Source organism: Mycobacterium sp. 1081908.1, from assembly GCF_001673535.1.
GTDB lineage: Bacteria > Actinomycetota > Actinomycetes > Mycobacteriales > Mycobacteriaceae > Mycobacterium.
Map to the genome: position 1 here is coordinate 57,672 of NZ_LZLY01000119.1, position 55,978 is coordinate 113,649.

At 69.5% G+C, this 55,978-nt stretch carries 55 protein-coding genes and 1 pseudogene (2 of these 56 only partly in view); 22 read left to right on the forward strand and 34 right to left on the reverse strand.

Annotation, left to right across the window (positions count from 1 at the left end):
• The 3 genes in view from A5655_RS18805 to A5655_RS18815 are tightly spaced (at most 13 nt apart) and all read left to right on the forward strand, a layout consistent with a single transcriptional unit that may run on beyond the window.
• Window positions 1-623: the 3' portion of a lipid-transfer protein gene (locus A5655_RS18805; protein ID WP_067012520.1), read on the forward strand. The gene continues 547 nt to the left of window position 1, outside the view; 623 of the gene's 1,170 nt are visible here — the last part of the coding sequence; the start codon falls outside the window, past its left edge; its stop codon occupies window positions 621-623.
• Window positions 624-636: 13 nt separating this feature from the next.
• Entirely contained in the window at window positions 637-855 is a 219-nt protein-coding gene (locus tag A5655_RS18810; protein WP_067012522.1) for a hypothetical protein, read from the forward strand.
• A complete protein-coding gene (locus A5655_RS18815) occupies window positions 852-1,460 on the forward strand; it encodes a TetR/AcrR family transcriptional regulator (protein WP_067012524.1) in 609 nt (202 codons plus the stop codon). Before A5655_RS18810 ends, A5655_RS18815 begins: the two co-directional genes overlap by 4 nt.
• A gap of 103 nt (window positions 1,461-1,563) precedes the next feature.
• Here A5655_RS18815 and A5655_RS18820 read toward each other — a convergent pair whose 3' ends face one another.
• The 3 genes from A5655_RS18820 to pruA form a co-directional block, all read right to left on the reverse strand.
• Complete coding sequence (locus A5655_RS18820) at window positions 1,564-2,307, reverse strand: MBL fold metallo-hydrolase (protein ID WP_067012526.1); 744 nt, start codon at window positions 2,305-2,307, stop codon at window positions 1,564-1,566.
• A 122-nt stretch (window positions 2,308-2,429) separates the two neighbouring features.
• Window positions 2,430-3,389, reverse strand: coding sequence for a proline dehydrogenase family protein (locus A5655_RS18825; protein WP_067012528.1), 960 nt, complete (start codon window positions 3,387-3,389; stop codon window positions 2,430-2,432).
• Complete coding sequence (gene pruA / locus A5655_RS18830) at window positions 3,389-5,020, reverse strand: L-glutamate gamma-semialdehyde dehydrogenase (RefSeq protein ID WP_067012530.1); 1,632 nt, start codon at window positions 5,018-5,020, stop codon at window positions 3,389-3,391. The genes A5655_RS18825 and pruA overlap by 1 nt, the downstream gene beginning before the upstream one ends.
• 84 nt (window positions 5,021-5,104) lie before the next feature.
• Here pruA and A5655_RS18835 point away from each other — a divergent pair, with 84 nt between their 5' ends.
• Entirely contained in the window at window positions 5,105-6,694 is a 1,590-nt protein-coding gene (locus A5655_RS18835) for a CdaR family transcriptional regulator (RefSeq protein ID WP_067012532.1), read from the forward strand.
• A gap of 80 nt (window positions 6,695-6,774) precedes the next feature.
• Window positions 6,775-8,292 carry an HNH endonuclease signature motif containing protein gene (locus A5655_RS18840; RefSeq protein WP_067012534.1) on the forward strand — a complete coding sequence of 506 codons (1,518 nt, stop codon included), beginning with the start codon at window positions 6,775-6,777 and terminating at the stop codon, window positions 8,290-8,292.
• A 21-nt stretch (window positions 8,293-8,313) separates the two neighbouring features.
• On the opposite strand, the gene A5655_RS18845 is transcribed toward A5655_RS18840, so the two are convergent.
• The 3 genes from A5655_RS18845 to A5655_RS29140 all read right to left on the reverse strand — a co-directional run bounded on the left by A5655_RS18845 (window position 8,314) and on the right by A5655_RS29140 (window position 9,367).
• Window positions 8,314-8,616, reverse strand: coding sequence for a hypothetical protein (locus A5655_RS18845; RefSeq protein ID WP_067012679.1), 303 nt, complete (start codon window positions 8,614-8,616; stop codon window positions 8,314-8,316).
• Between the two features lie 152 nt (window positions 8,617-8,768).
• Entirely contained in the window at window positions 8,769-8,948 is a 180-nt protein-coding gene (locus tag A5655_RS27970) for a hypothetical protein (protein ID WP_156764930.1), read from the reverse strand.
• Window positions 8,949-9,241: 293 nt separating this feature from the next.
• On the reverse strand, window positions 9,242-9,367 hold the full coding sequence (locus A5655_RS29140) for a hypothetical protein (protein WP_255362013.1): 126 nt from the start codon (window positions 9,365-9,367) through the stop codon (window positions 9,242-9,244).
• Window positions 9,368-9,418: 51 nt separating this feature from the next.
• Between A5655_RS29140 and A5655_RS18855 the strand changes: the two genes are divergently transcribed.
• The 3 genes from A5655_RS18855 to A5655_RS18865 all read left to right on the forward strand — a co-directional run bounded on the left by A5655_RS18855 (window position 9,419) and on the right by A5655_RS18865 (window position 12,177).
• Window positions 9,419-10,222: a Stf0 family sulfotransferase gene (locus A5655_RS18855; RefSeq protein WP_067012681.1), complete on the forward strand. Its 804-nt coding sequence runs from the start codon at window positions 9,419-9,421 to the stop codon at window positions 10,220-10,222.
• 155 nt (window positions 10,223-10,377) lie between these two features.
• Window positions 10,378-11,505, forward strand: a complete 1,128-nt coding sequence (locus A5655_RS18860) for a YeiH family protein (RefSeq protein WP_067012538.1) — start codon at window positions 10,378-10,380, stop codon at window positions 11,503-11,505.
• Window positions 11,506-11,532: 27 nt separating this feature from the next.
• Window positions 11,533-12,177, forward strand: a complete 645-nt coding sequence (locus tag A5655_RS18865; RefSeq protein ID WP_067012540.1) for a GAP family protein — start codon at window positions 11,533-11,535, stop codon at window positions 12,175-12,177.
• Here A5655_RS18865 and A5655_RS18870 read toward each other — a convergent pair.
• The 4 genes from A5655_RS18870 to fdxA are packed head-to-tail and all read right to left on the reverse strand — an operon-like array spanning window position 12,163 to window position 17,204.
• Window positions 12,163-13,404: an alpha/beta hydrolase gene (locus tag A5655_RS18870; RefSeq protein ID WP_067012542.1), complete on the reverse strand. Its 1,242-nt coding sequence runs from the start codon at window positions 13,402-13,404 to the stop codon at window positions 12,163-12,165. The two genes, A5655_RS18865 and A5655_RS18870, sit on opposite strands and share 15 nt — an antisense overlap.
• On the reverse strand, window positions 13,401-15,737 hold the full coding sequence (locus A5655_RS18875) for an APC family permease (protein ID WP_067012684.1): 2,337 nt from the start codon (window positions 15,735-15,737) through the stop codon (window positions 13,401-13,403). The genes A5655_RS18870 and A5655_RS18875 overlap by 4 nt, the downstream gene beginning before the upstream one ends.
• A 46-nt stretch (window positions 15,738-15,783) precedes the next feature.
• A complete protein-coding gene (gene dapC / locus A5655_RS18880; protein ID WP_156764931.1) occupies window positions 15,784-16,869 on the reverse strand; it encodes a succinyldiaminopimelate transaminase in 1,086 nt (361 codons plus the stop codon).
• Window positions 16,870-16,877: 8 nt separating this feature from the next.
• Window positions 16,878-17,204 (reverse strand): ferredoxin, encoded by a 327-nt coding sequence (fdxA, locus tag A5655_RS18885; protein WP_007168467.1) that lies wholly within the window; start codon window positions 17,202-17,204, stop codon window positions 16,878-16,880.
• A gap of 369 nt (window positions 17,205-17,573) precedes the next feature.
• Between fdxA and A5655_RS18890 the strand changes: the two genes are divergently transcribed.
• The gene (locus tag A5655_RS18890; protein WP_067012544.1) at window positions 17,574-17,909 is read left to right on the forward strand and encodes a hemophore-related protein; all 336 of its coding nucleotides are present in this window, start codon (window positions 17,574-17,576) and stop codon (window positions 17,907-17,909) included.
• A 4-nt stretch (window positions 17,910-17,913) separates the two neighbouring features.
• Here the strand turns inward: A5655_RS18890 and A5655_RS18895 are convergent, their stop codons facing one another.
• Together A5655_RS18895 and A5655_RS18900 are read right to left on the reverse strand one after the other, a co-directional pair.
• Entirely contained in the window at window positions 17,914-18,681 is a 768-nt protein-coding gene (locus A5655_RS18895; RefSeq protein ID WP_067012546.1) for a maleylpyruvate isomerase N-terminal domain-containing protein, read from the reverse strand.
• A gap of 30 nt (window positions 18,682-18,711) precedes the next feature.
• A complete protein-coding gene (locus A5655_RS18900; protein ID WP_156764938.1) occupies window positions 18,712-21,279 on the reverse strand; it encodes a bifunctional FO biosynthesis protein CofGH in 2,568 nt (855 codons plus the stop codon).
• A 225-nt stretch (window positions 21,280-21,504) separates the two neighbouring features.
• Here A5655_RS18900 and A5655_RS18905 point away from each other — a divergent pair, with 225 nt between their 5' ends.
• Window positions 21,505-22,590: a PE family protein gene (locus tag A5655_RS18905; RefSeq protein ID WP_067012550.1), complete on the forward strand. Its 1,086-nt coding sequence runs from the start codon at window positions 21,505-21,507 to the stop codon at window positions 22,588-22,590.
• Between the two features lie 9 nt (window positions 22,591-22,599).
• On the opposite strand, the gene A5655_RS18910 is transcribed toward A5655_RS18905, so the two are convergent.
• Window positions 22,600-23,061 carry a hypothetical protein gene (locus A5655_RS18910; protein ID WP_067012552.1) on the reverse strand — a complete coding sequence of 154 codons (462 nt, stop codon included), beginning with the start codon at window positions 23,059-23,061 and terminating at the stop codon, window positions 22,600-22,602.
• A 92-nt stretch (window positions 23,062-23,153) separates the two neighbouring features.
• Entirely contained in the window at window positions 23,154-24,056 is a 903-nt protein-coding gene (gene mshB, locus A5655_RS18915; protein WP_067012554.1) for an N-acetyl-1-D-myo-inositol-2-amino-2-deoxy-alpha-D-glucopyranoside deacetylase, read from the reverse strand.
• Window positions 24,057-24,122: 66 nt separating this feature from the next.
• Here mshB and A5655_RS18920 point away from each other — a divergent pair, with 66 nt between their 5' ends.
• Entirely contained in the window at window positions 24,123-24,734 is a 612-nt protein-coding gene (locus A5655_RS18920; RefSeq protein ID WP_067012557.1) for a TetR/AcrR family transcriptional regulator, read from the forward strand.
• Here the strand turns inward: A5655_RS18920 and A5655_RS29270 are convergent.
• The 8 genes from A5655_RS29270 to A5655_RS18960 form a co-directional block, all read right to left on the reverse strand.
• On the reverse strand, window positions 24,731-27,007 hold the full coding sequence (locus A5655_RS29270; protein ID WP_082978741.1) for a PE family protein: 2,277 nt from the start codon (window positions 27,005-27,007) through the stop codon (window positions 24,731-24,733). The genes A5655_RS18920 and A5655_RS29270 overlap by 4 nt on opposite strands.
• Before the next feature lie 235 nt (window positions 27,008-27,242).
• Window positions 27,243-29,129: an ABC transporter family substrate-binding protein gene (locus tag A5655_RS18930; protein ID WP_197508742.1), complete on the reverse strand. Its 1,887-nt coding sequence runs from the start codon at window positions 29,127-29,129 to the stop codon at window positions 27,243-27,245.
• 67 nt (window positions 29,130-29,196) lie between these two features.
• The gene (typA, locus tag A5655_RS18935; RefSeq protein ID WP_067012563.1) at window positions 29,197-31,086 is read right to left on the reverse strand and encodes a translational GTPase TypA; all 1,890 of its coding nucleotides are present in this window, start codon (window positions 31,084-31,086) and stop codon (window positions 29,197-29,199) included.
• 42 nt (window positions 31,087-31,128) lie between these two features.
• Entirely contained in the window at window positions 31,129-31,869 is a 741-nt protein-coding gene (gene narI, locus A5655_RS18940; protein WP_156764933.1) for a respiratory nitrate reductase subunit gamma, read from the reverse strand.
• Between the two features lie 2 nt (window positions 31,870-31,871).
• Window positions 31,872-32,537 (reverse strand): nitrate reductase molybdenum cofactor assembly chaperone, encoded by a 666-nt coding sequence (narJ, locus tag A5655_RS18945; RefSeq protein WP_067012565.1) that lies wholly within the window; start codon window positions 32,535-32,537, stop codon window positions 31,872-31,874.
• Window positions 32,534-34,174, reverse strand: coding sequence for a nitrate reductase subunit beta (narH, locus tag A5655_RS18950; protein WP_067012568.1), 1,641 nt, complete (start codon window positions 34,172-34,174; stop codon window positions 32,534-32,536). Before narH ends, narJ begins: the two co-directional genes overlap by 4 nt.
• Window positions 34,175-34,177: 3 nt before the next feature.
• Window positions 34,178-37,858 (reverse strand): nitrate reductase subunit alpha, encoded by a 3,681-nt coding sequence (locus A5655_RS18955; RefSeq protein ID WP_067012570.1) that lies wholly within the window; start codon window positions 37,856-37,858, stop codon window positions 34,178-34,180.
• A 273-nt stretch (window positions 37,859-38,131) separates the two neighbouring features.
• The gene (locus A5655_RS18960) at window positions 38,132-38,524 is read right to left on the reverse strand and encodes a (deoxy)nucleoside triphosphate pyrophosphohydrolase (RefSeq protein WP_067012688.1); all 393 of its coding nucleotides are present in this window, start codon (window positions 38,522-38,524) and stop codon (window positions 38,132-38,134) included.
• A gap of 25 nt (window positions 38,525-38,549) precedes the next feature.
• On the opposite strand from A5655_RS18960, the gene A5655_RS18965 reads away from it, so the two are divergent.
• Window positions 38,550-38,834, forward strand: coding sequence for a 4a-hydroxytetrahydrobiopterin dehydratase (locus A5655_RS18965; RefSeq protein ID WP_067012571.1), 285 nt, complete (start codon window positions 38,550-38,552; stop codon window positions 38,832-38,834).
• Here the strand turns inward: A5655_RS18965 and A5655_RS18970 are convergent.
• A pseudogene (locus A5655_RS18970) lies at window positions 38,779-40,078 on the reverse strand (mannosyltransferase). The gene A5655_RS18965 and the pseudogene A5655_RS18970 overlap by 56 nt on opposite strands.
• Window positions 40,079-40,210: 132 nt before the next feature.
• Between A5655_RS18970 and A5655_RS18975 the strand changes: the two are divergent.
• Window positions 40,211-40,894 carry a hypothetical protein gene (locus tag A5655_RS18975; protein WP_067012575.1) on the forward strand — a complete coding sequence of 228 codons (684 nt, stop codon included), beginning with the start codon at window positions 40,211-40,213 and terminating at the stop codon, window positions 40,892-40,894.
• Window positions 40,895-40,939: 45 nt separating this feature from the next.
• Window positions 40,940-41,965, forward strand: coding sequence for a hypothetical protein (locus tag A5655_RS18980; protein WP_067012577.1), 1,026 nt, complete (start codon window positions 40,940-40,942; stop codon window positions 41,963-41,965).
• On the opposite strand, the gene A5655_RS18985 is transcribed toward A5655_RS18980, so the two are convergent.
• Complete coding sequence (locus tag A5655_RS18985; RefSeq protein ID WP_067012579.1) at window positions 41,962-42,576, reverse strand: TIGR03086 family metal-binding protein; 615 nt, start codon at window positions 42,574-42,576, stop codon at window positions 41,962-41,964. The two genes, A5655_RS18980 and A5655_RS18985, sit on opposite strands and share 4 nt — an antisense overlap.
• A gap of 50 nt (window positions 42,577-42,626) precedes the next feature.
• On the opposite strand from A5655_RS18985, the gene A5655_RS18990 reads away from it, so the two are divergent.
• Window positions 42,627-43,052 (forward strand): MarR family winged helix-turn-helix transcriptional regulator, encoded by a 426-nt coding sequence (locus tag A5655_RS18990; RefSeq protein ID WP_067012581.1) that lies wholly within the window; start codon window positions 42,627-42,629, stop codon window positions 43,050-43,052.
• Here the strand turns inward: A5655_RS18990 and A5655_RS18995 are convergent, their stop codons facing one another.
• Together A5655_RS18995 and A5655_RS19000 are read right to left on the reverse strand one after the other, a co-directional pair.
• Window positions 43,053-43,199: a DUF1059 domain-containing protein gene (locus tag A5655_RS18995; RefSeq protein WP_067012583.1), complete on the reverse strand. Its 147-nt coding sequence runs from the start codon at window positions 43,197-43,199 to the stop codon at window positions 43,053-43,055.
• Window positions 43,196-43,777 carry an HhH-GPD-type base excision DNA repair protein gene (locus tag A5655_RS19000; protein WP_067012585.1) on the reverse strand — a complete coding sequence of 194 codons (582 nt, stop codon included), beginning with the start codon at window positions 43,775-43,777 and terminating at the stop codon, window positions 43,196-43,198. The genes A5655_RS18995 and A5655_RS19000 overlap by 4 nt, the downstream gene beginning before the upstream one ends.
• A gap of 31 nt (window positions 43,778-43,808) precedes the next feature.
• On the opposite strand from A5655_RS19000, the gene A5655_RS19005 reads away from it, so the two are divergent.
• Both A5655_RS19005 and A5655_RS19010 read left to right on the forward strand, forming a co-directional pair.
• Window positions 43,809-44,336: a nuclear transport factor 2 family protein gene (locus A5655_RS19005; protein WP_067012587.1), complete on the forward strand. Its 528-nt coding sequence runs from the start codon at window positions 43,809-43,811 to the stop codon at window positions 44,334-44,336.
• Between the two features lie 26 nt (window positions 44,337-44,362).
• On the forward strand, window positions 44,363-45,448 hold the full coding sequence (locus A5655_RS19010) for a hypothetical protein (RefSeq protein WP_067012589.1): 1,086 nt from the start codon (window positions 44,363-44,365) through the stop codon (window positions 45,446-45,448).
• Window positions 45,449-45,462: 14 nt separating this feature from the next.
• On the opposite strand, the gene A5655_RS28345 is transcribed toward A5655_RS19010, so the two are convergent.
• Window positions 45,463-45,639: a DUF5302 domain-containing protein gene (locus tag A5655_RS28345; protein ID WP_197508741.1), complete on the reverse strand. Its 177-nt coding sequence runs from the start codon at window positions 45,637-45,639 to the stop codon at window positions 45,463-45,465.
• A 41-nt stretch (window positions 45,640-45,680) separates the two neighbouring features.
• Window positions 45,681-46,124: a PPOX class F420-dependent oxidoreductase gene (locus tag A5655_RS19015; RefSeq protein WP_067012591.1), complete on the reverse strand. Its 444-nt coding sequence runs from the start codon at window positions 46,122-46,124 to the stop codon at window positions 45,681-45,683.
• A gap of 32 nt (window positions 46,125-46,156) precedes the next feature.
• Between A5655_RS19015 and A5655_RS19020 the strand changes: the two genes are divergently transcribed.
• The gene (locus A5655_RS19020; RefSeq protein WP_067012593.1) at window positions 46,157-46,672 is read left to right on the forward strand and encodes a DUF1697 domain-containing protein; all 516 of its coding nucleotides are present in this window, start codon (window positions 46,157-46,159) and stop codon (window positions 46,670-46,672) included.
• 18 nt (window positions 46,673-46,690) lie between these two features.
• Here A5655_RS19020 and A5655_RS19025 read toward each other — a convergent pair whose 3' ends face one another.
• Complete coding sequence (locus tag A5655_RS19025; protein WP_067012596.1) at window positions 46,691-47,056, reverse strand: GntR family transcriptional regulator; 366 nt, start codon at window positions 47,054-47,056, stop codon at window positions 46,691-46,693.
• A 37-nt stretch (window positions 47,057-47,093) separates the two neighbouring features.
• On the opposite strand from A5655_RS19025, the gene A5655_RS19030 reads away from it, so the two are divergent.
• Window positions 47,094-47,813 (forward strand): NAD-dependent deacylase, encoded by a 720-nt coding sequence (locus A5655_RS19030; protein ID WP_067012599.1) that lies wholly within the window; start codon window positions 47,094-47,096, stop codon window positions 47,811-47,813.
• Between the two features lie 71 nt (window positions 47,814-47,884).
• Here A5655_RS19030 and A5655_RS19035 read toward each other — a convergent pair whose 3' ends face one another.
• From A5655_RS19035 to A5655_RS19045, 3 genes are read right to left on the reverse strand one after another with little or no spacing between them, the layout of a single operon-like run.
• Complete coding sequence (locus tag A5655_RS19035; protein ID WP_067012601.1) at window positions 47,885-48,526, reverse strand: methyltransferase domain-containing protein; 642 nt, start codon at window positions 48,524-48,526, stop codon at window positions 47,885-47,887.
• Window positions 48,523-49,221, reverse strand: a complete 699-nt coding sequence (locus A5655_RS19040) for a TetR/AcrR family transcriptional regulator (protein WP_067012603.1) — start codon at window positions 49,219-49,221, stop codon at window positions 48,523-48,525. Before A5655_RS19040 ends, A5655_RS19035 begins: the two co-directional genes overlap by 4 nt.
• Window position 49,222: 1 nt before the next feature.
• On the reverse strand, window positions 49,223-51,547 hold the full coding sequence (locus A5655_RS19045) for an MMPL family transporter (RefSeq protein WP_067012690.1): 2,325 nt from the start codon (window positions 51,545-51,547) through the stop codon (window positions 49,223-49,225).
• Window positions 51,548-51,810: 263 nt separating this feature from the next.
• Here A5655_RS19045 and A5655_RS29145 point away from each other — a divergent pair, with 263 nt between their 5' ends.
• The gene (locus A5655_RS29145; RefSeq protein WP_142282293.1) at window positions 51,811-51,942 is read left to right on the forward strand and encodes a hypothetical protein; all 132 of its coding nucleotides are present in this window, start codon (window positions 51,811-51,813) and stop codon (window positions 51,940-51,942) included.
• A gap of 131 nt (window positions 51,943-52,073) precedes the next feature.
• Here A5655_RS29145 and A5655_RS19050 read toward each other — a convergent pair whose 3' ends face one another.
• Both A5655_RS19050 and A5655_RS19055 read right to left on the reverse strand, forming a co-directional pair.
• Window positions 52,074-52,826, reverse strand: coding sequence for a 3-hydroxyacyl-CoA dehydrogenase (locus A5655_RS19050; protein ID WP_067012606.1), 753 nt, complete (start codon window positions 52,824-52,826; stop codon window positions 52,074-52,076).
• A gap of 43 nt (window positions 52,827-52,869) precedes the next feature.
• Window positions 52,870-53,952, reverse strand: coding sequence for a CaiB/BaiF CoA-transferase family protein (locus tag A5655_RS19055; RefSeq protein WP_067012608.1), 1,083 nt, complete (start codon window positions 53,950-53,952; stop codon window positions 52,870-52,872).
• Window positions 53,953-54,046: 94 nt separating this feature from the next.
• Between A5655_RS19055 and A5655_RS19060 the strand changes: the two genes are divergently transcribed.
• Together A5655_RS19060 and A5655_RS19065 are read left to right on the forward strand one after the other, a co-directional pair.
• Window positions 54,047-54,859: an enoyl-CoA hydratase gene (locus A5655_RS19060; RefSeq protein ID WP_067012692.1), complete on the forward strand. Its 813-nt coding sequence runs from the start codon at window positions 54,047-54,049 to the stop codon at window positions 54,857-54,859.
• A gap of 76 nt (window positions 54,860-54,935) precedes the next feature.
• A protein-coding gene (locus A5655_RS19065; protein WP_067012610.1) for an NAD(P)H-binding protein crosses the window boundary here: on the forward strand, window positions 54,936-55,978 show its 5' portion. The gene runs 328 nt beyond the window's last position; only the first 1,043 of its 1,371 coding nucleotides appear in the window; it begins with the start codon at window positions 54,936-54,938; the stop codon falls past the right edge of the window.

Consider the following 55,978-nt stretch of genomic DNA (forward strand, 5'->3'; position numbering starts at 1 on the left):
ATGCCTGGTTCTACCAGCGCCCCATCACGCTCGAGGACCACCAGAATTCACGGTGGATCGTCGAACCCGTGCTGCGCCTGCTGGATTGCTGCCAGGAGAGCGACGGCGGGGTCGCCCTGGTGGTGACCAGCGCCGAACGCGCCCGCGACCTTCGCCAGCCGCCGGCCATCATCACCGCGGCCGCCCAGGGCGCCGCCGCCAACGGCGAGATGATGACGAGCTACTACCGCGACGACATCACCGGGCTTCCGGAGATGGGGGTCGTCGCCGACCGGCTGTGGCGTGACTCGGGCCTCAAGCCCCAGGACATCCAAACCGCCTTCATCTACGACCATTTCACGCCGTTCGTGTTCACGCAGCTCGAGGAGCTCGGCTTCTGCGGGCGCGGCGAGGCCAAGGACTTCGCGACCGTCGAACGCCTGTCGCTGGGTGGGGAATTCCCGATCAACACCAACGGCGGGCTGCTCGGCGAGGCCTACATCCACGGCATGAACGGCATCGCCGAGGGCGTGCGCCAGGTGCGCGGCACCTCGCACAACCAGGTCGAGGGCGTCCAGCACGTGCTCGTCACGTCGGGGACCGGCGTGCCCACCAGCGGGCTGATCCTCGGGCCGGCGGATTAAAGGGGGGAAGCTCATGCCCAAGCTCGCGGTGTTGACCGCACCGGGGGGCGCGGTCGAGCTGGCCGAATTCCCGCTCACGGCGCCCGCCCCGGGGACCGTGGCGCTCAAGCTGCGGCACACCAACTTTCCGTTCGGCCGGCTGATGCCCAAACCGTTCCGCCCGCACGACGTCAACGAAGCCTTCGCCGCGGCCGATGCCGGGCTGGTGCCGAGGGGGGCGTTGGTGCCGTGACGACGCAGGCGGCGCAGACCACCGACACGCGCGAACTCATCGTCGAGTCGGCGTTCATGTGTTTCGGCAGACAGGGATTGGACAAGGCGACCATCGTCGACATCGCCAAGCAGGCTGGCGTTTCACGCAGCACCGTTTACGAGTACTTCAGCGACAAGGGCGCGATCGTCGAGGCGTGCGCCGAACACGCGTCCGAACGCTTCTACCGCGAGATGTCCAGGGCGATGGACCAGGGCAGCTCGCTGGAGGACAAGCTGAGCCGCGCGGCGGTGTTCGTCACCCAGGCGCGGCGGGTGATCGCCACCGAGAAGTACTTCGACGAGGACGCGATCAGCCTGCTGCTGACCAAGGACGCCGCGGTGCTGCTGCGCGAGTGCGTCGACTTCTTCGCGCCGTATCTGTCCGCAGCCAGGCTCACCGGAGAGGTCCGCAAGGACCTCGACGTCGAGGCCGCCGGAGAATGGTTCGCGCGCATACTCTTTTCACTCTTCAGCACGCCCTCGTCGACGCTGAACATGGACGACCCCGAGGTGGCGGCGGAGTTCGTGCGCGCACACGTGGTGCGGGGATTCGCGGGCGATCGCCCGCGGCCCCGTCGCGGTTAGCATTCGCGGTCGAGTGTGCATCGTGGGCGTTCAGTGTGCGCCCAGGGCGAGATTTGGGCGATTTTCACGCCCTCGATGCACACCCAAGTAAGTCAGCGCACACTCACCGGCGCTGTTGCGGCCAAACGGTTTCGGCGGCATGAACCGGACGGCCGTGGCCGGGCAGCAGGTGCGCGACCGGTAGCTCCTCGAGGCGCGCGCGGGTGGCGGCGGCACTCGACGCGTCTACGATTTCCGGTGTGTGCCAAGCCTTGCCGCGGACGGTCAGCACGGCATCCCCCGACAGCAGCGTCCGGGTGGCCGGATTCCACAACGCGATGCTGTCGTCGGTGTGACCGTTGGCATTGATCACGGTCCACTCCGGAGCGCCGGGCAGCGGCTGGCCGTCGCAGAGTCCGCCGGCGGGTGACGGGCCCCTCCAGCGCATGCCGAGCGGGGTGCCATAGCCCGCCACCCGGGCGCCGCCGAGCAGCCCGGCCACGCCGGCCCGGTCAAGCGGCTGGTCGATCATGGTGGGCCAGATGGTCGCGGCCTTCGCCGGCGTCGGGGTGCGCGGTTTCACCCCGTCGAGATACGTGAGAGTCGCCTCGGGCAACCAGATCGGCGCGCGGTGGCGCGCGGCCAACTCCACCGCGCCGGCGACGTGGTCGCTGTGTCCATGCGTCGCCACGACCGCCCGCAGGGTTCCACCGCGAGCCAGCACGGCCGCGAGATCGCCGGCGACCCGCGGCAGCCCGGCGTCGACGACCACCACGCCCTCGTCGCCCCTCAGCACGTAACAGTTGAAGATCCAGCGCGACACCCGCGTGATGCCGAGGTCGGGCATCTCGTCGACAACCAGGCTCATAGCGCAGAGGCTACGCCCGGCGACGCGCTCGGGTGCGCATCGTCGGCTTTGCGTGTGAACCCGGGGCGGCGGTTGTGCGATCTTGGCGCCCAGGGTTCACACCCGGAGCCCAGAGCTCACACTCAATCCGCCAGCGCGCGCAGGAAGAACGCCAGGTTGGCCGGGCGCTCGGCGAGCCGCCGCATGAAGTACCCGTACCACTGGGTGCCGAACGGAACGTACACCCGCACTCGGTTGCCCGCCCCGGTCAACCGTCGCTGTTCGCCGTCGCGGATGCCGTACAGCATCTGGTATTCGAAATCCCCGGCGCCACGGCCCAATTCCCCGGCGATGGCGGGAACCGCGGCGATGATCGCCGGGTCGTGCGACGCCACCATCGGATAGCCCGACCCGACCATCAGAACCCGAAGACACGCCAGATAGGACTCGGCGACCTCGGCGCCGTCCCGGTAGGCCACCGACGCGGGCTCGTCATAGGCGCCCTTGCACAATCGGATCCGGGCCCCGGAAGCGGCGAATTCCTCGCAGTCGCCGAGCGTGCGTCGCAGGTAGGCCTGCAAAACCGTGCCCAGCCAAGGGAACTCCGCGCGCAGATCACGCACGATCGACAGCGTCGAGTCGGTGGTGGTGTGGTCCTCGGCGTCCACCGTCACCCAGATCCCGGCCCGCTGCGCGGCCGAGCAGATCGACCAGGCGTTCTCCCGCGCGATCTTCTCGCCGTCGCGCTCCAGCGACTGGCCCAGCGCCGACAGCTTCAGCGACACCTCCAGCGGCCGGATGCCGTCATCACCCACATCGCCGGAGCGGCCCAGCGCCTCGATCAGATCCAGGTAGGTTTGCGTCGCCGCATCGGCGTGGTCGACGTCGCTGACATCCTCGCCGAGGTAGTCGACGCTGACGAGGCGGCCCGAATCACGCAGCGCGCCAACGCTGTCCAGCGCGGACTCGATCGTCTCCCCGGGCACGAACCGGCGCACCACCCGCCGGGTGATCGGCAGCCGCTCGGCGGCCCGGCGCAACCCCTCGCGCCGCCGGGCCGCCATGATCGCCGGGCGAACGACGCGCGCGAACACGCCGGCCATCAGTCGCTCTCCATGTGCGGGTAGGTGTGGTGGGTGGCCGGGACGAACGTCTCCTTGATGGTGCGGGCCGACGTCCACCGCAACAGGTTCAGCACCGAACCGGCCTTGTCGTTGGTGCCAGACCCCCGCGAGCCCCCGAACGGCTGGCGACCGACCACCGCGCCGGTCGGCTTGTCGTTGACGTAGAAGTTGCCCGCGGCGAACCGCAGCCGATCCTGCGCCCTCAGCACGGCCGCACGGTCGTCGGCGATGACGGCGCCGGTCAGCGCGTAGCGGGACCCGGTGTCGATGACGTCCAGGATCCGGTCGTACTGGTCGTCGGGGTAGACGTGCACCGACAGCAGTGGGCCGAAGTACTCCGTCGCGAACGACTCGTCGGTCGGGTCGTCGGACAGCAGCACCGTGGGCCGCACGAAATAGCCGACACTGTCGTCGTATTCACCGCCGACCGCGATCGTCACGCCGGGCGCACCCTTCGCCCGCTCGATGGCGTCGACGTTCTTGATGAACGCCCGTCGGTCGATCAGCGCGCCGCCGTAGTTGGTCAGGTCGGTGACGTCGCCGTAGCGCAGCGCGGCGCTCTGACCCAGGAAGTCATCTCCCATGCGCTGCCACACCGAGTGCGCGACGAACGCGCGCGACGCGGCCGAGCACTTCTGCCCCTGGTAGTCGAAGGCCCCGCGAATCAGCGCCGTGGTCAACACGTCCGGGCGCGCCGAGGCGTGCGCCACGACGAAGTCCTTGCCGCCGGTCTCCCCGACCAGCCGCGGATAACTGTGGTACCGGCCGATGTTGGCGCCCACCCGCTGCCACAGGTGCTGGAATGTGGCCGTCGACCCGGTGAAGTGGATGCCGGCCAGCCGCGGATCATCCAGCGCCACATCGGAAACCGCGTACCCGTCCCCCGTGACCAGGTTGATCACGCCCGGCGGCAGGCCCGCCGCCTCGAGCAGCTGCATGGTGAGATAGGCCGAAAGCGTTTGGGTGATGGACGGCTTCCACACCACGGTGTTGCCCATCAGCGCGGGCGCGGTCGGCAGGTTGCCGGCGATCGAGGTGAAGTTGAACGGCGTGACGGCGTAGACGAAGCCGTCCAGCGGGCGGTAGTCGCTGCGGTTCCATTCGCCGGGCCCGCTGATCGGCTGCTGAGCCAGGATCTGGCGGGCGAAGGCCACGTTGAACCGCCAGAAGTCGACCTGCTCGCACGGCGAGTCGATCTCGGCCTGATAGACCGACTTGGATTGGCCGAGCATCGTTGCGGCAGCGATCTTTTCGCGCCACGGCCCGGCCAGCAGGTCGGCGGCCCGCAGGAACACCGCCGCGCGCTCATCGAAAGGCGTTGCCGCCCAGTCCTTTTTCGCGGCCATCGCGGCCTCGATGGCCGCCGTCGCGTCGGCGGGAACGGCGTTGGTGAGGGTGCCCAGCGTCGCGTTGTGCCGGTGCGGCTGCACCACATCGATGCGCTCGCCCCCGCCCATCCGGTGGTTGCCGCCGACGACGTGCGGCAGGTCGATCGGGTTCTCGGCCAGGGCTCTCAGCTCCGCGAGCAGGCGGCTTCGTTCCGGGGATTGCGGGGCATAGTCGTGGACCGGCTCGTTTGCCGGCACCGGTACCTGGCTGATCGCGTCCATGCCGCTAAGGGTCCCCCGCCCGAGGTGCGATCCTGTTAGCCGATTGGACAAGAAAAGCACCGATCGGTAGTAAGATCGGACAACATGCAAACGGCGCGGGTCGGCCTGGGCCAGCTGCTGCTCGCGCTGGACGCGACCCTGGTCAGCCTGGTCGACGCCCCCCGGGGCCTCGACCTGCCGGTGGGATCCGCGGCGCTCATCGATTCCGACGACGTGCGGCTGGGCCTGGCGGCGGCGGCCGGCTCGGCCGACGTCTTCTTCCTGCTCGGGGTCGCCGACGACGAGGCGCAGCGGTGGCTGCACGAACAAGCCCGCGCGCCGGTGGCCATCTTCGCCAAGGGGCCGTCGGCCGCCCTGGTGGCGACGGCGGTCGCGGCCGGGTCGGCGGTGGTGGCCGTCGAACCGCGGGCGCGCTGGGAACGGCTCTATCAATTGGTCAACCACGTCCTGGAACATCACGGGGACCGCGGCGACCCGGTCGACGATTCGGGCACCGACCTGTTCGGCTTGGCGCAGTCGCTGGCCGAACGCATCCACGGCATGGTCTCGATCGAAAACGCCCAGTCGCACGTCCTCGCCTACTCGGCATCCAACGACGAGGCCGACGAGCTGCGCCGCCTTTCCATCCTGGGCCGCGCCGGCCCGCCAGAGCACCTGAAGTGGATCGGCCAATGGGGCATCTTCGACGCGTTGCGCTCCAGCGGCGAGGTGGTGCGCGTCGCCGAGCGCCCGGAGTTGGGCCTGCGGCCGCGGCTCGCGATCGGGATCCATCAGCCCCCGGCCGGTCCGCACCTGCCGCGGCTGTTCGCCGGCACCATCTGGGTGCAGCAGGGCTCGCAGCCGCTGGCCGACGACGCCGACGAAATGTTGCGCGGCGCCGCGGTATTGGCGGCCCGAATCATCGCCCGGCTGGCCGCCCGGCCGTCCACCCATGCGCGCCGGGTGCAGCAGCTCCTCGCGCTGACCGACGGCGAGCCCGCCGACGTGCCGGCCATCGCCCGGGAGCTCGGCCTCACCGCCGACGGCGCCGCCGCGCTCATCGGCTGGGACACCACCGGCACCGGGGCCCGTCACCCCCGGCTGGCCGACGTCCTGGCGTTGAGCGCCAGCGCTTTTCGCCGCGACGCCCAGGTCGCCTCCCGCGGTTCGCGCATCTATGTGCTGCTGCCGCAGACCGCGCCGACCCGGTCGGTCACCTCGTGGGTGCGCGGCACGATCGGCGCGCTGCGCAGCGAGCTCGGCGTCGAGCTGCGGGCGGCGATCGCCGCACCGGTCGCCGGCCCGATGGACGTCGCCGCGGCGCGCACCGAGGTGGACCGCGTGCTCGACAGCGCCGAGCGACATCCGATCCTGGGACAGGTGACCACGCTGGCCGAAGCGCGGACCACCGTCCTGCTCGACGAGATCGTCACCCTGGTCGGCGCCGACAAGCGCCTGCTCGATCCCCGGATCCGCGATCTGCGGGAGCGGGATCCGATGCTGGTCGACACGCTGCGGGCCTACCTGGACAGCTTCGGCGACGTCGGCGCGGCCGCGCACGTGCTGCGGGTGCATCCCAATACCGTCCGCTACCGGGTGCGGCGGATCGAAAAGTTGCTTGGCACCTCGCTATCGGATCCCGAAGTGCGGCTGCTGTTTTCGCTGGGATTGCGGGTGACCGAACGCCCGGCGTAGTTATCCACAGTTGGCAGTTTGTCCACAATTGCGCGCTTCGGGTCCGCCCGAGTCAGTGGACATGGCCTAGATTCGAAAGTATGTTCGAATTAACCCGGGCCGACGATGCGGCGGTGGTGGCCGCGATCGCCGACGGCGCCCGGGCCGAGGCCGCGGCGGCGGCTCGGCGGCTGGCGGCGATCGCCGAATGGGTGACCCGACGTGCCGATGGCCCGACGGATCGCGCGCACTGGTCGTGTGACAACTGGGACGCGATGGCCGCCGAAGTCGCTGCCGCCCAAGGCATCAGCCATGCCATGGCCTCGGGGCAGATGTATCTGGCGGTGGCGCTGCGCAACCGGCTGCCCAAGGTCGCGGCCTTGTTCGCCGAGGGCGCGATCAGCGCGCGGCTGGCTTCGGCGCTGGTATGGCACACCGATCTGATCAAAGACCCCGACACACTGCGGCTGGTCGACGAGACGCTGGCCGCCGACGCCAAGCACTTCGGGCCGATGTCGGTGAGCCGGACCGCCCAGGCCATCGACGCGATCGTGGATCGCCACGACCCCGCGGCCCTGCGCCGCGCGCGCGCCGGCGCCCGCGGACGCCACGTCACGATCAGCCCCGCAGACGACCAGTCCGGCACCGCATCCCTGTGGGGTTCGCTGCTGGCCACCGACGCGGCCCTGTTGGAGCGCCAACTGACCCACATGGCCGAGCAGGTCTGCCCCGACGACCCGCGCACGCTCGACCAGCGCCGCGCCGACGCGCTGGGTGCCCTGGCCGCGGGGGGCCAATGCCTGCCCTGCGGCTGCGGGAGCGCCGAATGCCGCGCCGCCGTGGAGGTCGACCCACGCGCCGGCGCGGTCGTCGTCCACGTCGTCGCCCACGAGGGCACGTTGGAGGCCCAGCCCGATCCGCACACCTCCGGGGAGCGCGCGTCGCGGCCCATCACGCCGGGGATGACACTGGCCGAGGCCCTGGCTCCGGATCCCGAACCCGACCTGGCGCCCGGACCGCGGCCCCCGGCCGCGCATCTGCTCGGCGGCGGCACGCTGCCCGCGTCGATGGTCGCCGAGCTGATCCGCGGCGGGGCCAAGGTCAGGCCGGTGCACTTTCCCGCCGATGGCCCACCCGAACCGGGCTATCGGCCCTCGGCCCAGCTGCAGCGATTCATCCGCTGCCGCGACATGACCTGTCGCTTCCCGGGCTGCGATCGGCCCGCCGAATGCGCCGACATCGACCACACCATCCCCTACCCTCTGGGGCCCACCCATCCGTCAAATCTCAAATGCCTGTGCCGAAAACATCACCTGCTCAAGACGTTTTGGCCCGGCTGGCGCGACCGGCAGTGGCCGGATGGCACCGTCGTGTGGACCTCACCGGCCGGGCGCGAGTACGTCACCCGGCCTGGCAGCAGGCTGCTGTTTCCCAGCTTATGCCTGCCCACCGGCGAATTGCCCAGTGCCCCAACCGTATACCCACCCCTTGGGGAGCGTGGCATCATGATGCCCACCCGCCGCCGCACCCGCGAACAAGACCGCAACCGCCGCATCGACGCCGAACGTGCGCTCAACGACGAGCGCGTCGCCGAACGCAACAAGCCGCCGCCCTTCTAGGCGGCGGCGGATGAGATGCCCCTATTGCCAGTCGACCGGCAGGTCGCCCGCATGGTTGGGGCACACATCGATAGTGGCGGCCTTCAGGACGTGCGCCGCATCCAATGGCGGCATTTCGCGGGACAGCACCACGAAGGCGTATTGCCCCGCGTACGACGAGTATCCGTTGATCATCGCGCTGGCGTGGTCGTCCATCAGCGCGCACGCCTCGCGTTCGCGGTTGGTGTCGGCGCCCGCGATGCCGGAGCCGAACCAGGCGGCCAGGGCGACGGTCGCGACGGTGATGACGGCCCGGGCGGCGCGCCGATATTGGCGCGTGTGCAATTTATACTGGCGTGTGTGCAATTTCTCGAGGGGCATGGAAAGTTTTACCCAGGCGCCCCTGGCATTAAACCGATAAACGCGCGGAATATCTTTAATTAAATTGTCGCTTGCGCCAATTATGGCGCATTAATACAGGCGTGTAATAACCGCTTTCAGCCCAATTGGTACGACTCGCGGGACACCCGGAAAAAGTGCCCCGTCCCGGCGTCGGTGCACGTCACCCCGGCGGGCTCGCTGTTGCAGGTGATCGTGCCGAGCGACCTGGTCTGGCCAAAGCCGAGCGCCGGCCACGCCCCGACCCCCGAACCGAGCGCCGAGTACGTGCACGTCACATAGGCCGCCTGGCCTTGGTCGAGGCGAAAATCGCGACCCAGATCCGATCCGGGCGGACACGGGCCCCCATTTTTGTCCCGGCCCACTCCGGGCGGGACCGCGTAGCTGTGGTCGCCGATCTGGCACATGGCTATCGGCAGCGGGGCGTCTTCGCCGTTGAGAATGCATCGAATGTTTTCCGACGCGGACGCGAACTGCTGCTAATTGTCGTCGGCGTGCGCGCCCGCCGCGCCGGAAAGCAAGACCGCGGGGGCGACAACGCCGACCGCCGCACCCAATGCCGAGATGGTGTTCATTCGATGCTCCTTCTTTTTTCACCCGCGATGTTCATCGGCGTCGCGACGATTGGCGACCTTTGCACGCCGGTAATCATCGCATCCGGCAGGGGCCGGCGCGCCACAATACTTATCTTCAGCATGAAGACAATCCGAAGTCTTGCAGGGGATTTCCCTCCGGATAGGCTTCCTTGGTGACAGAAAAGCCGTCGTCATATTTGGTGCTGGCTTCCCAGCGCAGCGGCAGCACGCTGCTCGTGGAATCGCTGCGCGCGACCGGCGTCGCCGGCGAGCCGCAGGAGTTCTTCCAGTACCTGCCGAGCACGAGCCAGGCCCCGCAGCCGCGGCAGTGGTTCGCCGACGTGGAAGACGAGTCGATCCTGCGGCTGCTCGATCCGTTGGACGAGGGGACGCCCGACCTCGCCACGGCCGAGATCTGGCGCGACTACATCCGCACGGTCGGGCGCACACCCAACGGCGTGTGGGGCGGCAAGCTGATGTGGAACCAGACGCCGCTGCTGTTGAACCGCGCCAAGGACCTGCCGAATCGATCGGGCGACGGCCTGCGGGCCGCGATCCGCGACGTCATCGGCGAGGAGCCGCTGCTCATCCACGTGCACCGCCCCGACGTGATCTCGCAGGCGGTGTCGTTCTGGCGGGCGGTGCAGACACGGGTGTGGCGGGGCAGGCCCGACCCGGTCCGCGACGCGCGCGCCACCTACCACGCCGGGGCGATCGCCCACGTCGTCCGCATGCTGCGGGCCCAGGAGGAGGGCTGGCGGACCTGGTTCGTCGAGGAGGACATCGATCGGATCGAGGTTCCCTATCCGGTGTTGTGGCGCAACCTAACTCAGGTGGTCGCCGGCATCCTCGAGGCGTTGGGGCTCGACCCGCTGCTCGCGCCCCAGCCGGCCCTGGAACGCCAGGCCGACCAACGCTCCGACGAATGGGTGGAGCGCTACCGCGCGGACGCCGAGCGAGAGGGCCTGCCGACCTAGATTCAGCGCGAGCCGATCACTTGGCCGCCGGCCACGGCCGCGCCACCATTGCGTCGTGGACCGGTTATCCGAAGATTGGTGGGCGACACTGCTCGCCGGCGTGATCGTCGCGTTGGCGGTCGCCGGCGCGCTCCCGAAGATTCCGTGGTGACGCCGTGAGCACCGTGAGCATTCGACCCGACGAGGCCGAGGACGGATCGCCCGAGGCCGCCTTCACCAGCCGCCGCCCGCGCGACTATGTGCCCGGCATCCTCCTGCTGATCGCGGTGGGCCTGGCCGGCAAATACGCCCAGGTCTGGTGGAACACGCTGGCCAAACACCACCACTGGACGGTGCCCGACATCGAATATGTCCTGTGGGCCATCGTGATTGGGCTGCTCATCACCAATACCGTTGGTCTGCACCGGATATTCCGCGCCGGCGTGTTGACCTATCAGTTGTGGCTCAAGGTCGGGATCGTAGCCCTGGGTTCGCGATTCGTGCTCGGCGACATCGCCAAGCTCGGCGCCACCAGTCTGGTGCAGATCCTGGTCGACATGGCGGTCGCGGGATCCATCATTCTCGTCACCGCCCGCGCGTTCGGGCTCTCGGGCAAGCTGGGTTCGCTGCTGGCGATCGGCACCTCCATCTGCGGCGTGTCCGCGATCGTGGCCGCCAAGGGCGCCATCCGCGCGCGCAACGCCGACGTCAGCTACGCGATCGCGGCGATTCTGGCGCTGGGCGCGGTGGCGCTGTTCGCGTTGCCACCGCTGGGACACCTCATCGGGCTCACCGATTACGAGTTCGGCCTGTGGGCGGGGCTCGCCGTCGACAACACCGCCGAAACCACCGCCACCGGCTACCTGTTCTCCGAGCACGCCGGCAAGATCGCGGTGCTGGTCAAGTCCACCCGCAACGCGCTGATCGGCTTCGTCGTCCTGGGGTTCGCGCTGTATTGGGCCGCCCGTGGGCAGGCCGACGAGATCGCCCCCGGCGCCAAGGCCAAGGCCGCCTTCGTCTGGGAGAAGTTCCCGAAGTTCGTGCTCGGCTTCCTTGCAGTCTCGGCGATCGCGACCGCCGGCTGGCTGACCAAGGGTCAGACGGCGAACCTGGCCAACGTGTCAAAGTGGGCGTTTTTGCTCACCTTCGCCGGTGTCGGGCTGACCACCGACATCCGCCAGATCGCGCGCACCGGGTGGCGCCCGCTCGTCGTCGCGGTCATCGGGCTGACCGTCGTCGCGTCGGTCTCCCTGGGGCTCGTCCTGCTCACCTCACGCGTGTTGCATTGGGGCGTAACCACGTAGCGAGGCCAGACGGTAACCTGGCCCGCAATGTGGATCACCATCCTGGTGATGGCCGTCGCCGTCAGCCTCGAACCCTTCCGGGTCGGCATGACGGTGCTGATGTTGAACCGGCCCCGGCCGCCGCTGCAGCTGCTGGCATTCCTGTGCGGCGGCTTCGCGATGGGCATGAGCGTCGGGCTGATCGTCCTGTTCGTCCTGCGGCGCAGGCTGATGTGGTCGACGTACTTCACCCTGCCGCGGGTGCAGATCTGCATCGGCGTGCTGGCGCTGTTGGCCGCCGCCGCACTGGTCGTGACGCGCAACCGCGTGGCCGGGGCGGGACGGTTCGCGACGCGCGCGCAGCGACTGATGACGGGGCGTTCCCTATGGGTCGCGGGGGCGGCCGGCCTCGGAATCGCGCTGCCCTCGGTCGACTACCTGGCCGCGCTGGCCGTCATCCTGGCCTCCGGCGCCGCGGCCGCGACGCAGGTCGGCGCGCTGCTGATGTTCAACGCCGTGGCCTTCGCCCTGGTGGAGATTCCCCTGCTGGTCTATCTGCTGGCGCCCCGGGCGACGCGCGACACGATGGCGGCCGTGCACGACTGGATCCGGTCGCGCCGCCGCATCGAGGTCACCGCCCTGCTGGCCACGGTCGGATGCATCCTACTGGCGGTCGGCCTAGCCGGTAGCTGAGGACGACGCGTACGTCTCGGCGAGGAACTGTTCGACGGCCACCGCGGCGTGTGCCGCGCGCGCCGAGCCGAAGATGTCGAAAGCGTGCTGCGCGCATGGCAATTCGGCGTATACCACCGGCCTGCGGCTGACCTCGCGCAACCGCGCGGTGAAACAGCGGGCCTGCTCGACGGGGATCAGCGAATCGTTGGTGCCGTGCAACACGAAAAACGGTGGCGCGTCCTCGGACACGTGGGTGATCGGCGAGGCCATTCGGAACGCCTCGGCCACGTCCGCCCGGTTCAACTTGAACACGCGCTGGGCCACGATCGGCGCCATCAACGGATGCATCTGGTCGTTCGAGGTGAAGTCGTAGACGCCGTAAAACGGGACGGCCGCCTGCACGCGGGTGTCGGCCTCCTCGAAACCCGGCTGGAACTGCGGATGGTTCGGCGTCAGCGCGGCCAGCGAGGACAGATGCCCGCCGGCCGAGCCGCCGGTGATCGCGATCCAGTCCGGGTCACCGCCGTATTCGGCGATGTGCGCTTTCGTCCACGCGATCGCGCGCTTGACGTCGACGATGTGATCGGGCCAGGTGGACCGGGGACTGAGCCGGTAGTTGATCGCGACGCAGATCCAGCCGAGCTCGGCCAGGTGGCTCATCAGCGGATGCGCCTGTCCCCGTTTGTTTCCGACCATCCAGGCGCCGCCGGGAACCTGCAGCAACACCGGCGCCCGCCCGCCGCGGTCCAGGTCGGGCCGCCGCCAGATGTCGAGATGGTTCCTCGAGCCGCACTCCCCGTAGGCGATGTCGCCGTCGTGCGCGTAGTCGCGGTAGATCCGCAGCATGCGCGCCGGGCCGGGCCTCTTCGCCGTCGCGCCGCCCGGCGGGCGCCGTCGCCACAGGTCGCCGGATTCGGTGCGGCGGTCGGGGCCCAGGCCGGCGTCCAGCGCCGCGGTCAGCGGCTCGTGGGCGCCGCGCCCCACGCGGCGCAGGCCCAGCAGCCCCAGCCAGGACAACGCCGCCACCAGCCAGCTGAACCGGCGCAGCCGGGGCGGCAGCAGCCGCGACACACCCGCCTGGGCCGCCAGCTGGACGGCGAGGGTCTGCATCGGTAGCTCCGACGCGAACACGCCGTAGGCGAAGGCAAAGCCGGACCCGAAGCGGTCCCTCGTCAACGGCCGGTAGCCGTTGGCGGTGTACGCCAAACCCAATACCGAAACCAGCACGGCCGCCAGTCGTTTCATGCCTGTTCCGCCTTCGCGGGGTCCTCGATGATGTGATAAGCGGGGTCGATCACCGTCACCGGCTGAGTGCCGCTCTGCCGGGGCTTGCCGGTGATGCGCAGCAGCTGGCCGGGCTGGATGTCGGCGCCACCGCGCCCGTTCCGGAACGTCACGCAGATCTCGCCGCTGTTGTCGCCGACGACGACCCGCCGGACGGTGCGCCTGCGTTCGTTGATGTCCTGGACTTCGTTGACCCGGCCCTCGAAGGTGGCGCGCTGCCCGGGAATCAGGCCGCCGACCGTGATCACCGACGCCGACCGATCGGGGTGTTCGTAGGCCTCGACCTCTTGTTCGTCGCTCCTGGACACCCACGCCTCGACCTTGTCGAGCTCGCGGGAGATCCGTTGCTCGAACCCGTCGGGGTACGCCTCCTTGATGCGGGACTCCACGTCGTAGGGAACGATCGTCGCCGCCGCGTCCGGGATCAGGCTGACGGCCCGGGCCACCTTGTCCGCGGTGCGGTCGTGCAGCAGGCGGCCGAGCAGCGGGGCGTAGGTCCGGCGCGGCAGCAGCACGGTGACGTTGGTGTTCCGGTGTTCGTCGCGCGCCTTGGCCACCAGCACCTGCGCGGCGCGGGTGACCCGGCGGTCCGGGCAGTCGACGACCCGCAGCGGGGTGTCGAGATCGAAGTCGTCCCAACGCTTTCGCAACGCCTTCGCGTGGGCTTCGTCGACCATGAAATGCACCGCGACCAATTCGTCGGCCCGCAACCCCCGGCCGTAACGCAGCGCTTCGATGACGGCGAGGTCGAGCGAGTTCACGAACACGAACACCTTGTGCCGGGCGTACTTCACCAACTCGGGGCGGTCGGTGCGGAACATCTCGAGGATGGCCGCCTCGGCGCGGTACTCGCGGTTCAGGCGCATCAGGAAGAACACCAACACCGGAAAGACGACGACCACGAGCCACGCGCCCTCGGTGAACTTCGCCACCGCGAAGATGCCGACCACGATGGTCGACAGGATCGCCGAGGACAGGTTGATCGCCAGCCGGCGCCGCCATCCCGGTTCCCGACGGGTGAGATGGTGTTTGGTCATCCCGTAGCCGGCCATCGAGAACCCGGTGAACACGCCGATCGCGTAAAACGGGACCAGCGCGGTGACCGAGCCGCCCGTCGTCACCAGCAGCGCCACCGACAGCGCGGTGAGCGCGATGATGCCGTTCGAGAACACCAGGCGGTGGCCGCGCGTCATCAGCTGGCGCGGCAGGAAGCGGTCTTCGGCGACGAAACTCGCCAGCGCCGGGAAGCCGTTGAAGCTGGTGTTGGCGCCGGTGTACAGGATGGCCGCCGTCGAGGCCTGGACGAGGGTGTACAGGACGTTGCCGGTTGTCCCATGGCCGAACACAATTCGGGCGACCTGCGACAGCACCGACGGAAAGCCGGCCTCGAACGGCGTCGCGTGGGTGACGAAGGTGAGATAGGCGACGCCGGCCAGCAGGAACCCGAGTATGCAGGCCATGATCGTGAGCACCCGGCGGGCGTTGCGGCCCTGCGGCTTACGGAAGACGTTGACCGTGTTGGAGATCGCCTCGACCCCCGTCAGCGACGAACCGCCGTTGGCGAACGCGCGCAGCAGCACCAGCACCGTCGCGCCCATCACCAGGCCGTCCCCCCGATGAACCGGCACCGCTCCCGCGATGTGCTGGGCGTCGTAAGTCGGTAAACCCCAGAATATTTCGCGGATGACGCCGACCACGATCGTAAGGGTGATCATGCCGACGAAGAAGTAGGTCGGCAGCGCGAATTGCACGCCCGCTTCCCGCAGTCCGCGCAGGTTCGCGTAGCAAATGAGAAGCACCACCCCGACCGTGACCGCCAGGCTGTAGGGGCCCACGGCCGGGATCGCCGACGCCACCGCCACCGTCCCCGCCGCCGCCTGCACCGCAACGGTGACCACGTAGTCGATCAACAGCGCAGCGGCGGCGACCTGCGCCACCTTGGGTCCGAAATTCTCGCGGGCCACGATGTAGGACCCGCCCGCCCGCGTGTAGGCCATGACGACCTGCCGGTACGACGCGGCCACCAGCACCAGGATCACCAGAATCGCGGCGTTGATGGGCAGCAGCAACGCGACGGCCGCCAGGCCGGCGTGGGGCAGCAGCTCGATCAGGATCTGTTCGGTGCCGTAGGCGGTGGACGAGATCGCATCCGGCGAAAGCGCGCCGAGCGCAACCCCGTTGGACAACTTCTCCGTCGAGAGACTCTCAGTGATCAGCGGCTTGCCCAGAAAGACGCGCTTGGCGATGTCGCCGACCGACGTCGGGATGGGAACCTTGCCCGTCGAAGTTGTCACGACCTGCATTCTGCCGCCCGACCGGCCCGCGCGGCGGACGGACGGGCTAACTCAGCCGCCCGACCGCGGCGGCGATGCGCTCGTCGGTGGCGGTCAGCGCGACCCGCACGTGCCGGGCACCGCCCGGCCCGTAGAAGTCGCCGGGCGCCACCAAGACGCCGAGGGCGGCAAGCCACGCGACGCTGTCCTGGCACGGCTCGTCGCGGGTGGCCCAAAGATAGAGGCCGGCCTCGGAGTGCTCGACGGTGAAACCCGCCGAGCGCAGCGCGGGCAGCAGGACGGCCCGCCGCCGTTCGTACCGCTCGCGCTGGTCCCGCTCGTGGGCGTCGTCGTCGAGCGCGGCCACCATCGCGGCCTGCACCGGCGTCGGCACGATCATCCCGGCGTGCTTGCGCACGGCGAGCAGCTCGCCGACCAGCGCCGGGTCCCCGGCGACGAAGCCGGCCCGATAACCGGCCAGCGACGAGCTCTTCGACAGCGAGTGGATCGCGAGCAGCCCGGTGTGGTCGCCGTCGCACACCGAGGGATGCAGCACCGACAGCGGTGCGGCCTCCCAGCCCAGGCCCAGGTAGCACTCGTCGGAGGCGACGATCACCCCGCGCTCGCGCGCCCATCCGACGACCTTGCGCAGGTGGTCGACGCCCAGCACCCGCCCGGTCGGGTTGCTCGGCGAGTTCAGGTAGAACAGCGCCGGGGATCGCGGGCCCACCTGGGTCAGCGAATCGGCGCGCAACACCGGGGCGCCGGCCAGCCGCGCGCCCACGTCGTACGTCGGGTAGGCCAGCTCCGGCACGACGATCAGGTCAGCGGGGCCCAGGCCCAGCAGCCTCGGCAGCCACGCGATCAATTCCTTGCTGCCGATCACCGGCAGCACGGCCGCCTCGGTCAGCCCGGTGATCCCGAAACGGCGGCCCAGCGCGGCCACCGCCGATTCGCGCAATCGCGCGGTGCCGGCGGTGGCGGGGTATCCCGGCGCGGCGCTGGCGGCCGCCTGCGCCTCGCGGATCAGGGGCGCGACCGGGTCGACCGGGGTGCCGACGGACAGGTCGACGATCCCGTCCGGATGGGCCGCGGCCCGCGCCTTCGCGTCGGCCAGCGTGTCCCAGGGAAACTCCGGCAGGGACGCCGACACTCGCTCGCTCAGTCGCCCTCGCCCTGGGGCGGCAGGTCCTTGACGACTTGGGGGTCGTTCTCGGTCATGCCGACCTTCGCGGCGCCGCCCGGCGACCCCAGCTCGACAAAGAAGTCGGCGTTGATCTGGGTGTACTGGCTCCACTGTTCGGGCACGTCGTCTTCGTAATAGATCGCTTCGACGGGGCAGACCGGCTCACAGGCTCCACAGTCGACGCACTCATCGGGGTGGATGTACAGCATCCGGGCGCCCTCATAAATGCAGTCGACCGGGCACTCCTCGATGCATGCCTTGTCCTTGATGTCGACGCAGGGTTCGGCGATCGTGTACGTCACAGACATCTCCTCCATGTACTGCGTGTGGGCTGCGGTCCGGCTCGCCGCGGCGCTCCGGCCGCGTCAGCGCAAGCGTTCGGTTACTGATACTAGACGTTGCACATACACGTCAACCACTCGGCACCCCGCCGGGTCGGCGACGTGTCGCGGCCGGCGCGGGGGCGCGGGCGCGGGCCGCATTTCACCGAGGGCGAACACCGACACAAAACGCTCTGACCTGCGCATAGTTACGATTAGAAGATCCTGTGCGATAACGGTTGCGATGGAAGATTGCTCGCGGAGCCTGGTAGCCTCGACCGCAGACGGCAACCGTTGAGCAATGTCGTCGCCGTTTATCGACGGTGCATTGAATGGGGAAGGTGTCCACAGATGGTCAGGCTGTCGTTAACCAAACTTGCCGCCGCCGCAGGAGGCGTGGCGTTCGCGTTGACGGCCGGCTCGGGGATCGCATCCGCGGATCCCCTGGATCCGGTCGTCAACACCACCTGCAACTACGGTCAGGTGATGGCCGCGCTCAACGCGACGGACCCGGCGGCAGCAGCGCAGCTGACCGCGTCGCCGATCGCGACGAGCTACCTGCGCCAGTTCCTGGCCTCGCCGCCGCCGAAGCGTCTGCAGATGGCCCAGCAGATCCAGGCCATGCCGCAGGCCGCGCCGTACTTCAACGACGTGCTGTCGGTGGCAGGGAGCTGCAACAACTACTGAGCGTTCAGTAGCCGCTGAGCAGCCGGCGCACCTGGCCCAGCAGTTCGGGTCCGGCGTCGCTGCAAATCCGCGAGGGGTTTCCGGGTCGGCGACCCCAGAGCAGCAAAACCCTTGCGGCGGAATCGGTTTCGAGAGTGGCCGGGCCTTCGGGCCCGGCCATTCCGATTGAGGTCCGCTCGGCGTCCGCGGTGAGCACCACGTCGTCGCTGCCGAAGACGCGCAACTTCGCCTCGATTCGCTCGCCGGGTCCCAGCGACTTGGCGCCCTTGGCCAGCAGCGGGCGTCCCACCGCGACGACGCTGTGCGTCGTCATCCAGGGCTCGGCCAGCCGGGCGGCGAAGCCGGCATCGCCGTCCCCGGTGATGTCCCAGCCGTGCAGGACGAGTTCCTCGCGCATGTGCTCGGCGAACCAGGGCACCTTCATGGTGCGACCGGTCCAGGCGACGTCGGTGTCGGCGGGAACGCTTTCGGCCGCGGCCGCGACCTCGTTCAGGGTGGCCATCCGGTCGTGCAGCGCCTCCCACAGGTCCGCGTCGCCCAGGGCGCGCAGCGGCCCTTCGCGTTCCTCGAAACTTCGCGTGCCGACTGGTTCGCCCTCCAGATGCGCCCCCAGCACCCGGGCGAGCTCCTCCGCGTTTCCGGCCTGGTGGATGACGATGTCGCGCACGGTCCAGGCTTCACACCAGGTGCCGGCCTCGGGTGGGCGCTGCTGCACGGCGTCCACAAAAGGACGCCATTCGGGGAATCGGTCGTCGTCTATGTGTCGCTTCACGGCCTCGGGTATACCCGCGGCCTGTGACAATTACGCCGCCAGCGGGGCGTACGTTGTGGTGCGCTGGCGCGCCGGGCGGCCGATGCCCTCGGCGATCGCGGCCAGCTCCGCGGCGGTCTTCGACGACCCATGCTCCGACCCGGCCATCCGCGAGATGGTCTCCTCCATCAGCGTGCCGCCCAGGTCGTTGGCGCCGCCGTTGAGCATCACCCGCGTGCGCTCGACACCGAGCTTGACCCAGCTGGTCTGGATGTGGGAAATGCGGCCATGCAACATGATCCGCGCCAGCGCGTGCACCGCCCGGTTGTCCCGATGGCTGGGGCCGGGGCGCGCCGCGCCGGCTAAGTACAGCGGCGAGTTCTGGTGCACGAAGGGCAGCGGCACGAACTCGGTGAAGCCGCCGGTGCGGTCCTGGATGTCACGCAGCACGTTGAGGTGGCCCACCCAGTGCCGCGGGGTGTCGACGTGCCCGTACATCATCGTCGACGACGACCGCAGGCCCACCTCATGCGCGGTGCTGACGATCTCGATCCACATCGAGGTGGGCAGCTTGCCCTTGGTGAGCACCCAGCGCACCTCGTCGTCCAGAATCTCCGCGGCGGTGCCCGGGATGGTGTCCAGGCCGGACTCGCGCAGGCTGATCAGCCACTCGCGAATGCTCAACCCGCTCTTGGTGACACCGTTGGCGATCTCCATCGGGGAGAACGCATGCACGTGCATCGACGGCACCCGGGCCTTGACGGCGCGCACCAGCTCGGCGTAACCGGTCACCGGCAGCTCGGGGTCGATCCCGCCCTGCATGCACACCTCGGTGGCGCCCTCGACGTGCGCCTCCCACGCGCGGTCGGCCACCTCCTCGGTGGACAGCGAGTACGCGTCGGCGTCGCCCTTGCGCTGCGCGAACGCGCAGAAGCGGCACCCGGTGTAGCAGATGTTGGTGAAGTTGATATTGCGGTTGACCACGAAGGTCACGTCGTCGCCGACGGCGTCGCGTCGCAGCGAATCCGCCAGCGCGGCGACCGCTTCCAGCGCCGGGCCCTCGGCGGTCGCCAACGCCAGGTACTCGTCGTCGGTGCAGCCGGCGGGGTCGCGTTCGGCCGAGCGCAACGCGGCGAGCACATCGGTGCCGATCCGCTCCGGGGCGCGCGCCGCCAGCTCGTGCACGTGCGCGCGGATCGATTCCCAATCACCGAAGGCGCTGTCGAGGTCGCTGCGGGCCGCGGTGTTGCGGCCTTCGGTGTCGATCGCCGCGTTGAGGTCCACCCGGCCGGCGGACTCGACATCGTCGGGCTCCTGCCAGGGCATGCCCACCGGGTTGACGTCGCGGGCCAGGCCGGTCGCCGGATCGGCCAGCGCCAGCACGTGCCCCCGCACCCGAGGGTCGATCCACGCCGCGCCGGCCTGGACGTATTTGGGTTGCGCGGTCAGCCGCTGCACCAGGTCGTATCCGCCTTCGGCGGTGACGGCCGCCAGCTCGTCCAACGCGGGCCAGGGCCGTTCCGGGTTGACATGGTCGGGCGTCAACGGCGAGACGCCGCCCCAGTCGTCGACCCCGGCGCGGATCAGGGCCAGGCACTCGTCGCGCGACACCAGGTTGGGCGGCGCCTGGATGCGCATGCCGGGGCCGAGCACCAGGCGCGCGACCGCCACCGTCGCCAGGTAGTCCTCGATCCCGGCGTCGGGGAACGCCGCCATCGCGGTGTGTTCCTTGGCCCGGAAGTTCTGCACGATCACTTCCTGGACGTGCCCGAACTCCTTGTGCGACTTGCGAATCGCATGCAGAGTGTCCGCGCGCTCGGCAAGCGTCTCGCCGATGCCGACCAACAGCCCGGTGGTGAACGGAATGGACAGCCGGCCGGCGTCGGTGAGGGTGCGCAGCCGAACCGCCGGGTCCTTGTCGGGGCTGCCGTAGTGCGCAAGCCCTTTCGTTTCGAAGAGCCGCCGCGATGTCGTCTCGAGCATCATGCCCATCGACGGCGCCACCGGCTTCAGCCGCGACATCTCCGACCAGCTCATCACGCCGGGGTTCAGGTGCGGCAACAGCCCGGTTTCCTCCAGTACCCGGATCGCCATCGCCCGCACGTAGGACAGCGTCGAGTCGTAGCCCCGTTCGGCGAGCCACTCACGCGCCTCCGGCCACCGGTCCTCCGGCCGGTCGCCGAGGGTGAATAGCGCTTCCTTGCAACCGAGTTCGGCCCCGCGGCGGGCGAGGTCGAGTATCTCGTCGGGCTCCAGGTACATGCCGGCGCCCTGCGCGCGCAGCTTGCCCGGGACGGTGACGAACGTGCAGTAATGGCAGCTGTCGCGGCAGAGGTGGGTGACGGGGACGAACACCTTGCGCGAATAGCTGATCGGCAGCCGCCCGCCGGCGCCGCGCCGCCCCGCCGACTCGAGGCCCGCGTCGCGCACCCGCGCCGCGCTCGCGCACAGATCGGCGAGGTCGTCGCCGCGCGCGGTCATCGCGACCGCCGCCTCCTCGACGTTGAGCGCGACGCCGTCCCGGGCCCGCCGCAACACGCGCCGCAACGCCGACGCGCTGGCCTTAGGCGGGACGACGGGGCTAGGCAAAGCGCTGGGTGCCGGAGGCTCCGGTGTCAGTGGCACGTTGGTGTAACTTCCCCACGATCGAATTTCATCCGCCCGGCCCAACCTGTGCGGATCTTGGCCAGCGGTGCCATACGCGCAACAGTAGCGCCAGGCTCCTGGCGCCGTGCGGTCGACATCCCGCGGCCACGCGCGGGGCCGCTTGTTAAGTGTTTGGCAAACTTGCCCGCCGGCCAGCGGCGATCGAGATAGCATCCGTCGTATCCAGGGAGGTACCGAATGTCGTTCCTATTCGCCACCCCGGAGGCGCTGGCGGCAGCGGCTTCGGACTTGGCTGGCATTGGTTCGACGATCAACAGCGCCAGCGCGGCGGCGGCGGCCCCGACGTCCGCGGTGGCGGCCTCGGCGGCCGACGCCGTGTCGGCCCAGGTCGCGACCTTCCTTTCCGAGCACGGGCTGGGATATCAGCAGTTCAGCGCGCAGATCGCGCAGTTCCATGAGCAGTTCGTCCAGTCCCTGAGCTCCGGCGCGAACGCGTTCGCGGCGGCCGAGTCCAGCGCCGCGCAGAACCTCGCCGGTGCAGTGAACGCACCCGCCGCGGCGCTGCCCGGCGCCGCGGAGAGCCTCGCCAGCGCGGTGAACGCGCCCGCCGCGACGCTGCTCGGCGGCGGTGGCGGCGGCGTCGCGGGCGTGATCGGCGGGGCCATGTCCAATGCGGTGAACCGCGTCGAGAGCGTCGTGGCCGGCGCCAATTTCCTGGGCGGCGCGGGGCTGGGCGGCGGCGGTGGCGCGGGCATGGTCGGGGGCGGCCTGGCCGGCGCCGTGAGCGAGGTCGAGAGCGTCGTGGCCGGCCCCGGTTTCCTCGGCGGCGCCGGGCTGCTGGGGTCCGGTTTCCCGGGGGGCCTGTCGGCGCTCGCCAGCGAGGCCGGCACGCTGCTGCCGACCGGCGGGATCCGCGCCCTCACCGCGGCCAGCGCGCTCGTCACGCCGGCCGCCATGACCAACGCCGCCGTCGTGCCGGCGGCAACCGGGTCGATCGGCGACGCCATCAAGGCCGGGTACCTGCTCGTCGAGCCGTACGTCCAGTACGGCTTCGACCTCGCCGCGTACGTGGCCGGTTACCTGCCCTGGGTCGGCTGGCTGGCGCCCCAGATCTACTTCTTCTACGACCTTTTCGAGCCAATGGTGCAGGCCGCCCTGTTCAACACCATCGACTGGCTGCAGGGCAGCATCAGCTTCGCGCAAGGGCTGGCCAACTTCTGGGACGCCACCACGGCGTCGATCAACCAGTTCATCAATACCGAGGTCTACTGGGCGCTCAGCTTCCTCCCGCCGCTGCCGCCGCTGCCGCCCTTCTTCCCGTAACCGGGCCCGTCAGCCCCGTTGGCTGCGCCGCCACAACACCCACACCGGGGGGGCGACACCCAGCGCGATCAGGACCAGGGCCCCGTACGCCATCAGCCCCCGGCCGCCCAGGATCACGTCGTCGCCGGGACCGCCCATGCTCATCACGGCGACCGTCAGCAGCCAGGTCCACAACGGCAGCGCGGCAACCCGCGCGGAGCGGGTCCACAGGCCGGCCGACCACACCAGAGCGGCATTGACGAGTCCGCTGACCAGCGCGCTGACGGGGAAGGGAATCGACCCTATATAGGAAGGAAGCAGCAGCGCGCCGGCCAGCGCCGAAAGGATCCCGTCTACGGCCAGCAGCGCCAAAACGACGAAACGAATCGCGGGATCAGTCGCGCCGCCGTCCTGGATGGACGCGGCGCGTGGCTTGGTTTCGGTCAGGTCGGGACGCTGTCGACGTTGGCGAGTATCGAGCCGATGACCCACTGCAGGCTGTCGAGGCGGTCCTGCCAGTGCTGCATATTAGGGTCCAGGTCGGGGTCCATTCGAATTCCTTCCGTGGCTGCCTGTTTGGCAGCCTACCGCGTCACGGCGGCGGTCAAACCGAGCCCCGCGAGCAGATCCGTTTCCCACCCGCGCCCGTCGCGCTCCCCCGCCGAACCGGCCACCAGGATGTAATGCTCCTCGGCGAGGATGGGCAGCGCCAGGTTGTTCGACAGCGCGAGGGCCCGGCCCGTCGGGCCGACGACGAGCTGGGTTTCGTGCGCGGCGAGGGCGGCGATCTTCGCCGCCAGCGCGTCCGGCGCCGCCTGCACGACGGCGTCGATGTCGGAGTCCGCGTAGCCGAAGTCGAACTCGCCTTGCGGCGGGACGATCCAGCCGGGCAGCAGGTCGCCGCGATCCAGCTCCCGCCAGCCCGCCTGGAAAGCGCTCGTGGCCAGGACCGTCCAGTAGCACTTCGGCACCGTCCAGGGTTGGCCCGGGTAATCGTCGGAGGAGGCGGCGGCGACCGCGGCGGTCGTGACGGTGTGGGTGTGGATGTGGTCGGGGTGCCCGTAGCCGCCGTTGGGGTCATAGGTCACCACGACATGGGGGCGCTGCTCGCGGATCATGGCAACCAGCGCGCCGACGGCCTCGCGCTCGTCGGCGTCGATGAACCTCTGGCGGCCCCGCGGCGGGGTGCCCTCCATGCCCGAATCGCGCCAGCGGCCGGCACCCCCGAGGTAGCGGGGCGCGTCGACGCCCAGGGCCCGCAACGCGGCCGTGAGTTCACCGATCCGGTAGCCGCCGAGTTGGTCCGCGCGGTCGACGGCGAGCTCGGCCCAGCGGTCGCCGATGACCTCGCCCTCCTCGCCGAGCGTGCAGGTGACGACGCGCACCTCCGCCCCGCGGGCGGTGTAGTGGGCGATGGTGGCGCCGTTGGCGAGGCTCTCGTCGTCGGGATGCGCGTGCACGAACAGCAGCCGTGGAGTCTCGGGCATGGAGGCACCCTACCTCCGCGCCACCGACCCGCAGCGAATAGGAACGCGGGCGGCTACTATCGAGAAATGCCGCAGCTAATCCAGGACCGGAGCAGCACCCGGCGCCGCCGACGTGGCGAGGTGCTCGAACGCGCGCTCTACGAGGCCACTTTGGCGGAGTTGGCCGAAGTCGGCTACGGCGGGCTGACGATGGAGGGTATCGCGGCGCGCGCACATACCGGCAAGGCGGCGCTGTACCGGCGCTGGTGCAGCAAGCACGATCTGGTGCACGCCACCCTGGTGTACGCGCTGCCGCCGGTGCCCGAGCTGCGCTCGGGCCGCTCGCCCAGGGAGAACCTGCTCACTTTGTTCACTTCGCACCGCGACATGCTGGCCGGAAAGACCACTTTTCCCGGCCTCTACGTCGTCCAGCAGCTGCTGCACGAACCGGAGATGCGCACCATCTTCGCCGACGCCGTGGTGGCCCCTCGCCTCAAGATCGTCGAATCGATCCTGCAGGCCGCCGTCGACGACGGCGACCTCGACCCGGCCGCGATCACGCCGCTGACCGCGCGGGTCGGACCGGCGCTGATCAACCACCACTTCCTGCTCACCGGCGAACCGCCGAGCCGGCGCGAACTGGCGCTGGTGGTCGACACCGTGATCCCGCCGCGGGCACGCGCGGCAAGCAGTACCTAACCCACGAATATTCCGGCGAAGTCGGCGCCCGCGGCCAGGGTCTGGTCGAAGATGCCCTCGATGCCGCCGATGTTGCCGCCGTTGAAGACCTGCGCACCGGTACCGGTCAGGACCGTGCCGACCGCGGGGAACTGCACACCGCCCAGGAAGCTGTTGACCGTTTGCTCCCCGGTCAACAGGAACAGGTTGGGGATGTTGAAGAGCCGGTTCAGGCCGCCGTTGAAGGCGGTGTTGCTCCCGAATGTTGCCGTCTCCCAAGCCAGTTCGCTGTTCACCAGGTTGGTGTTGAAGCCGACCTCCGCGGGAATCAGGTTGGACAGGAAATTGAGCTGGCCCGACGCCAGGCCCTGCAACCCCGCCGTCGGCGCCGCCACCAGCGCGACCCCGAGGTTGGGAACCGTGGTCAACAGGGACCCGGTGAGGGCCGCGTTCAGCGACGCCTGCAGGCCGGCCGCGTTGATCCCCGCGGTCAACGCGGCCTGCAGGGAACCGTTGCCGGTCAACGCGGTTGCGATTCCGCTGACGACGTTGAGGTCCCACAGGAACTTGGTGTCCACGGCGCCCAGGAAGCCGCCGAGCGCCCCGCCGGCGATCAGGTTGGCCGGGGCGCCCATCGCAAGGCTGGCGAGGATGGCGCCGCCGGTCGGGAGTTGAGCACCCAGGATGCTGTCGAAGGTCACCTCGCCGGTGCCCAGCACGGTGTTCCAGAAGTTGAAGAAGCTGTCGATCATGCCGCCGACCGCGCCGGTCCCCCCGAAGAGCGCCGTCTCCAGCGCGGTCTCCTGGGCGACGAGGGCCGTGTTGAGGCCGAGCTCGTTGGTGATCAGCGCCGTGTTGAAGCCGACCTCCATCGCCTGCAGCTGGGTGAGGAACGCGGGCACGTTCGGCGCCGTCAACAGCACCTGCCAGGGCGCGACGAGGTTCGCGAACAGCGTGGGAAGCCCGGCGAGCCCGAGGCTGATGCCCCCGTTCAACGCGGCGTTCAGCTGGAGGCTGAGCCCGTTGAGCCCGGCCATGATGTTCACACCGAGGGTGGGGCTCAGGCCGAGCGCGCCGCCCAGCATGTTGAGCGCGGCGGTCAGGTTGGCCGGCAGGGTGAGGCCGCCCGACAGGGCCGGCAGGCCGGCGCTCAGGTTGGCGATCAGCGACCCGCCGGTTTGCAGGGCACCGGACAGGGCCGCGCCGAGGCCCGACAGGCTGCCACCGAAGCCGCCCGAGAGCGCGGCGTTGATCGCACCGTTCAGCCCGGCGAGCCCGCCGGTGAGGCTGGCCTGCAGCCCCGGGAACCCGGCGGTCAGGCTGGTCACCAGCGCATTACCGGTCTGGGCCAGTCCGGACAGCCCACTACTGATGTCCGCCGCCAGGGTGGCACCGAGCGGCCCCAGGCCCGAAAGGCCGCCGTTCAGGCCGCCCGACAACGCAGCGTTGATCGAGGCGCTCAGGCCCCCGAGCCCACCGCTCAGGCTGGCCGCCAGCCCCGGCAACGCCAGGCTCAGCCCGCCGGCCAGCCCGGCGCCGAGGTTCGCCGCGAGCGCGTTGGCGGCCTGGACGAACCCGGTCAGTTCGTTGCCGAAGTCGGTGGCAAACGTCGCCACGAGCGGCCCGAACCCTCCGAAGCCGGCGCCCAAGGTGCCCGACAACGCGGCGTTGAGCGAGGCGTTCAGCCCCGACAGCCCGCCGCTGAGGCTGGCCTGCAGCCCGGGCAGCGCGGCGTTGAAGCCGCCCGCCAGCCCGGAAAGCCCGGTGCCGATGTTCGTCGCGATCGCCCCGCCGGTCTGCGCCAGCGCCGTCAGCCCGCTGTTCACGTTGGTCGCGATCGCCGCACCGAGCGGCGCCAGGCCAAGGACATTGGCGCCTAGGCTCGCCGATACCGCGGCGTTGAGCGAAACCCCGATCGCGTTGAGGTCGGCGCTCAGGCTGGCCGCCAGACCCGAGATCCCGCCGCTCAAGTCGATGCCGAGTGCGGGGACCGCGCTCGCCAGCGTCTGCACGACGTTTACCTCGGCGGCCGCGTAGCTGCCCGCGCCCGCGGTCAAAGTTTGAACGAACTGCTGGTGAAATACTGCGGCCTGCGCGCTGAGTTGCTGGTAACCCGCGGCGTGCGAGGAAAACAATGCGGCAATTTCGGCCGAAACCTCATCGGCGGCGGCGGGCAGCAGGCCCGTGGTCGCGACGGCGGCCGCGCTGTTAGCCGAACCGATCATGCCAGCAAGATTCGCCAAATCCGTTGCCGCATCGGCAATCAGCTCTGGCGCTGCGATGAGAAACGACACCCTGACCTCCCCGGTTCACCCCACAATGACCGCTCTCCGACTGTTTCCCGCGCAGTCGACATCGCGATGGCCGCAGCGTATCGAAATGGCGCAACGAAAACGCGTGTTTGCACTAACGAAGTTTGTGGGTATGGGCGCCTATGGATTCGTAGCGAATTCGTTACTTTTGGTTCGCCCGGGGTAGCGCCGCGACCATTTTTAGAAAATGGTCGTTTTCGTCATCCGAAATGCGCGCTTACGGGCCGGTTTTGATCCATTGGCCGGCGTCTCCGACGATGCCGACGGGGACCGCACCGGACAGGCTGACGTTTTGCACGCTGGGCCCCGCCGCGACGATCGTCGTGTCCTGCAATATCGGCAAAACCGTGGACATGTTCCACAGCCGCGGTTCGACCGCGGTGATCACGTCGTTGATGCTCTTGGTGCCGTTGAGCGCCGCGTCGATGTTCGATTGAATGCTGCGGTCGCAGATTCCGGTGAGGTTCGACGGCGCCTGCACCAGGGCGCCCGGCTCGGGCGGGCGGCTGGGAGGCGTCGGAGTCGGAGTCGCGGAGGTGCTGGCGGGCCCGGTGGACGGCGTGGGCCCGGCCGCGGGGGTCGTCGTTGCCACGTTCGAGGTCGGGACCGTGGTCGTCTGCAGCGCGGGGCAGCCGTAGCGCGAGGCCAGCAGCGTCGCCAGATTGCCCCCGGCCCGATGCCAGCCGACGATCGCGTCCACCTGGTTGTTGGTCAGCGCGTCGCGATACAGCGTCACCGGGTCAAGCGCCAGCACGCTCGCGGCGATGCCGACGTTGCGCAACTGGTCGGCGGCGGTGTTGGCCACGGCGACGGAGGTCGGGTCGTTGGTCGCCACCCCGATGACCAGCGACAGCTGCTGGCCGTCCTTGCTGATGCGGCCGCGGGTGACCTCCGGTGGTCCGGTGCTCGCGGGGGTCGGCGACGGCGACGCCGTCGTGTTGGGTTCGACCTTGTATCCGGAGCCCTCCAACAACGCCAGCGCGGCGGGCGTGGTCATCGCGGGCGGCGCGGTCGGCTCGTAGCCGGGGTCGCTGGGCGAGCGGATCTGGGCCTGGTCCAGCGTGACCGTGTTGTCGCTGCCCGCGCCCACGGCCGCCAATAGGTCGACGTCGAGCAGGCCCAGGATCGCCTTGCGGACCTGGGAGTCGGACAGCTTGGACTCGTTGGCGCGCAGCGTGAGCTGCATGACCCGCGGCGTCACGATCCGCGCGGTGCGCACGTCCGGGATGGCCGACAGCTGCGCGAAGGCCGCGGAGCCGCCGTGTACCTGGGCCACTTGGGTGTCGCCGTTGCGCACGGAATCGGCCAGCGCGGCCGGCGCGCCGGCCCGGCGGAACAGGATCAGGGCGGGCTTGGCCGGCGCCCCCCAGTAGCGGTCGTTGCGGGCGATCAGGATCTCGTCGCGCTGCGGGTCGATGCTCTCCACCCGGAACTGGCCGCCGGTGACCGGCAGGGCCCGCGCCAGCCCGGCCGCGAAGCCGCCCGGCACGTCCTTGACGATGTGGGCCGGCAATATGTTGCTGAACAGCTCTTTCCACGCCGGATACGGTTGCGCGAACGTGACGACGGCCTGCTTGCCGCCCTCGAGCGACTGCACCCCCGTGATGAGGTCGTATCCGGCCGGATCGACGACCCCGGGCTGGCTGACCATCTGGCGCCACAGGTACCAGAAGTCATCGGCGGCGATCGGCGCGTTGTCGGTCCACTGCGCCTCGGGCCGGATCTTGTAGGTCACGGTGAACGGGTTCTGGTTGGTGACGTCGGCGGACACCAACAGGGTCGGGTCCATCTCCCAGCGCGAACCCGTCGGCGTGGCGGGGTCGGGCACCGGGCGGAACGCGCTGGGCAACACCAGCGCGCTGATCGCCGCGTTGACCGGCGACAGGTCCGACAGGAGGTGCGGGTTGAACCCGGCGCCGATCGAGTCGATGCCCATGATGATCTGGGTGGGCCGCTGCGGCGGCGGCGCCGAGTTGTGCGGGGTGTCGGTGCTCTGCGGCGCCGGCGGCGGGTTGACCGTGCACGCCGCCAGCGCCAGCCCGACCAACGAGACCGGCACGCCGACAGTCAGGATCAGGCGGCGGGCTCGTCTCGGCACGCCCATCAGGGTATCGAGCAGCTGCTCAGCAGCCCGCCCAACCACGCCCTCGACGCGGCCCGGCACCAAGCCGCTAGCCCCGGGCCTTGGCCCGCGCCCGGCTGCGGGCCCGGGAGGTGGCGTCGAGCTCGACCTTGCGCACCCGCACGATCTCGGGGGTCACCTCGACGCATTCGTCTTGCGCGCAGAACTCCATGGCCTGCTCCAGATCGAGCTCGAGCGGCTTGGCCAGCGTCTCGATGACGTCCGCGGTCGACGACCGCATGTTGGTCAGTTTCTTCTCGCGCGTGACGTTGACGTCGAGATCCTCTGCGCGCGGGTTGATTCCGACCACCATGCCCTCGTAGGTGTCCTGTCCGGGCTCGACGAAGAACTGGCCCCGGTCGGCGAGCTGGATGAGCGCGAACGGCGTGATGGTGCCCGACCGGTCGGAAACCAGGGAGCCGGTGTGGCGGGCCCGGATCTCCCCCGCCCACGGGCGGTAGCCGTCGAACACGGCGTTGGCGATGCCGGTGCCGCGCGTGATCGTGAGGAAGTCGGTGCGGAAGCCGATCAGGCCGCGGCTGGGCACGATGAAGTCCATCCGGACCCACCCGGCCGCGTGGTTGGCCATCTCCTCCATGCGGCCCTTGCGGCCGGCCATCAATTGGGTGATCGCGCCGACGAATTCCTCGGGGCAGTCGATCGTCATCGCCTCGAACGGCTCGTGCAGCTGACCGTCGATGGTCTTGGTGACCACCTGCGGCTTGCCGACGGTCAATTCGAAGCCCTCGCGGCGCATCTGCTCGACCAGCACGGCCAGGGCGAGCTCCCCGCGGCCCTGCACCTCCCACGCGTCGGGCCGGCCGATGTCGACCACCCGGATCGACACGTTGCCGACCAGCTCGGTGTCCAGGCGGCTGCGGACCATCCGGGCGGTCAGCTTGTGACCGGACACCTTGCCCGCCAGCGGCGACGTGTTGGTCCCGATCGTGACCGAGATGGCCGGCTCGTCGACCGTGATGCGGGGCAGCGCGTGGGCGTGGTCGGGATCGGCCAGCGTGTCGCCGATCATGATCTCGGGAAGCCCCGCCACGGCCACGATGTCGCCGGCGACGGCCTCGTCGGTGGCGCTGCGCTCGACGCCCTCGGTGGCGAGCAGCTCGGTGATCTTGGCGCTGGTGATCACCGGCACCCCGTCGACCTCGCGCATCCAGGCGACCTGCTGGCCCTTGCGCAGCTTGCCGTTGTAGATGCGGATCAGCGCGAGCCGCCCCAGGAAGGCCGACGCGTCGAGGTTGGTCACCAGGGCCTGCAACGGGGCCTCGGGGTCGCCCGACGGCGGCGGGATGTGCTCCATCAACACGTCGAACAGCGGGTCGAGGTTGTCGCCCGCCGGCGCCTCGCCGTCGGCCGGCTGTTCGGTGCTGGCGATGCCCGCCCGCCCGGACGCGTACAGCGTCGGCAGGCCCAGGGCATGCTCGGCGGCCTTGGCCGCCTCGTCGTCGAGGTCCGACGCGACGTCGAGCAGCAGGTCGTGGCTGGCGTCGACGACCTCGGCGATGCGCGCGTCGGGCCGGTCCGTCTTGTTGACGACGAGGATGACCGGGAGATGCGCCGTCAGCGCCTTGCGCAGCACGAACCGGGTCTGCGGCAACGGGCCCTCGGAGGCGTCGACGAGCAGCAGGACCCCGTCCACCATGGACAGTCCGCGCTCCACCTCCCCGCCGAAGTCGGCGTGCCCCGGGGTGTCGATGACGTTGATGACGGTGACCGTCCCGTCCGCGTTGTGGCGGTGCACGGCGGTGTTCTTGGCCAGGATGGTGATGCCCTTTTCCTTTTCCAGGTCACCGCTGTCCATGATGCGTTCCTGGGTGTCGTCGCCCCGGTGCGTCAGGGCCCCGGACTGCCGCAGCATCGCGTCGACCAGGGTCGTCTTGCCGTGGTCGACGTGGGCGACGATGGCGACATTGCGGAATGGCACGTCGGTGATTCTGGCAGCGGGGGCCTCAGATAGCGAACCGGGCTACCAGCCGCGACGGCGCGGCGCCGACCCGATCAATTCGTGGGTGTCGACCGCGTCGCGGCTGCGGTAGACGATGTAGGGCCGGAACAGGTAGGCGATCGGCGCGCTGAACGCGTGCACCAGCCGGGTGAACGGCCAGAGCGCGAACAACGCCAGCGCGATCGCGACGTGAACCTGGTAATAGAACGCCGCGTGGGCCATCAGGTCCCCCCGCGGATCGAGGATCCAGATCGACCGGAACCAGACCGACACCTTCTGGCGGTAGTCGTGCAGCTCGCCGAAGTGGGTGGCGCCCGCCAGCGTGCAGCACAGCCCCGCCACCAACGCGCAGCCCAGCACCGCGTACATCAGCTTGTCGTTGCGGGTGGTGGCCGCGAAGACCGGTCCGTGGGTGCGGCGCCGGTAGATCAGCAGGCCGATGCCGACGACGGTGGCGAAGCCGGCGGGCACGCCCAGCAGCAGCGCCTGCAGGTGATAGATGTGATCGCTCATCCCGACCGCCCGCGTCCAGGATTCCGGAACGAACAGGCCCATGACGTGGCCCATGATGACCGCCAGGCTGCCGAAGTGGAACAGCGGGCTGCCGATCGAGAGCAGTTTCGACTCGTAGATTTGCGACGACCGGGTGGTCCAGCCGAACTTGTCGTAGCGGTACCGCCACCACGTACCGACGGCGGCGGTGGCCAGCGCGACGTAGGGCACGTCGTCCCAGAAGATCTCGATCAGCTTCATGTGCACCATCGTCAGGCCCCCTTGCTGCGCTTCGGCGGGACGGTCAAGGTGAACGGTTGCAGGCCAACGGCTTCCGTGGGAGGGCCGGCTTGAGCCAGGCGTTCGGCTCGGCGCGCCTCCTGATCGGTCGCGGCCGGCAGCGTCTCGCAGACCGCCGCGATGGCGTGTTGGTAGGGCGACCCGATCTCCGCCAGGGCGCCGCGCAGCACGTCGATCGGAATCCGGTGCGCCGTCAGCAATCGCCGACCGGCCTCGGGGTCGACGGTGGCCGCGAATTCCAGCACGACGGGCAGGTGATCCGGCGCCTCGGAGCGGGGCGGTTCGACGCCCGCGTCCCGGTAGGCGGTGGCGAACGCCAGCATCTCCCGGCCACGGTTACGGGTGTCCCCCGCGGTCCAGTACGTCAGGTACATCGTGGTGCGCCGGCGCAGGTCGAAGGTCTCGACGTAGCGCGTCGCGGCGGCCATCGGTTCGAGGGCGCGCAGGGCGGCGACCGTCCGGCCGAGCAGCGCGGCCGCCGGCCCGCCGAGGTGGCTCAGCAGCTCGTCGACCGTGTCCAGCCTCTCGGCCAGGCGAGAATCCGGATACGCCAGCAGCAGCGACGCCGCCTGCCACACCAGCCGGTCGGCCATCGCCCGGTTGCTCGACCGCCCCCGGACCTGGGCCAGCAGCCTCATCGCTTCTGCTCCTCGGGAAACATCCCCGCGAGCGCCTGGCGGCCGTCCCAGTTGAGCAGGTTCACCCGCCCGTTCCCGTTGCCGCCCTCGCCGCGCTGCCGCTGCTTGAGGGCGTGAAAGGTCTCCACCGCGACCGGGACCGGGTGACCACCGCTGCCCCCGCCGAACGGGCCGGATTCGTACATCCCCGGGCCGCCGTCTCCCGACAACGAGCACCCCATCTCCTCGAGGTCACGCGCCTGGGCGCTGACGGCGGTCGGAATGACATATCGCTCTTCGTATTTCGCGATGGCGAGCAGCCGGTACATCTCGTAGATCTGCTCCTCGGTCATCCCGACGGCCTGCGGTATGTGGGGCTGCGTCTCGCGCCCGAGGTTGATGTCGCGCATGTACGAGCGCATCGCCGCCAGCCGCCGCAGCACGCCCTCGACGACCGCGGTGTCGCCGGCGGTGAACAGTTCGGCCAGGTATTGCATGGGGATGCGCAGCGCGTCCAGCGCGCCGAACAGGTTGCCCAGGTCCTCGCCGTCGTGACCGTCGCGGCTGACCGCGTCGACGACGGGAGACAGCGGCGGGATATACCAGACCATCGGCATCGTCCGGTATTCCGGGTGCAGCGGCAGCGCCACCCGGTAGGTGTTGATCAGCGCGTACACCGGTGATCGCTGCGCGGCGTCGATCCACTCGTCGGAGATCCCGTCGGCGCGCGCGGCGGCGATCACCTCGGGATCGTTGGGATCCAACAGGATCCGGCGCTGCGCCTCGTAGAGGTCGGTGTCGTTTTCCACCGACGCCGCCTCCAGCACGCGGTCGACGTCGTAGAGCACCAGCCCGAGGTAACGCAGCCGGCCCACGCACGTCTCCGAACAGATCGTCGGCAGGCCGACCTCCATCCGCGGGTAGCACAGCGTGCACTTTTCGGCCTTGCCCGTCTTGTGGTTGAAATAGACCTTCTTGTAAGGGCATCCGGACACACACATCCGCCAGCCGCGGCAGCGATCCTGGTCGACCAGCACGATGCCGTCCTCGCTGCGCTTGTACATCGCGCCCGACGGGCACGACGCCACGCAGGACGGGTTGAGGCAGTGCTCGCAGATCCGGGGCAGGTAGAACATGAAGGTCTCTTCGAGCCTCAGCCTGACCTCGTCGCTGACCTTCTTCAATATCGGGTCGCCCGAAAGGATCTCGGGCGAGCCGGCCAGGTTGTCGTCCCAGTTCGGTCCCCACGACACCTTCATCGGCTCGCCGCTGATCATGCTCCTCGGCGCGGCCGTGGGGAAGGTGTCGCCCGCCGGCGCCGTGGTCAGGTTTTCGTAGTCGTAGGTCCACGGCTCGTAGTACTCGTCGATGGTGGGCAGCTTGGGGTTGGCGAAGATCCGCAGCAGCTTGCCGATGCGGCCGCCGTCGCGCAGCCGCAGCCGGCCCTTCTTATCGCGGATCCAGCCGCCGCGCCAGCGCTCCTGGTCCTCGTACGTGCGCGGATAGCCTTGTCCCGGACGGGTTTCGACGTTGTTGAACCACACGTACTCGGTGCCGCTGCGGTTGGTCCAGGCCTGCTTGCAGGTGACCGAGCAGGTGTGGCAGCCGATGCACTTGTCGAGGTTCATCACCATCGCCAGCTGCGCCATTACTTTCATAGGTCAGTACGTCACTTCCTGGTTGCGGCGGCGCACCACCGTCACCTCGTCGCGCTGGTTGCCGGTCGGACCCAGGTAGTTGAACCCGAATGAATGCTGGCCGTAGCCGCCGGCCAGGTGGCTGGGCTTGATCCGCACCCGGGTCAGCGCGTTGTGGTTGCCGCCACGCTTGTTGTTGGTCTCGGTGCGCGGGGTGTCCACGGTGCGCTCCTGAACGTGATAGACGTACACCACGCCGTCGGGCATCCGGTGCGACACGATCGCCCGGCAGACGTAGATGCCGTTGGCGTTGACCGCCTCGACCCAATCGTTGTCGCGCACACCGATTTTCGCCGCGTCCCCGGGGCTCATCCACATCGTCGGACCACCGCGGGACAGCGACAGCATGTACAGGTTGTCCTGATAGGTGGAGTGGAACGACCACTTCGAGTGTGGGGTCAGGTACCGGACGGTGAGCCCGACGCCGTCCTCGGTCGGCCCGAGCTCCGGCTGGCCGAACAGCCGCGTCATGTCCAGCGGCGGGCGGAAGACCGGCAGGTGCTCGCCGAGCTCCTCGATCCAGTCGTGCGCCAGGTAGAAGTGCATCCGCCCGGTCAGCGTGTGGAAGGGTTTGAGGTTCTCGATGTTGATGGTGAACGGGGCGTAGCGGCGCCCGCCGGTTTCGCTGCCCGACCATTCCGGGCTGGTGATCACCGGGACCGGGCGCGCCTGGGTGTCGGCGTAGGTGATGCGGCGCTCCTCGCTGCCCTCGGCCAGGTGCGCAAGCCGCTGACCCGTGCGCTTCTCCAGCTCCCGGAAGCCCTCGACGGCGAGCCGGCCGTTCGTCGTCCCGGACAGCAGCAACAGCACGTCGGCCATCCGCTCCGCGCTGGTGACGGCCGGACGGCCCGCCGCCACACCGGAATTCATCACACCGAACTTGGCGGCCAGTTCCTCGACCTCGCGGAACGGCTGCACCGTCACGCCCTTGGTGGTCACACCGAACGTGTCGACCAGCGGACCCAGGGTCAGCCACTTGTCGTAGACGGCGGCGTAGTCGCGTTCCACCACCGTGAGTTTGGCCATGGTCCGGCCCGGCACCGGGACACCGCCGTCGTGCAGCCAATCGCGTTGGGTGCCATCGGGATACGCCATCGCGTCGGAGGTGTCGTGCTGCAGCGCCGTGAGCACCACATCGCTGCGAGTGCCCAGGTGGTCCTTGGCCATCGCGCTGAAGGCGCGGGCGATGGCGCCGAACGCGTCGTAGTCCGAACGGGTTTCCCAGGGGGGGTCGGTGGCGGCGCTGAAGGCGTGCACATACGGGTGCATGTCGGTGCTGGACAGGTCGGCCTTCTCGTACCAGGTGGCCGCCGGCAGCACCACGTCGGAAACCAATGTGGTCGAGGTCATCCGGAAGTCGATCGACATCATCAGGTCGAGCTTGCCCTCCGGGATGTCGGAGTCGCAGGCCACGTCGACGGGCCGGATCCCGTCCCGCGCCGGCTCGGCCTGCACGTTGGAATCGGTGCCCAGCAGGTGGCGCAGGAAATACTCGCCGCCCTTGCCCGACGAGCCGATCAGGTTGGCGCGCCACACGCTAAGCACCCGCGGCCAGTTCGCGGGGTTGTCGGGATCGGCCACGGCCAGCTTGAGCTTGCGCTCCCCCAGCTGCTCGGCGACGTACTCGGTGACGTCGCGCTCGGCGGCGCGCGCCTCGTCGGCGACGTCCAGGCTCGACCGGTCGAACTGGGGATAGAACGGGCTCCAGCCCATCGCCACCGACGAGGCCAGCAAGTCCATCGTGTGCTTTCCCGCGAACCTCCCCCGGCCCACCGGGCTGGCCAGCTTGTCGGCGCCGTGGCCGTCGTAGCGCCACTGGTCGGTGTGCGCGTACCAGTAGGAGGCGCCGGGCACCTGCCGCGGCGGGCGCGACCAGTCCGTGGCCATGGCCATCGTCTGAAATCCGGTGAGCGGACGCACCTTTTCCTGACCGACGTAGTGCGCCCAGCCCCCGCCGTTGCGGCCCATCGACCCGGTCAGCATCAGCAGCGCCAGCACCGCGCGGTAGATGGCGTCGCTGTGGAACCAGTGGCAGATGCCGCCGCCCATGATGATCATCGACCGGCCGCCGGATTCCTCTGCGCTGCGGGCGAATTCCTTGGCCACCCGGATCGCCTGAGCCGCGGACACTCCGGTGATGGGCTCCTGCCATGCCGGCGTGTTCGGCTGGCCCGGGTCGTCGTAGCCGGTGGGCCAGTCGCCCGGCAGCCCGGGGCGCGCCACGCCGTACTGGGCGAGCATCAGGTCGAAGACCGTGCACACCAGGTGGTCACCGACCTGGCGCACCGGCACCCCGCGCGCCACCGTGTCGCCTTCGCCGTTCACCGTGTCGAAGCTAGGCAGGTGCACCAGCGCGCTGTCGTTCGACCCCAGGACGCTGAGCGCCGGTTTCAGCTCGCCGAGGTCCAGGTTCCACTTCCCCACGCCGTCCTCGCCGTACCGGAATCCCAGCGAGCCCTGGGGAACCGCAACGGAATTCGTCGCCTCGTCGAACACCGCCGGCTTGAGCGCGGCGTTCTCCACGGCCTCGCCCAAATCGGCCGCGGTGAGGTTCTTGCCCGGCACCAGCATCTCGCCGCGCCGCTCCAGCTTGATCAGGAACGGCAGGTCGGTGTAGCGGCGCGCGAAGTCGACGAAGAACGGGACCTGGTTGCGCACATAGCATTCCGACAGGATCACGTGGCCCATCGCCATGGCCAGCGCGCCGTCGGTGCCGGCGGCGCACGGCATCCACTCGTCGGCGAACTTCGTGTTGTCGGCGTAGTCGGGGCTGACGGTCACGACCTTGGCGCCGCGGTAGCGGGCCTCCGCCATCCAGTGCGCGTCGGGGGTCCGGGTGATCGGGACGTTGGAGCCCCACATCATCAGGTAGGCCGCGTCCCACCAGTCCCCCGACTCCGGCACGTCGGTCTGGTCGCCGAACACCTGCGGGGAGGCCACCGGCAGGTCGGCGTACCAGTCGTAGAACGACGTCATCGCGCCGCCGATCAGCTCGACGAACCGCGAACCGGCCGCGTACGACACCATCGACATCGCCGGGATCGGCGAGAACCCGGCGATCCGATCCGGGCCATAGGCCTTGATGGTGTGCACGTGGGCGGCCGCGATCAGTTCGGTGGCTTCGGCCCAGCTGATCCGCACCAGACCGCCCTTGCCACGCGCCCGCTGGTAGCGGCGCCGGCGCTCCGGGTCGGCCTGGATGTCGGCCCACGCCAGCACGGGGTCGCCCAGCCGCGCCTTGGCCTCGCGGAACATCTCGACCAGCACGCCGCGGGCGTACGGGTAGCGCACCCGGGTGGGCGAGTAGCTGTACCAGGAGAACGACGCGCCGCGGGGACACCCGCGCGGCTCGTATTCGGGCCGGTCCGGGCCCACCGAGGGGTAGTCGGTCTGCTGGGTTTCCCAGGTGATGATCCCGTCCTTGACGTAGATCTTCCAGGAGCAAGACCCCGTGCAGTTCACCCCGTGAGTGGAGCGCACCACCTTGTCGTGGCTCCAGCGGTCGCGGTAAAAGACGTCGCCTTCGCGGCCGCCCCGCCGGGTGACGGTGCGCAGGTCGGCGGAGAACTCGCCCGGGGTGAAAAATCGCCCACTGCGTTCCAGTAGCTCCTCGAGCGGTCCACCAACGTGAGGTGTGACGGTCAAGAGTTAAGCCTCCTAGTAGATCCACGTTGAACCTCGCCATCGGGTTCGAATGCCATCCGGGCGGTGGGCGGCACCCTAGCGAAATCCCTTGTGGCACATTGGCTTGCGGGCCGTACAGGCGGCCGGATGTGGCGTGGCACCATCGGGATCGCTACTGGCATGCAAATCGAGGTTACGGTGTTTCGGGGCTGTTACCTTCCGATTTCACGCGTGTCAGCTGCGATAGCGCTGTAGGTTCCCTGCATGCAGGCTGTGGACTTGTTATGAGCCTGCTCACAGCGCCTGGGTCAGGTCCGGTAGCCAGGCGCGATCGGCCGGCACCCAGTCGACGTCGTGCAGCTCGGCGGCGGTGACCCAGCGCAGCGCCCGATGGTCGCGCGGGTGGGGCTCGCCGTCAAGCAGGCGCACGCGATACGCCCGCAGCGTCATGGTTTCGTTCAGCGCAATGTCGGTGCCGAGCCGGTCGCCGACCGCGATGTCGCCCGCCGCCAGGCCGAGCTCCTCGGCCAGCTCGCGGGCCAGCGCGTCGCGCTCGGTTTCGCCGGGCGCGACCTTGCCGCCCGGCAGCTCCCACCGGCCGGCCAGTTCCGGCGGCCGGACCCGCTGCGCGACCAAGACCCGGGAGCCGGAGATGACCGCTGCGGCGACGACGATCTGGGTCGGCATGGCCAGCACGGTATACCGTCGGGATATGGCTGTGTTAACGGATGAGCAAGTGGACGCCGCACTGCCCGAACTCAACGGATGGGAGCGTGTCGACGGCGCCCTGCGCCGCTCGATCAAGTTCCCCGCGTTCCTCGACGGCATCGACGCCGTGCGCCGGGTGGCCGAGCACGCCGAGAGCAAGGATCATCACCCCGACATCGATATCCGTTGGCGGACGGTGACTTTCGCGTTGGTCACGCATTCCGAGGGTGGCATCACCCAGAACGACGTCGACATGGCGCGCGACATCGACGGGATCGTCGGGGGCTAGGCCGTCGAGGCCTCGGCCTCTCGTCGCCCGGCGGCCGCCATCCAGATCAGCGTCGCCGTCGCCGCGACGATGTAGATCAGCCCGGCCCAGGCCAGGTACCACGGCCGGCCGATCTGCCAGATCGTCGGTTGCGCGAAGCTCAGCAACCACGGCACGCCGACGATGGTGAGCGCCAACCAGCCCCAGCCGACGGCGCGGGCGCCGGGCCAGCCGCGCGGCGGCCCGTGAATCGCCCAGATCATCAGCGGAACCAGCCACACCCAGTGGTGGGTCCACGAGATCGGTGAGAGCAGCAGCCCGAACAACTCGACCACCAGCAACCTGCCCAGCCGGTCGGCCGGGTCCAGCGCCCGCCAGGCCAGGACGGCCAGCGCCGCCGTCACGGCCAGGGCGGCCACCACCAGCGGACCGAACCCGGCGTCGTGGCCGAGGATCCGTGAGATGCCACCGCGCCAGGATTGATTGAACGACGTGGCGATCGGCCCCACCCGGTGCGCGTCGCCCAGCAGATCGGTGAAGTAGTAGCGGGCCTGATCGCCGACGACCAGGACCGACACGCCGACGGTGGCCAGGAAGACCACCGCCGAGAACACCGCGGCACCCCAGCGCCGAACGCCCAACAGGTACACCCCGGCGATCGCCGGCGTCAGCTTGATCCCGGCCGCCACGCCGACCAGCAGCCCCGATAGCCACCAGCGGGTCGTCCAGGCCGCCCACAGCACCGCCAGCATGAGCAGCACGTTCACCTGGCCGTAGTCGAAGGTGCTGCGCAGCGGCTCGATCCAGATGGTGATCGCCGTCCACAGCATCGCGACGCGGTGACCTGCCCCGGCGGGCACGCCGATCAGGCGCTGGCTGATCCGGATCGCGCCGTACAACGCGGCCATCGTCGCGACCTGCCACAGGAACGCCACCAGAGGAAACGGCAGCAGATGCAGCGGGTAGAACACGACCGCCGCGAACGGCGGATACGTGAACGGCAGCGGGAAGTCCGGCGTCTGGTCGGCGTAGGCGTAGCTGTACAGCGTGCCCGGATGGTCGATGGCGGCGGCGCCGCCGAGGTAGACGTGCAGGTCGACGAAGTTCGCGCCGTTGGGCGCCAGGTATGTCCAGGCCAGGCGCGCGGCGACGCTCGCGATCAGCAGCGCGGGGGCGGCCGCCTGAAGCGGGCTCGCCAGCCGCCGGGTGAGGGGTGCCGCCGGGGCGGCGGCCGGGATGGTGTCTATCCGCCCGACTTTAGCCATCGCGGCGGCCGCCCGGTCACCGCCGTCACTCGTATCGGTAACGATCGAATAAATGCCACACGTGTCACTTGAGTCACACCAGTATCAAAGTAGCTTCGGCGCTGGACCCGTCATCGACAACCAGGGAGAGTCATGCCAACCATCTGGACCTATTTGCGAGCGGCCGCCGTCGTGGTCGGTTCGTCCGCCGCCCTACTGACGGGCGGCATCGCCCACGCCGACCCCGTGCCCGCCCCGCCGGTGCCGAACATTCCGCAGCAGCTGATCAGCTCGGCGGCCAACGCACCTCAAATCCTGCAAAACCTCGCTACCGCCCTCGGCGCCACCCCGCCCGCGGCGCCGGCCTCGCCCGGCATCACGTTCCCGGGAATGCCGTCGGCGACCTCGCCGGTGTCGCCTTCGGCGGGTATCCCGTCCATTCCGGGGCTCACCCCGCCCGCCGCGGCCACGGCCCCGGCGGCGACGCCGACGATTCCGGGCCTCGGCCAGATCCCCGGCCTGGCCCAGGCGCCGGCGGCACCCGCGGTCCCGGCCGCCCCGTCGATTCCGGGTCTGCCCGCCATCCCGGGGCTGTCGTCGCCGGCGGCTCCGGCCGCGCCGGCCACCCCGCAGATCCCCCAGGCGAAGGTGGACATGCCGGCGCTGCCGTCCGGTCTGCCGGTCAATGTGCCCGCGCAGCTGACGATTCCGCAGGATCTGCAGGCGCTGGCCGGGGGCCAGGCGCCGGCGGCTCCCGCCACGCCGGCCGCACCGGCCGCGCCGGCGCTGCCGTCGCTGACCAACCCGATGGCGCCGCTGCTCGCGGCCATTCCCTGAGCAGCCCGCTAGACAGCAAACCCACAACCTAGACCGGAGGGCATCGTGGTAAGCACTCGCAATCTGTCCAAGGGTTTGGCCGCTGTCGTCACGGCGTCGGCCGCCGCGTTCGGGTTCTGCCCGAGCGCGGTGGCCGACCCGGCGGCGCCGCAGCCGACACCGCAGGCGAACTCGACCCAGCAGCTGCCGGGCCTGCCCGCTTTGTCGGAGCTGAGCCCCATAATCCAGCAGGCGGCAAGCAATCCCGGGCAGGCCACACAGCTGCTGATGGCGGCCGCTCAGGCGTTCACCCACAATCCGACCGCGCCCGCCGAATCCAAAAACGTTGCGGCGTCGGTGAATAAGTTCGTGGCCGAGCCGGGTGCGCCGGAGACCGCGCCGGCGCAGCACGTGCCTCCGCTGGGCATCGAGCCCGGGCTGCAGTCGCACCTGCCGCCGGGCATCGATCCGGCTCGCGCGGCGGGCCCGGGGCCCGTTACGGCACCCCAGGCCGCCCCGTCTGCCGCCACGCCGCCGGCCGCCACTCCGGGCACCGAGCCCGTCGCGGCCGCCGTCCCGCCGCCGGCAGCCGCCGCAGCACCGGCACCCGCCGCGGCACCGGCCCCCGCCCCGGACGCCGCACCCGCGCCCGCACCGGCTCCCGCGCCGGGGTTGGGGCCTGACGCCCCGCCCACGCAGGACTTCATGTATCCCTCGATCGGCACGAATTGCCTTGCGGACGGCAGCAGTTCGATCGCGACCGCACTGTCGGTGGCGGGGCCGGCCAAGATCCCGACGCCGGGACCCGGGCCGGGCCAGACCGCCTACGTGTTCACCGCCGTCGGCACGCCCGGACCCGCCGAGGTGCAGAAGCTGCCGCTGAACGTCACCTGGGTGAACCTGACCACCGGCAAGTCGGGGACGGTCGCGCTCAAGCCACGCACCGACATCAACGGCGACGGCCCCACGACGCTGACGGCGATCGTCGACACCGGTTCCGGCAGCATCATGTCGACGATCTTCGGGCAGGTCACCACCAAGGAAAAGCAGTGCCAGTTCATGCCCACGATCGGCTCGACTGTGGTGCCCTAGGCTTTCCAGCCGGGCGAGCGGCCGAGGTGGCTGAGAATGCGGTCGAGGTCGCTCGCGCCGTCGGACGCGGTGAGGGCCGGGCCGAACGGGGCGCCGTCGGTCGTGCGGTAGTCACCGTCGGGAACGAAGAACACCAGCGGTAGCACGGCGGCCACCACGTCGTCCGACAGCGCCAGGTCGGCGCCGATGCTCCGCGCGACGTCCCAGCCGTGCACCACGTAGTCAACGAAGTGGAAGCCGATCGCGATCGCGCCCGGGAAGGCCGCCCTGGGGCCGAATTCGGGCAACGCAAAACTCGCGTCGAGCACCCCGTCGGCGGCGAACGCATCGAGCACGTCGGCGGCGGCCCTGGCGTAGCTGCCGCCGGGATCGGCCGCGACGGCGGCACGGACGCGGCCGGGCGCCCAAACGGCCTCGTTCGCGCCGTGGCCCCGCGCCGCGGCCGCGAACCCATGGTGCTGCGCGGTCATGTGGGCGAGCAGGTCCAGCAGGTTCCAGCCCGCGCAGGGCGTCGGGCGGTGCAGATCGTCGCGGGTGACGGCCGCGACAACGTCGACGGACGCCTGCACGGCGAGGCGGTGGAACGGTCGAACGTCGGAAATAGTATGCATTTGTAGATCGTATGCAACCGCATATTATATGTCAACGCTACGCTTCCTGCATGGCGACGAGGCGTCCCGATCTCGCGGCGATGATGGCGCCGCTGGTTCGCGAGATGATGGCGGCCGAGGCGCCCGCGCTCGAGGCGCATGGATTGTCGATGTGGGGCTACATCGTGCTGAGCGCGCTCGATCGCGCGCCGGTGCGCAGCCAAGCCGCTCTCGCGGAGGCGATCGGCGCCGACAAGACGCGCATCATCCCCACCCTCGACGACTTGCAGGATCGGGGCTACATCGAACGCCGGCCCGACCCGGACGACCGGCGCGTGCGGCTGCTCGCGCTCACCGAGGCGGGCCGGGCCGTGAAAGATGCTGCGCAGCAAGACATCCAGCGCGGCGAAGAGCGCTGGCTCGGGCGGCTGTCGGCCGACGATCGCCGCGTGTTCCTAAGCGTCCTGCGTCAGCTGTCGGCCACCGACGGCGGCTAGCTAGTACGCCATGAAGAGGATGGCGTCCCGGTCGTACTCGAGGCCCGGGTGGGCGCTGGCGAGGTGAGCCTGGGTGAGCTCGACCAGCTCGTCCTCATCCTTGCCGGCGATGGCTTCGCCGCAGGGACACGTTATGTGTGTCTTCACGTTGCCGCCTTTCCCTTCGCTGCTGCCTTCATCTGCTTTTTATACGAACGCACCTTCCCGAGGGACTGTGCGTCGACGATGTCGGCGACGGACAGGTGCGTTCCACGCTTGCCGAAGTCCCCGGCCGCGTCGCGCCAGCCCGTCGGCGTCACGCCGTACTGCTTGCCGAGCAGCGCCAGGAAGATCTTCGCCTTCTGCTCGCCGAAACCGGGCAGCCCCTTGAGCCGGCGCAGCAGCTCGTGTCCGTCGGGCTTGCCGGCCGTCCACAGCCCCGCGGCGTCGCCGTCGTAGCGGTCCACGATGATCTGCGCCAGGGCCTGGATGCGCTTTGCCATCGATCCCGGGAAGCGGTGCACCGCAGGCCTTTCCGAGCACAGCGCGGCGAACTTCTCCGGGTCGTAGTCGGCGATCGTCGCCGCGTCCAGGCCGCCCATCCGGTCCGCGATCTTCTTCGGGCCGGCGAAGGCCGTCTCGAACGGCACCTGTTGGTCCAGCAGCATGCCGACCAGCAATGCGAACGGGTCGTCTTCGAGCAGCGCGTCGGCCTCGGGCTCCTGCGCCAGGCAGAGCTTCGACATACGCCGACTTTAGCGCCCGGGCTATCGTGGCGTGGTGGTGGATGAGGCCAAATTGGAACTGATGCTGGCCCGGGACGAACTTCATCAGCTCGTGACCGCCTACTGCCGGGCCGTCGACCGCGCCGACTACGAAGCGCTCCGCGGCCTGTACCACCCCGACGCGACCGACTCGCACGGCTCGTTCTCGACGGGCGGCGTCGAACAGTTCATCGAGCAACTACGGGCCGCCGAACCGTATGTGCGCGTCTCCCAACACAACGTCACCACAACGAATTTCGTGGTCGAGGGCGACACGGCCCGCGGCGAGATCTACTGCCTGGTATTCCACACCTTCGCCGGCCCCGATCACGACATCGACGTGATCATCGGCGGCCGGTATCTGGACCGGTACCTCAAACACGACGGCGCCTGGAAGTTCAGCCACCGCACGATCGTGGCGGATTGGGCGTACCAGAAGGACCCGTCCGAAGTGAACTTCGGACACCCGAGCACCCGCGGCAGCCTGCGCGGCCAGCCCGGCCAGGCCGACCCGTCGATCGGGCTGTTCACACCGGGCTGAACCGCCTCGGCTGGCATCCTGTCGGGATGAGCGTGCGGGACGAGTCGGCCGCCGTGCGGCAGTTCGCGGCGAAGCCCCCATTCCCGCTGTCCAAAGCGATGTCCCGAATGATCACCAGCGAGGCGCGCCCCAACTGGATCTACTTCGTCGTCATGGGGGTGGCGTTGGCGGCGGTCTACGGCGGCTTCTACTTCGCGGAGCACGCCCCGGCGGGATGGGAACACCGGCCCACGGTCGCCGTGGTCGGCATCGTCCTCGTGGTGAGCGCACTCGTCTACGTCGGGTGGCACGCCGCCGGCGAGATCCGCATCTGGGTCGCGGGCGACGAGGTCACGGTCAAGAAGCGCCACGGTGGTGTGTTCTCGTTCGGCGATGCGACGCTCGGCCTCTGGGCGTACGGCAGGACGACCAAGACGATGGGCAGCGCGCTGCACCTGCGATCCGGTACCCGGCACTTTGTTCTCGGCGGACGGGATCATCGCGTGGCCGCCGGAGCGCGGCTCGACGAGCCGCCCCAGGGCTACGTCGACGCGTGGCTGTGGGCCTCGGATTTCGACGAGCTGCTCGCCATCGTCGGCCACCGGAGCACCGTGCGCGCGCACCGGCCGGGACCGGACGAAGCGACTCGCTGCCTGCTGTATCCCAACATGGAGTTGGCCCACCAGGTGTCGGCGTGGGGGTTCGGGGCCAAACAACGACTGTGGCAGTCGGCCTCGCAACCGCTGGTGGCCCTCGACGTGGGCGGCGACTCGATCCGCGTGATCGACGCGAGCAACGATGCCGTCATCGCCACGGCCCCGCGCGCGCAGGTGACCGCGACCCCGGAAACCTACAAATGCCGGCAGCGGCGATACGGCCCGTCCTACAAGCAACCCCCGCCGTCGCCCGTTCTGGTCCTGCGCGTTCCCGGCGTGGAGCCCATGCCCATCGGATGTCAGGAGCACCGCGGCGCGCTGGACTTCTCATCGCGGTTCGCGTGGCGCGGCACCGTCCCGGATCGGGTGAACCGGCCGGCCGACTATTCGGTGACGGCCGGCGATTGGCTGCTGCTGGTGGACGAATTTGGCTTGACCGCGCGGCTGGTGGACCGGACGCACCGGGCCGGCGGCTGACGGGTTGCGCCGAATTACCCGCTCTTGCGGCGGAATTCGCGGCGGCTCTCCACGGGACCGTGCGCGCGCGAGTGTTTGTCGCCGCTGTCTTTGTGCTCCGAGGCGCCCGCCGACTTGGCCTTCTTGCGATCCAGGGCCTCACGGAACTTGCGCTTCGTGTCGTCCTCGTCTTGCGGGTTCGATTCGGCCATACCGGCAGCCTAGCCTGGACGGCCGCGCCTGGCTCGTGGTTTTACCGCTTACCCGGCGGCATGCCGTAGACGTGCGAGATCCGCAGCGTCATCAGCACCCGGCGGTCGGTGACCATCGCCTCCCGGTACTCGTCCCAGTCCGGATGCTCGCCGGCGATGTTGCGATACAAGGCAATCAGCGCCTCGACGGTGTCGTCGCCGGGCGCGGCGGCCGGGGGCGTCAGCTCCGCCGTCCCCTCGGCGACGGCGTATGACCATCCGTCGTCGGCGTCGACGAGGATCGACGCCCGCGGGTCGCGGCGCAGGTTGCGGGTCTTGGCGCGCGGCTCGGTGATCGACACGCGGACCACCAACTCGCGCGGGTCGAAGTGATAGCTCACGTTCGACAGCTGGGGGCGCCCGTCGCGCTTGATGGTGGCCAGCACCCCGAGGGAGTTCCCGCTGATCACGGCCAACAGCTTGTCGTCGAAGACTTGGCGTCCCATGCACCGAGCCTACGTCGTGGTGGAATCGGGACATGACCACATATGCGGCGTTCCTGCGCGGTGTCAACGTCGGCGGCGTCAACCTCAAAATGGCCGAGGTCGCCGGCGCGTTGACCGGGGCCGGATTCGCCAATGTCCGCACGATCTTGGCCAGCGGCAACGTGCTGCTGGAGTCTTCCGCCCGGGCGGCCGCCGTGCGCAAGAACGCCGAGGCCACGCTGCGCGACAGGTTCGGCTACGACGCATGGGTCCTGGTGTACGACGTCGATACCGTGCGCGCCGTCGTCGACGCCTACCCGTTCGAGCGCGAGGTCGAGGGGTACCAGTCCTACGTCACGTTCGTCGCCGACGAGGCGGTGCTCGACGAGCTCGCCAAGTTGGGCAAGGGCGCGGACGAGAAGATCGCCCCCGGCGAGGGCGTGCTTTATTGGCAAGTTCCCAAGGGCAGCACGCTGGACAGCACGATCGGCAAGACGATGGGCAAGCCCCGCTACAAGTCCTCGACGACGACCCGCAACCTGCGCACGCTGGATAAGGTGTTGCGCTGATTGCGTTGCGCGCCAACGTCAATCGTCGGGGACGTTGGTCAGGTAGCGCATCGCGTCGGACTTGGTCAGGCCCAGCGCTTTGGCCACCTCGACATACTCCTTGGCGGCCGCGGCCATCGCGGCGTCGGTCGGATCGAAGCGGGAGATGAAAGTGCCGAAGCGCCCGCGCGTTTCGACGATCGCCGCCGACTCGAGCTCGCGGTAGGCCCGCGCCACCGTGTTTGCCGCGACCCCGAGCTGGCCCGCCAAATCACGCACCGTGGGGAGCCGGGATCCGGGCGGCAAGGCACCCGCCCGGACCCCGTCGATGACCTGGGTTCTGAGCTGGTCGAACAGCGGTTTGCCCGCCTTGACGTCGACCTTCAGCCAATCCCGCAGCTCCACATCTTCAGTATGTCCCAAGCACGACTATCTTTGTGGGATGCGAGTAACTGTGCTCAGCGGCGCGGGGATCTCCGCGGAGAGCGGCGTGCCGACATTCCGGGACGACAAGAACGGATTGTGGGCCCGCTTCGATCCCTACGAGCTGTCCAGCACGCAAGGGTGGCGCAACAACCCCGAACGAGTCTGGGGCTGGTATCTGTGGCGCCACTACCTGGTGGCCGACGTCGAACCCAACGCCGGACACCGCGCGATCGCCGCCTGGCAGGACCACGCCGAGGTCACCGTCGTCACCCAGAACGTCGACGACCTGCACGAGCGCGCCGGCAGTAGCCCGGTGCACCACTTGCACGGCAGCCTCTTCGAATTCCGTTGCGACCGTTGCGATATGGACTACACCGGGCCGTTACCCCGAATGGCCGAACCGGCGGTGGAGGTCGAACCACCGGTGTGCCACTGCGGCGGCCTGATCCGGCCGGACATCGTGTGGTTCGGCGAGCCGCTGCCCGACGAGCCGTGGCAGCGCGCGGTCGAGGCGACTCAGGCTGCCGACGTGATGGTCGTGGTGGGAACCTCGGCGATCGTCTACCCGGCGGCCGGGCTGCCGGACCTGGCGCTGTCCCGCGGCACCGTCGTCGTGGAGGTCAACCCCGAGCCGACACCGCTCACCCCGAACGCCACGATCAGCATCCGCGAGAGCGCGAGCCAGGCATTGCCGGAGCTGCTGCAGCGGCTGCCCGCGCTGCTTGGCTCTTCTTAGCCGCCGACTCTGCGCACAGATCGCGATTTACCCCTCGAACCACGCGCTGAGCGCCGTCTCGGCGCAAAAGATCAGGGCCGCCGCGCCCGACCCAGCGCCAGCTCCGAAACCGGCAGCGGCGCCCACACCGGCAACGTCCACTCCCGCCGCGAGGTGTCCACCTCGAAGCCGGCGTCGACGATCGCGCGCTCGGTGTCGCGATGGGTGTGGCAGTTGCCGAACAGCCTGGGCCACAACGTCGCGTCGGCGAACCGCTGCAGCCGGCCCCGCCCGCCGGCGCTGGCCACGTGCTCGAGATACCGCAACTGCCCACCCGGCCGCAGGAGCGAATACAGGTGCCGCAGCACGCCGGGGACGTCGCGCACCGAGCACAACACCAGCGAGCACACCACGGCATCGAAGAGCTCGCCGTCGCTGAACGCCTCGGCGGTCTCCCCGATCACGACGACCGGCACGGGCGCGGCCTCGGCGGCGGCGCGGGCGTGGGCCCTGAGCCGCGGCTCGGGCTCGACCGCGATCACCTGCTCGACCCCCGGCGGATAGTTGGCGAAGTTCGTCCCGACGCCCGCGCCGATTTCCAGCACCCGGCCCGACAGCCCGGCCACGTTCTCCCGGCGAAGCGTCCGAACCGCCTCGGTCTCGTGTGCGGCGACGACGGGCCAAACGCGCGCGAAGAACGGGTTGTCGATCGTGCGCTCCACTGCCTGCGTCATCTCCGCGACTCCTCCTGCGGCCGATGCGCCGCGACCCATGCCGCCAACATCTGGGGTGTGGCGTCTCGGCCGCAGTATCCCATTACCAATTGCCCGCAGAACACGGAGGACAGCACCCGGTCGGCAAACGCCTCGGCGTGGCCAAACGGCAGGTGCGGCTTGGCGATCAACATGGCCGCGACGCCGTGCAGCGCGGTCCACAATTCCAACGCGACCGTGGTCGGCTCGACGGGACGGTAGGTGCCGTCATCCATCAGCCGCTGCACGGTGGCGCGGATGTGCTTGAACGCCGAGTTGCTCAGCGTGGCGTCTACGCCGCTCCCGGACCGCCACTCGCCCATCGTGGCGATCCGGTACAACTCCGGCGTCTGGATCGCGAGCCGGACATAGGCCAGCCCCTGCGCGCGCAGCACCGCCACCGCGGAGGTGTGCTCGGCGGCCAGGCGCCGCATTTCGGGATCCAGCCTCTCGAAGTAGCGCGCGCACACCGCGTCCAGCAGGGCATCTTTGTCCGCGAAATGCAGATAGATCGACGGCGGCGTGACACCGACGCGTTGTGCCACCGCACGAATCGACACCGACCGGGCGTGCCCGGTTTCCAACAGCAGCTCGGTGGTCGCGTCCAGGATCTCGTCGTGCAGGCGCTCGCCGGAGCCGCGAGGGGCCCTGGCTCGACGCAGACCTTCGGCCGACACGTCAACCAATGTGGGTCACCGATTCCTGGATCGGGCGCCCGTTGTGCTGCACCGGCTCCTCGGCCGGTTCGGGGTGCAGCGCGATTTCCGAGGGCGCCTCGCTGATGCCGAACCGCTCATGCAGCCACTCCAAAGGCTTTGGCGCCCACCAGTTCCAGCGGCCCATCACGTGCATGAACGCCGGGACCAGGACCATCCGCACCAGGGTGGCGTCGGCGAACACGGCGAGCACGAGGCCGAGGCCGAACATCCGCATGAAGGACACGTGCGCGGCGATCAGCGCGGCGAACGACATCGACATCACCAGCGCGGCCGCGGTGATCACCCGTCCGGTGCGGGCGACGCCGTGCGCCACCGCTTCGTCGTTGGCCGCGTGCGCCTCTTTCGCGGTCGGGTTCTCCGGTCGGTACTCCAGCCAGTACTCCCGGATGCGGGACATCAGGAACACCTCGTAGTCCATCGACAGCCCAAAGGCTATGCAGAACAACAGCACTGGCATGTTGGCCACCAGCGTTCCGCTGGGGGTGGTGCCGAGCGCGCCGAGGTGGCCGTCCTGGAAAATCCACACCAGCGATCCGAACGCCGCGCTCAGCGATAGCACGTTGCACACCAGCGCCTTCACCGGCAGCACCACGCTGCCGGTGAGCAAGAACAGCAACACGAACGTGACGGCGGCCATCAGCCCCAGCACCAGCGGAAGCCGGTCGGTCACCGCGTCGACGCTGTCCCGGTTGATCTGCGCGACACCGCCCATTTCGACGGATCGGCCGCCCGGCCCGGGCACCTCGTGCAACCGCTTGAGCTGAGCGTCATTGGCCTGGGTGAATAGCGGCGCCGTGCTGTTGACGGTCAAAAACGCGCTGCCGCCGACCAGCCCGGTGGCCGCGGCCGGTGGTCCCACCGGGTTTCCGTTCACGAAGGTCCCGCCCGGCGCCGATACGCCCGATACGTCGGGAACCCGCGACAAGGCGGCGGCGTACTTGTCCAAGTCCGTTGGGTTCAGGCCGCGGACGTCACGGACGACGACGGGCACCGCGGTCGCGGAATCGTGCGCGAACCCGTTGCGCAACTCGTCGCCGACCTGGTGAGACGACGCCGAACGGGGCAGCACCCGGTCGTCGGGGAAGCCCCATTTCACCGAGATGAAGGGCAGCCCCAGCAATAGCAGCACCGCCATGACGGTCAGGCCGATCGGCGCCCAACGTCGCATCACGAACTTGCTCGAGCGGTACCAGAACCACTGCTCGACCGGCCGGTGCAACGGGTCGGGCCGGCGCAGGGCGTGCCGGATCAGCCGGCGCACGTCCAGCGCGTCCAGCCGGTCGCCCAGCAGCACGATCGCGGCCGGGGTCACCACGATGGACGCGGTGGCGACGAAGGCCACGGTGGCCACGCCGGCGTAGGCGAAGGACTTCAGGAAGTACATGGGGAACGCCACCGTTGCCGACATCGACAACGCCACGGTGACCGCGGAGAACAGCACGGTGCGGCCCGACGTAGCCATGGTCCGGATCAGCGCCTCGTGTCGGTCGCTGCCCTCGGCCAGCTCGTCGCGGTATCGGCTGACGATGAGCAAGGTGTAGTCGATCGCCAGCGCCAGGCCCAGGGCGGTGCTGAGGTTGAGGGCGAAGATCGACACCTCGGTGGTGAACGTGATGAGCCGCAACACCGTCATCGAACCGACGACGGCCAGCGCGCCGAGGGCCATCGGCAGCGCCGCGGCCATCAGCCCACCGAACACCCAGATCAGCACCAGGAAGCTCAGCGGCAGCGCGATCATCTCCATGACCACGAGGTCTTCCTGGTTCTGCTTGTTGATCTGGGCGTACTGCATCGCCGGGCCGCCGGCGCGGACGCTGACGCCGTCACGGTCGTGGACGAATTGGTCCGCAAGGGTTTGGGCGTTGCTCTGCGCGTAGTTCTCGCCGCCCTTGAGGTTGATGACGATCAGCCCCGACTTGCCGTCCTTGCTGATCAGGTCGGCGGCCGCCTGCGGCGGAGCGGTCCAGGCCGAGGTCACGTTGTAGACCAGCGACGAACTGTGCAGGTCGCCGACGAGATCGGTGCCGACCTTGCGCGCCTGGTCGCTCTGGGCGCCCGCGGGCGATGTCACCATGACCAGCATCTGCTGGCCGCTCTGCCCGAACTTGTCGGTCAGGATTTGGATGGCGTGGGCCGATTCCGAGTTCGGATCTTGAAAGCCCCCGGGTGACAGGCTCTTGGCGACGGGAATGCCGAACACCGCCGCGCCGATGAAGACCAGGACCGCGATCGCGATTATTCGTCGTGGCGCCGCTATGGCCAATCGCGCGATCGCTTGCAGCATGTCCCCGGTCCTCCCGCCGCCGTGCCGGTCACGCTGCGCCGCCACTGACTGGGCGGTAACTTATCAGCGATAACTGACAGGTGTCAAACAACACTATCCATAATCACGGCTGCCCGCGGCCGGATGGTTCAAACCGTTGGGAACCTGTCCAAGGCCGCCGATCCGAGGCATGACGCCCGCAGAACCTACCGGCGAGTAAATTGCCACCATTTTCCGAATCGTGACTCACGGATTCCTTAGAGGTGGCCCATACGCTCATAGACATGTGGATCGACGACTCGAGCGCAGACGTCATCAAGGCTGACTTTGAGGCCCTCTACCACGGCGACGTGCTGGTGGAAGGTGAGACCTCCGAGCAGTTCGAAGACCAGCACACGCTGCCGACGGCAAGCTGACCGCCCATGAGCGTGCTAGCACGGCTGCTGATGGCCGAACCCGCGATCACCCGATGGTTCCGTCGATAGCGATTGATCTTGCTTAAGGCGAAAACCCCCCGCGCACCGCGGGGGGTTTTCGTTTCGCCGCCTTAGCGGGGCGCCATGCGGATGGCGCCGTCGAGGCGAATGACTTCCCCGTTGAGCATCGGGTTCTCGATGATGTGCACCGCGAGCGCCCCGTATTCGTCGGGGTCACCGAGCCGGGCCGGGTGCGGCACCTGCTTGCCCAGCGACTTCTGCGCCTCCTCGGGCAGCGAACCCAGCAGCGGGGTCTTGAACAGCCCCGGCGCGATGGTCACCACGCGGATGAGCTCGCGCGCGAGGTCGCGGGCGATCGGCAGCGTCATGCCGACCACGCCGCCCTTGGACGCCGAGTAGGCGGCCTGGCCGATCTGGCCGTCGAACGCGGCGACGGAGGCGGTGTTGACGATGACGCCGCGCTCCTCACCGAGCGGTTCGGTCTTGGCGATGCGCTCGGCGGCCAGCCGCAGCACGTTGAAGGTGCCGATCAGGTTGACCTCGACCACCTTCTTGAAACCCGCCAGCGGAAACGGGCCGTCCTTGGACAGCGTCTTAATGGCGTTGCCGATGCCGGCGCAGTTGACGTTGATGCGCAGCGGCCCCAGCGATTCCGCCACGTCGAGCGCAATGGCGACCGCGGCCTCGTCGGTGACGTCGGCCTCCACGAAGCGGGCGCGCTCCCCCAGCTCGCGGACCGCATCCTCACCCCGCAGGTCCAGCACCACCACCTGCGCCCCGGCGTCGAGCAGCCGCTTGGTGGTCGCCAGGCCCAACCCCGACGCGCCCCCGGTGACGACGGCTACGGCGTCCTTGATCTCCATGCGGGTCCTTCCCCTCTCGTCCAGCCAACCAGTTGGTTGGCGACTATACCCAGTCCGCCAGCACCGATTCGACGTCGGCCATCGGCTCCGCCGGGCGGGGGGTCTCCGGCGACGTGCGGGAGAACCGCGGCGCCGGCAACGGCTGCAGGCCCCCGTTCACCTCGTAGAAGGTGTCGCGCTCGGTGATGTGCGGCTCGGTCTGCACCTCGCCGAAGGCCAGCACCGGCGTTACGCAGGCGTCCGAGTCGGCGAACACCTTGGCCCAGTGGTCGCGGTCGCGGCTGGCGAACGTCTCGGTCAGCACCGCCCGCAGTTCGGGCCAGCGGGCGGCGTCGTTCTGCGGCGGCAGGTTGGCGGCGTCCAGACCCAGCCCGGCCAGCATGGCCGCGTAGAACTGCGGCTCGATGGCGCCGACGGCGACGTACCGGCCGTCGGCGCACTCGTAGGTGTCGTAGTAGGGCGCGCCGCCGTCGAGCATGTTGGTGCCGCGCACGTCGGTCCACATGCCGGAGGAGCGCATCTGCCACATCATCTGGATCAGCACGCTGGAGCCGTCGACCATGGCGGCGTCGACGACCTGACCCTTGCCCGAGCTCTGCCGCTCCCACAGCGCGGACAGGATGCCGACCAGCAAGAACATCGAGCCCCCGCCGAAGTCGCCGACGAGGTTGAGCGGGGGCACCGGCCGCTCGTTGGCCCGGCCGATGGCGTGCAGGATGCCGTTCAGCGAGATGTAGTTGATGTCGTGGCCGGCCTGCTGGCTGCGCGGGCCGGTCTGGCCCCAGCCGGTCATGCGGGCGTAGACCAGCCGGTCGTTGACCTTCGCGCAGTCCTCGGGGCCCAGGCCGAGCCGCTCGGTGACCCCGGGCCGGTAGCCCTCGATCAGCACGTCGGCTTTGGCGACCAGCCTGAGCACGCTTTCGCGGCCCTCGTCGGACTTGAGGTCGGCCGTGACGATGCGCCGGTTGCGGCTCATGGAGTCCTTCACGACGCCGCCCGGGGCGCCCGAGGGCCGGTCGACGCGAACCACGTCCGCGCCGAGGTCCCCCAGGATCATCGCGGCATGCGGGCCGGGCCCGATGCCGGACAACTCGACAACACGCAATCCCTGCAGCGGTCCCGCCATTGGTGCACCCAGCCTTTCGTCCGCTCTGACGTCTTTTCGCATCTTCGCAGCCGCGCCCGGCGGCCACGCACCCCGGTCACATATGGTGAGCCCCATGCCGGATTCTGGGATCGCCACGCTCGCGCCCGTCGCGGGACTCGACGTCACGCTGACCGACGGCGTGCTGTCGGTGACCATCAACCGCCCCGACAGCCTGAATTCCCTGACGATCCCGGTGATCACCGGCATCGCCGACGCGATGGAACGCGCGGCCACCGACCCCGACGTCAGGGTGGTGCGCCTCGGCGGGGCCGGCCGCGGCTTCTGCTCCGGGGCGGGCATCAGCGCCGACGACATGTCGGGCAGCGGCGGGGTCCCGCCGGACGAGATCGTGCTGGAGATCAACCGGCTGGTGCGGGCCATCGCGGCGGTGCCACACCCGGTGATCGCCGTCGTCCAGGGGCCGGCGGCCGGCGTGGGTGTGTCCCTCGCGCTGGCCTGTGACGTCGTATTGGCTTCCGACAAAGCGTTTTTCATGCTCGCATTCACCAAGATCGGGTTGATGCCCGACGGGGGCGCGTCGGCGTTGATCGCGGCCGCGATCGGCCGGATCCGGGCGATGCAGATGGCGTTGCTGCCCGAGCGACTGCCCGCCGCCGAGGCGCTGTCCTGTGGACTGGTCACCGCCGTCTATCCCGCGGACGACTTCGAGGCCGAGGCCGACAAGGTGATCAAGCGGTTGTTGGCGGGCCCCGCGGTCGCGTTCGCCAAGACCAAGCAGGCGATCAACGCGGCCACGCTCACCGAACTGGACCCCGCCCTGCAGCGCGAATACGAAGGGCAGTCGCGCCTGCTGGTGTCGCACGACTTCAAAGAGGGCACAACGGCTTTCCAACAGCGCCGCGCTCCCGACTTCACTGATCGCTGACGGGCTTAGCCCCGGCCAGAACCGGCAATCCTTCCTCGCGTTGGGTCCGAATACCCACACGAGGGAAGGAGGTCGCATGGTCCGCTGCCTGGTGACTGGAGCGACCGGCTACATCGGCGCCCGGCTGGTGCCCCGCCTGCTGGACGAGGGCCACGACGTTCGCGCCCTGGCCCGCGACCCGGGCAAGCTGGCCGACGTGCCGTGGCGCGACCGAGCGGAGGTGGCGCGCGGCGATCTCGGCGACGTCGAATCGCTGACCGCGGCGTTCGACGGGATCGACGTCGTCTACTACCTGGTCCACTCGATGGGCGGGTCGAAGGATTTCGCCGCCGAGGAGTCCCGCGCGGTGGGCAATGTCGTGGCGGCCGCTCGCCGCGCCGGGGTGCGACGGATGGTGTATCTGAGCGGGTTGCATCCCGAGGGCACCAAGCTGTCCGAGCACCTCGAGTCCCGCGCGGCCGTGGGCGAAGCCCTGATCGACTCCGGCATCGAGACCGTGGTGCTGCAGGCCGGAGTGGTCATCGGGTCGGGCTCCGCGTCCTTCGAGCTGATCCGGCACCTCACCGACCGGCTGCCCGTGATGACCACGCCGAAGTGGGTGCGCAACAAGATTCAGCCGATCGCCGTCCGCGATGCGCTCCACTACCTGGTCGCCGCGGCGACGGCGCCGGTGCCGGAGTCGCGGGCGTGGGACATCGGCGGACCCGACGTCCTCGAGTACGGCGACATGATGCGGGGCTACGCCGAGGTCGCCGGGCTGGGCAGGCGTTACCTGATCGTGCTGCCGTTCCTGACCCCCACGATCGCCAGCCTGTGGATCGGGGCCGTCACCCCGATCCCGCCCGGGCTGGCGCGCCCGCTGATCGAATCGCTGGAATGCGATGCGGTGATGCGCAATTCGGACATCGACGGCATCATCGAGCCGCCGCCGGGCGGCCTGACCGGCTACCGGCGCTCCGTCGAATTCGCGCTCGATCGCGGGACCCGGGGCCTGACCGGCGCCACCTGGGCCTCGCTGGGCTCGGACCCCGCCGAGCCGCTGCCCAGCGACCCGGACTGGGCCGGCGAGATCATCCACTCCGACGTCCGGACCGCCGAGACCGCTGCGGAGCCCGGCGA

Bases quoted from the DNA above. Each gene is read 5' to 3' on its own strand.
- A5655_RS18870 (WP_067012542.1), bottom strand. From the start codon at position 13,404: ATGAAACGACTGGCGGCCGTGCTGGTTTCGGTATTGGGTTTGGCGTAC.
- A5655_RS19035 (WP_067012601.1), bottom strand. From the start codon at position 48,526: ATGACGCAGGCAGTGGAGCGCACGATCGACAACCCGTTCTTCGCGCGC.
- narJ (WP_067012565.1), bottom strand. From the start codon at position 32,537: ATGAGGCTGCTGGCCCAGGTCCGGGGGCGGTCGAGCAACCGGGCGATG.
- narH (WP_067012568.1), bottom strand. From the start codon at position 34,174: ATGAAAGTAATGGCGCAGCTGGCGATGGTGATGAACCTCGACAAGTGC.
- pruA (WP_067012530.1), bottom strand. From the start codon at position 5,020: ATGGACGCGATCAGCCAGGTACCGGTGCCGGCAAACGAGCCGGTCCAC.
- A5655_RS19050 (WP_067012606.1), bottom strand. From the start codon at position 52,826: ATGGAGATCAAGGACGCCGTAGCCGTCGTCACCGGGGGCGCGTCGGGG.
- A5655_RS18990 (WP_067012581.1), top strand. From the start codon at position 42,627: ATGGCGACGAGGCGTCCCGATCTCGCGGCGATGATGGCGCCGCTGGTT.
- mshB (WP_067012554.1), bottom strand. From the start codon at position 24,056: ATGCCCGAGACTCCACGGCTGCTGTTCGTGCACGCGCATCCCGACGAC.
- narI (WP_156764933.1), bottom strand. From the start codon at position 31,869: ATGGTGCACATGAAGCTGATCGAGATCTTCTGGGACGACGTGCCCTAC.
- A5655_RS18825 (WP_067012528.1), bottom strand. From the start codon at position 3,389: ATGGCCGGCGTGTTCGCGCGCGTCGTTCGCCCGGCGATCATGGCGGCC.
- A5655_RS18975 (WP_067012575.1), top strand. From the start codon at position 40,211: ATGCCAACCATCTGGACCTATTTGCGAGCGGCCGCCGTCGTGGTCGGT.
- A5655_RS29145 (WP_142282293.1), top strand. From the start codon at position 51,811: ATGTGGATCGACGACTCGAGCGCAGACGTCATCAAGGCTGACTTTGAG.
- A5655_RS19030 (WP_067012599.1), top strand. From the start codon at position 47,094: ATGCGAGTAACTGTGCTCAGCGGCGCGGGGATCTCCGCGGAGAGCGGC.
- A5655_RS18965 (WP_067012571.1), top strand. From the start codon at position 38,550: ATGGCTGTGTTAACGGATGAGCAAGTGGACGCCGCACTGCCCGAACTC.
- A5655_RS18835 (WP_067012532.1), top strand. From the start codon at position 5,105: ATGCAAACGGCGCGGGTCGGCCTGGGCCAGCTGCTGCTCGCGCTGGAC.
- A5655_RS19000 (WP_067012585.1), bottom strand. From the start codon at position 43,777: ATGTCGAAGCTCTGCCTGGCGCAGGAGCCCGAGGCCGACGCGCTGCTC.
- A5655_RS19010 (WP_067012589.1), top strand. From the start codon at position 44,363: ATGAGCGTGCGGGACGAGTCGGCCGCCGTGCGGCAGTTCGCGGCGAAG.
- A5655_RS18920 (WP_067012557.1), top strand. From the start codon at position 24,123: ATGCCGCAGCTAATCCAGGACCGGAGCAGCACCCGGCGCCGCCGACGT.
- A5655_RS18960 (WP_067012688.1), bottom strand. From the start codon at position 38,524: ATGCCGACCCAGATCGTCGTCGCCGCAGCGGTCATCTCCGGCTCCCGG.
- A5655_RS19060 (WP_067012692.1), top strand. From the start codon at position 54,047: ATGCCGGATTCTGGGATCGCCACGCTCGCGCCCGTCGCGGGACTCGAC.
- A5655_RS29140 (WP_255362013.1), bottom strand. From the start codon at position 9,367: ATGCTGAAGATAAGTATTGTGGCGCGCCGGCCCCTGCCGGATGCGATG.
- A5655_RS19020 (WP_067012593.1), top strand. From the start codon at position 46,157: ATGACCACATATGCGGCGTTCCTGCGCGGTGTCAACGTCGGCGGCGTC.
- A5655_RS18985 (WP_067012579.1), bottom strand. From the start codon at position 42,576: ATGCATACTATTTCCGACGTTCGACCGTTCCACCGCCTCGCCGTGCAG.
- A5655_RS18905 (WP_067012550.1), top strand. From the start codon at position 21,505: ATGTCGTTCCTATTCGCCACCCCGGAGGCGCTGGCGGCAGCGGCTTCG.
- A5655_RS18810 (WP_067012522.1), top strand. From the start codon at position 637: ATGCCCAAGCTCGCGGTGTTGACCGCACCGGGGGGCGCGGTCGAGCTG.
- A5655_RS18890 (WP_067012544.1), top strand. From the start codon at position 17,574: ATGGTCAGGCTGTCGTTAACCAAACTTGCCGCCGCCGCAGGAGGCGTG.
- A5655_RS18930 (WP_197508742.1), bottom strand. From the start codon at position 29,129: ATGGGCGTGCCGAGACGAGCCCGCCGCCTGATCCTGACTGTCGGCGTG.
- A5655_RS19055 (WP_067012608.1), bottom strand. From the start codon at position 53,952: ATGGCGGGACCGCTGCAGGGATTGCGTGTTGTCGAGTTGTCCGGCATC.
- A5655_RS19015 (WP_067012591.1), bottom strand. From the start codon at position 46,124: ATGGGACGCCAAGTCTTCGACGACAAGCTGTTGGCCGTGATCAGCGGG.
- A5655_RS19045 (WP_067012690.1), bottom strand. From the start codon at position 51,547: ATGCTGCAAGCGATCGCGCGATTGGCCATAGCGGCGCCACGACGAATA.
- A5655_RS18865 (WP_067012540.1), top strand. From the start codon at position 11,533: ATGTGGATCACCATCCTGGTGATGGCCGTCGCCGTCAGCCTCGAACCC.
- A5655_RS18840 (WP_067012534.1), top strand. From the start codon at position 6,775: ATGTTCGAATTAACCCGGGCCGACGATGCGGCGGTGGTGGCCGCGATC.
- A5655_RS28345 (WP_197508741.1), bottom strand. From the start codon at position 45,639: ATGGCCGAATCGAACCCGCAAGACGAGGACGACACGAAGCGCAAGTTC.
- A5655_RS18820 (WP_067012526.1), bottom strand. From the start codon at position 2,307: ATGAGCCTGGTTGTCGACGAGATGCCCGACCTCGGCATCACGCGGGTG.